Origin of the sequence: Corynebacterium sp. ACRPO (assembly GCF_022347205.1) — a bacterium.
Classification (GTDB): Bacteria; Actinomycetota; Actinomycetes; order Mycobacteriales; family Mycobacteriaceae; genus Corynebacterium.
In genome coordinates, this window is the sequence record NZ_JAKRNE010000016.1 from 1 (window position 1) to 44591 (window position 44591).

At 60.0% G+C, this 44591-nt stretch carries 39 protein-coding genes, 1 other RNA gene and 1 pseudogene; 23 read left to right on the top strand and 18 right to left on the bottom strand.

Annotated features, from left to right (window positions below; translation table 11 throughout):
• The 7 genes from sucB to MHY22_RS09880 form a co-directional block, all read left to right on the top strand.
• Window positions 1–1325, top strand: a 1325-nt coding sequence (sucB, locus tag MHY22_RS09850) for a 2-oxoglutarate dehydrogenase, E2 component, dihydrolipoamide succinyltransferase (RefSeq protein ID WP_239279114.1), incomplete at its 5' end; no start/stop codon positions are given.
• A 293-nt stretch (window positions 1326–1618) separates the two neighbouring features.
• On the top strand, window positions 1619–4462 hold the full coding sequence (gcvP, locus tag MHY22_RS09855) for an aminomethyl-transferring glycine dehydrogenase (protein WP_239279115.1): 2844 nt from the start codon (window positions 1619–1621) through the stop codon (window positions 4460–4462).
• 2 nt (window positions 4463–4464) lie between these two features.
• Window positions 4465–5577 (top strand): glycine cleavage system aminomethyltransferase GcvT, encoded by a 1113-nt coding sequence (gene gcvT, locus MHY22_RS09860; RefSeq protein ID WP_239279116.1) that lies wholly within the window; start codon window positions 4465–4467, stop codon window positions 5575–5577.
• A 36-nt stretch (window positions 5578–5613) separates the two neighbouring features.
• A complete protein-coding gene (gcvH, locus tag MHY22_RS09865; protein WP_005324433.1) occupies window positions 5614–6006 on the top strand; it encodes a glycine cleavage system protein GcvH in 393 nt (130 codons plus the stop codon).
• 80 nt (window positions 6007–6086) lie between these two features.
• The gene (lipB, locus tag MHY22_RS09870; protein ID WP_239279117.1) at window positions 6087–6890 is read left to right on the top strand and encodes a lipoyl(octanoyl) transferase LipB; all 804 of its coding nucleotides are present in this window, start codon (window positions 6087–6089) and stop codon (window positions 6888–6890) included.
• A gap of 127 nt (window positions 6891–7017) precedes the next feature.
• Complete coding sequence (lipA, locus tag MHY22_RS09875) at window positions 7018–8082, top strand: lipoyl synthase (protein ID WP_005327094.1); 1065 nt, start codon at window positions 7018–7020, stop codon at window positions 8080–8082.
• Window positions 8083–8163: 81 nt separating this feature from the next.
• The gene (locus tag MHY22_RS09880) at window positions 8164–8949 is read left to right on the top strand and encodes a DUF4191 domain-containing protein (RefSeq protein ID WP_239273549.1); all 786 of its coding nucleotides are present in this window, start codon (window positions 8164–8166) and stop codon (window positions 8947–8949) included.
• Window positions 8950–9024: 75 nt separating this feature from the next.
• Here the strand turns inward: MHY22_RS09880 and MHY22_RS09885 are convergent, their stop codons facing one another.
• Window positions 9025–9498: an RDD family protein gene (locus tag MHY22_RS09885; protein ID WP_023021155.1), complete on the bottom strand. Its 474-nt coding sequence runs from the start codon at window positions 9496–9498 to the stop codon at window positions 9025–9027.
• Window positions 9499–9616: 118 nt separating this feature from the next.
• Here MHY22_RS09885 and glnA point away from each other — a divergent pair, with 118 nt between their 5' ends.
• From glnA to MHY22_RS09910, 5 genes are all read left to right on the top strand, one after another.
• Entirely contained in the window at window positions 9617–11050 is a 1434-nt protein-coding gene (gene glnA, locus MHY22_RS09890) for a type I glutamate--ammonia ligase (RefSeq protein WP_239279118.1), read from the top strand.
• Window positions 11051–11390: 340 nt separating this feature from the next.
• On the top strand, window positions 11391–12296 hold the full coding sequence (locus tag MHY22_RS09895; protein WP_239279119.1) for an Abi family protein: 906 nt from the start codon (window positions 11391–11393) through the stop codon (window positions 12294–12296).
• 172 nt (window positions 12297–12468) lie between these two features.
• Window positions 12469–13440 carry a TDT family transporter gene (locus MHY22_RS09900; RefSeq protein WP_297845791.1) on the top strand — a complete coding sequence of 324 codons (972 nt, stop codon included), beginning with the start codon at window positions 12469–12471 and terminating at the stop codon, window positions 13438–13440.
• A gap of 18 nt (window positions 13441–13458) precedes the next feature.
• Window positions 13459–13668 (top strand): hypothetical protein, encoded by a 210-nt coding sequence (locus MHY22_RS09905; RefSeq protein ID WP_225746683.1) that lies wholly within the window; start codon window positions 13459–13461, stop codon window positions 13666–13668.
• Window positions 13668–14042: a hypothetical protein gene (locus MHY22_RS09910; RefSeq protein WP_225746682.1), complete on the top strand. Its 375-nt coding sequence runs from the start codon at window positions 13668–13670 to the stop codon at window positions 14040–14042. Before MHY22_RS09905 ends, MHY22_RS09910 begins: the two co-directional genes overlap by 1 nt.
• Before the next feature lie 2 nt (window positions 14043–14044).
• Here the strand turns inward: MHY22_RS09910 and MHY22_RS09915 are convergent, their stop codons facing one another.
• Genes MHY22_RS09915 through thrC form a run of 4 tightly spaced genes read right to left on the bottom strand, consistent with a single transcriptional unit; the run spans window position 14045 to window position 17023 of the window.
• A complete protein-coding gene (locus MHY22_RS09915) occupies window positions 14045–14590 on the bottom strand; it encodes an NUDIX domain-containing protein (protein WP_239279120.1) in 546 nt (181 codons plus the stop codon).
• A gap of 29 nt (window positions 14591–14619) precedes the next feature.
• A complete protein-coding gene (locus tag MHY22_RS09920) occupies window positions 14620–15420 on the bottom strand; it encodes a trypsin-like serine protease (RefSeq protein WP_239279121.1) in 801 nt (266 codons plus the stop codon).
• Window positions 15421–15430: 10 nt separating this feature from the next.
• A complete protein-coding gene (locus MHY22_RS09925) occupies window positions 15431–15577 on the bottom strand; it encodes a hypothetical protein (protein WP_239279122.1) in 147 nt (48 codons plus the stop codon).
• A 3-nt stretch (window positions 15578–15580) separates the two neighbouring features.
• Window positions 15581–17023, bottom strand: coding sequence for a threonine synthase (gene thrC / locus MHY22_RS09930; protein ID WP_239279123.1), 1443 nt, complete (start codon window positions 17021–17023; stop codon window positions 15581–15583).
• A gap of 39 nt (window positions 17024–17062) precedes the next feature.
• Here thrC and MHY22_RS09935 point away from each other — a divergent pair, with 39 nt between their 5' ends.
• The gene (locus MHY22_RS09935; protein WP_239279124.1) at window positions 17063–18370 is read left to right on the top strand and encodes a nitrate/nitrite transporter; all 1308 of its coding nucleotides are present in this window, start codon (window positions 17063–17065) and stop codon (window positions 18368–18370) included.
• Window positions 18371–18384: 14 nt separating this feature from the next.
• Here MHY22_RS09935 and MHY22_RS09940 read toward each other — a convergent pair whose 3' ends face one another.
• The 6 genes from MHY22_RS09940 to MHY22_RS09965 all read right to left on the bottom strand — a co-directional run bounded on the left by MHY22_RS09940 (window position 18385) and on the right by MHY22_RS09965 (window position 24785).
• The gene (locus tag MHY22_RS09940) at window positions 18385–19092 is read right to left on the bottom strand and encodes an AAA family ATPase (RefSeq protein WP_239279125.1); all 708 of its coding nucleotides are present in this window, start codon (window positions 19090–19092) and stop codon (window positions 18385–18387) included.
• Between the two features lie 10 nt (window positions 19093–19102).
• Entirely contained in the window at window positions 19103–19321 is a 219-nt protein-coding gene (locus MHY22_RS09945; protein WP_040425194.1) for a hypothetical protein, read from the bottom strand.
• 145 nt (window positions 19322–19466) lie between these two features.
• Window positions 19467–19916, bottom strand: a complete 450-nt coding sequence (locus MHY22_RS09950; RefSeq protein ID WP_239279126.1) for a hypothetical protein — start codon at window positions 19914–19916, stop codon at window positions 19467–19469.
• 10 nt (window positions 19917–19926) lie between these two features.
• Entirely contained in the window at window positions 19927–20271 is a 345-nt protein-coding gene (locus MHY22_RS09955) for a hypothetical protein (protein WP_225746674.1), read from the bottom strand.
• A gap of 97 nt (window positions 20272–20368) precedes the next feature.
• Complete coding sequence (locus tag MHY22_RS09960) at window positions 20369–23440, bottom strand: bifunctional [glutamine synthetase] adenylyltransferase/[glutamine synthetase]-adenylyl-L-tyrosine phosphorylase (RefSeq protein ID WP_239279127.1); 3072 nt, start codon at window positions 23438–23440, stop codon at window positions 20369–20371.
• A gap of 7 nt (window positions 23441–23447) precedes the next feature.
• The gene (locus tag MHY22_RS09965) at window positions 23448–24785 is read right to left on the bottom strand and encodes a glutamine synthetase family protein (RefSeq protein ID WP_225746672.1); all 1338 of its coding nucleotides are present in this window, start codon (window positions 24783–24785) and stop codon (window positions 23448–23450) included.
• A 192-nt stretch (window positions 24786–24977) separates the two neighbouring features.
• Here MHY22_RS09965 and MHY22_RS09970 point away from each other — a divergent pair, with 192 nt between their 5' ends.
• Both MHY22_RS09970 and MHY22_RS09975 read left to right on the top strand, forming a co-directional pair.
• On the top strand, window positions 24978–26036 hold the full coding sequence (locus MHY22_RS09970) for a DUF2786 domain-containing protein (RefSeq protein WP_239279129.1): 1059 nt from the start codon (window positions 24978–24980) through the stop codon (window positions 26034–26036).
• Between the two features lie 133 nt (window positions 26037–26169).
• On the top strand, window positions 26170–27906 hold the full coding sequence (locus MHY22_RS09975) for a CYTH and CHAD domain-containing protein (protein ID WP_239279131.1): 1737 nt from the start codon (window positions 26170–26172) through the stop codon (window positions 27904–27906).
• A 59-nt stretch (window positions 27907–27965) separates the two neighbouring features.
• On the opposite strand, the gene MHY22_RS09980 is transcribed toward MHY22_RS09975, so the two are convergent.
• Window positions 27966–28154 (bottom strand): hypothetical protein, encoded by a 189-nt coding sequence (locus MHY22_RS09980; RefSeq protein ID WP_239279133.1) that lies wholly within the window; start codon window positions 28152–28154, stop codon window positions 27966–27968.
• A 260-nt stretch (window positions 28155–28414) separates the two neighbouring features.
• Between MHY22_RS09980 and MHY22_RS09985 the strand changes: the two genes are divergently transcribed.
• Window positions 28415–29689: a galactokinase family protein gene (locus MHY22_RS09985; protein ID WP_239279135.1), complete on the top strand. Its 1275-nt coding sequence runs from the start codon at window positions 28415–28417 to the stop codon at window positions 29687–29689.
• Window positions 29690–29701: 12 nt separating this feature from the next.
• Here MHY22_RS09985 and MHY22_RS09990 read toward each other — a convergent pair whose 3' ends face one another.
• The 5 genes from MHY22_RS09990 to MHY22_RS10010 all read right to left on the bottom strand — a co-directional run bounded on the left by MHY22_RS09990 (window position 29702) and on the right by MHY22_RS10010 (window position 34571).
• Window positions 29702–31096, bottom strand: a complete 1395-nt coding sequence (locus MHY22_RS09990; protein ID WP_239279137.1) for an RNB domain-containing ribonuclease — start codon at window positions 31094–31096, stop codon at window positions 29702–29704.
• A 25-nt stretch (window positions 31097–31121) separates the two neighbouring features.
• Window positions 31122–31569: RNase P RNA component class A (gene rnpB / locus MHY22_RS09995), an RNA gene on the bottom strand.
• Window positions 31570–31584: 15 nt separating this feature from the next.
• A complete protein-coding gene (locus tag MHY22_RS10000) occupies window positions 31585–32715 on the bottom strand; it encodes a bifunctional RNase H/acid phosphatase (RefSeq protein ID WP_239279139.1) in 1131 nt (376 codons plus the stop codon).
• Window positions 32715–33431 (bottom strand): C4-type zinc ribbon domain-containing protein, encoded by a 717-nt coding sequence (locus MHY22_RS10005; protein ID WP_239279141.1) that lies wholly within the window; start codon window positions 33429–33431, stop codon window positions 32715–32717. The genes MHY22_RS10000 and MHY22_RS10005 overlap by 1 nt, the downstream gene beginning before the upstream one ends.
• Complete coding sequence (locus MHY22_RS10010; protein WP_239279143.1) at window positions 33432–34571, bottom strand: Nif3-like dinuclear metal center hexameric protein; 1140 nt, start codon at window positions 34569–34571, stop codon at window positions 33432–33434.
• A gap of 95 nt (window positions 34572–34666) precedes the next feature.
• Between MHY22_RS10010 and MHY22_RS10015 the strand changes: the two genes are divergently transcribed.
• From MHY22_RS10015 to MHY22_RS10045, 7 genes and pseudogenes are all read left to right on the top strand, one after another.
• A complete protein-coding gene (locus MHY22_RS10015) occupies window positions 34667–35158 on the top strand; it encodes a low molecular weight protein-tyrosine-phosphatase (RefSeq protein ID WP_239279145.1) in 492 nt (163 codons plus the stop codon).
• Between the two features lie 10 nt (window positions 35159–35168).
• A complete protein-coding gene (locus MHY22_RS10020) occupies window positions 35169–36176 on the top strand; it encodes an SURF1 family protein (RefSeq protein ID WP_239279147.1) in 1008 nt (335 codons plus the stop codon).
• A gap of 735 nt (window positions 36177–36911) precedes the next feature.
• A complete protein-coding gene (locus tag MHY22_RS10025) occupies window positions 36912–38123 on the top strand; it encodes an IS110 family transposase (protein WP_011273191.1) in 1212 nt (403 codons plus the stop codon).
• A 197-nt stretch (window positions 38124–38320) separates the two neighbouring features.
• Window positions 38321–39130: a metal ABC transporter ATP-binding protein gene (locus MHY22_RS10030; RefSeq protein WP_239279149.1), complete on the top strand. Its 810-nt coding sequence runs from the start codon at window positions 38321–38323 to the stop codon at window positions 39128–39130.
• Window positions 39127–40893 carry a metal ABC transporter solute-binding protein, Zn/Mn family gene (locus tag MHY22_RS10035; RefSeq protein WP_225746661.1) on the top strand — a complete coding sequence of 589 codons (1767 nt, stop codon included), beginning with the start codon at window positions 39127–39129 and terminating at the stop codon, window positions 40891–40893. The genes MHY22_RS10030 and MHY22_RS10035 overlap by 4 nt, the downstream gene beginning before the upstream one ends.
• 291 nt (window positions 40894–41184) lie before the next feature.
• A complete protein-coding gene (locus MHY22_RS10040; RefSeq protein WP_239279151.1) occupies window positions 41185–42396 on the top strand; it encodes an IS110 family transposase in 1212 nt (403 codons plus the stop codon).
• 401 nt (window positions 42397–42797) lie between these two features.
• Window positions 42798–43482 (top strand): annotated as a pseudogene (locus tag MHY22_RS10045) (aminotransferase class I/II-fold pyridoxal phosphate-dependent enzyme); the annotation flags it as partial.
• A 77-nt stretch (window positions 43483–43559) separates the two neighbouring features.
• Here the strand turns inward: MHY22_RS10045 and MHY22_RS10050 are convergent.
• Window positions 43560–44171, bottom strand: coding sequence for a TetR/AcrR family transcriptional regulator (locus tag MHY22_RS10050; protein ID WP_239279153.1), 612 nt, complete (start codon window positions 44169–44171; stop codon window positions 43560–43562).
• Between the last annotated feature and the right edge of the window lie 420 nt (window positions 44172–44591).

A 44591-nucleotide genomic window follows, 5' to 3' on the forward strand; every position in this document is an offset into this window, starting at 1 on the left:
CAGAACTCGGCGAATCCGTCACCGAAGGCACCATCACCCAGTGGCTGAAGTCCGTCGGCGACACCGTCGAGGTAGACGAACCACTGCTCGAGGTCTCCACCGACAAGGTCGACACCGAAATCCCTTCCCCCGTAGCAGGCACCCTGGTAGAAATCCTCGCCGACGAGGACGACACCATCGAGGTCGGCGAAGTCATCGCCCGCATCGGCGACGAAAACGCCACCGCATCCTCCTCCGAGGCCAAGCCAGAGCCACAGGAAGAAAAGAAGGAAGAGCCCAAGGCAGAAGAAAAGGAAGAGAAGAAGCCAGAACCGAAGGCTGAGGAGAAGAAGGAGTCCAAGCAGGATTCCTCCCTGAACACCTCTGCCAAGGTCAACAATGGCGACAACGTTCCTTATGTCACCCCACTGGTACGCAAGCTGGCTGAAAAGCACGGCGTAGACCTCAACACCGTTGAGGGCACCGGCGTCGGCGGCCGTATCCGCAAGCAGGACGTGCTCGCCGCTGCTGGTGAGGGCGATGCACCTGCCAAGTCTGGCGCACAGTCCGATAACTCCCCGCGCGCTCGTTGGTCCACCAAGTCCGTGGATCCGGCCAAGCAGGAGCTCATCGGCACCACCCAGAAGGTCAACCGCATCCGCGAAATCACCGCCGCCAAGATGGTCGAGGCGCTGCAGATTTCTGCGCAGCTTACCCACGTTCAGGAAGTCGACATGACTGCCATCTGGGATATGCGCAAGAAGAACAAGCAGGCGTTCATCGACAAGCACGGTGCCAACCTGTCCTTCCTGCCATTCATCGTGAAGGCTACAGCCGAGGCTCTGGTCTCCCACCCGAACGTCAATGCGTCTTATAACCCAGAGACCAAGGAGATGACCTACCACTCGGACGTCAACATCGCTATCGCCGTTGACACCCCGAAGGGCCTGCTCACCCCGGTCATCCACAAGGTACAGGATATGACCCTGCCGCAGATCGCTCAGCAGATTGCAGAGCTGGCCGATAAGGCCCGCAATAACAAGCTGAAGCCGAACGATCTCACCGGTGCTACCTTCACCGTGACCAACATCGGTTCCGAGGGCGCCATGCTCGATACCCCGATCTTGGTTCCGCCACAGGCCGGCATCCTGGGCACCGCGGCTATCGAAAAGCGCCCGGTCGTTGTCAACGAGAACGGCCAGGACGCCATCGCCATCCGCCAGATGTGCTACCTGCCATTCACCTACGATCACCAGGTAGTTGACGGTGCGGACGCGGGCCGCTTCATCACCACCATCAAGGACCGCCTGCAGACCGCTGACTTCCAGGCAGACCTCGAAGTCTAAAGGTTCTATCGCCACTTAAAGCCTCTTAGCCCCACTGCGGGGCTAAGAGGCTTTAGCTATATCTGGGGTGCCAAGTGGGGGTGATGGATCCAAAAAGGCCGGACTAATCCATCCCTTTTTATTCGATGTGTTGGGGGAGACTTGCCCCTAAGCCCATGGTGAGCGCACTGGGTGCAGTTCTATACAGTGACGCGCTGCATAAAAGTTTCCAAAGCGGGATCGGCTCACCCATTGTTAAACATATAATTGGGGCGGTTACAGCCACTGTCCCCCTATTAAGGAGTCTCACTGACATGGAATTCATCTCCCGCCACCTAGGGCCGGATTCTGCGGAGCAGGCCACCATGCTTGCGAAGGTAGGCTACGACAGCGTGGACGCGCTGGTCGATGCCGCCATTCCGTCGAAGATCCGCGCCGCAGAACTGCCTCAGCTTCCTGAGGCACTCTCGGAAGATGAGGCGCAGGCTACATTGCGGGAGTACGCCAACCAGAACACCGTGCTGAAGTCCTTCTACGGACAAGGCTTTTCTGACACCCTCACCCCCGCGGTCATCCGCCGCGGTTTATTGGAAGACGCGGGATGGTACACCGCCTATACCCCATATCAGCCAGAGATCTCCCAGGGTCGTCTTGAAGCGCTGTTGAACTTCCAGACCATGATTGAGTCCCTGACCGGTCTGCCCATCGCGAATGCATCCTTGCTGGATGAGGCCTCCGCCACCGCGGAAGCCGTGGGGCTTATGTCCCGCGCGGTCAAGAAGGGGCGCCGCGTGGTGCTGGATTCTCGCCTGCACCCGCAGGTGCTTACCGTCGCCGCGGAGCGCGCCCGCGCGATTGACCTCGAGGTAGAAATCGTAGACCTGCGCGAAGGCCTCGTGGGCGAGGATCTCATCGGCGCAGTAATCGCCTACACCGGTACCGAGGGCGATATCTTCGATCCCTCCACCATCATCGAGGAGCTGCACACTCGCGGCGCACTGGCTACCGTGGCCACTGACCCGCTTTCGCTGCTCCTGCTGGAGGCACCTGGCTCGCTGGGCGCCGATATTGTGCTCGGTTCTTCCCAGCGCTTTGGCGTTCCACTCTTCTTCGGCGGCCCGCACGCTGCCTACATGGCGGTCACGGAAAAGCTGAAGCGCCAGATGCCTGGCCGCATCGTAGGCGTGTCCAAGGACGCGGATGGGCGCCCCGCTTACCGCCTGGCACTGCAGACCCGCGAGCAGCATATTCGCCGCGAACGTGCCACTTCCAATATCTGTACCGCGCAGGCACTACTGGCCAACGTCGCCTCCATGTACGCCGTCTACCACGGCCCGCAAGGTCTCAAGGCCATTGCCCAGCGCGTCCACGCGCTCGCTTCCTCCTTTGCACAGTCCCTCAAGGATGCCGGGAAGCAACTCGTGTCCGAGGACTTCTTCGATACCGTTACTGTCGCCGGCGTAGACGCCGCCACCATCAAGGCTGACCTCCAGAAGGAGGGCTACCTCGTGCGTACCATCGGCGAGGACAAGGTATCGGTGTCCTTTGGTGAGTCGGCGACCAAGGAGGACGTCGCCAAGCTCGCCCACGCCTTCGGCGCCAATGCCGCTGAGGCCGACTTTGCTCTGCCGGAGAACCTGCAGCGCGGCGAGGAGCCACTGCAGCACGAGATCTTCAATCGCATCCACTCCGAGACCCAGATGCTGCGCTACCTGCGCAAGCTAGCCGATAAGGACTTGGCGCTCGACCGCACCATGATTCCGCTGGGCTCCTGCACGATGAAGCTCAACCCCACCGCCGCCATGGAACCCATCTCCTGGCCGGAGTTTGCGGGCATCCACCCCTACGCACCAGAGGAAACGACCGCCGGCTGGCGCGCCTTGGTAGACGAAATTGAAGGCTGGCTGGCCGAGGTCACCGGCTACGCCAAGGTCTCCATCCAGCCCAATGCCGGCTCCCAGGGCGAGCTGGCGGGTCTATTGGCCATCCGCCGCTACCACGTAGCCAATGGCGATAACGAGCGCGATGTAGTGCTCATCCCAGCTTCCGCGCACGGTACCAATGCGGCCTCGGCAACGCTGGCTAACCTGCGCGTTGTTGTGGTCAAGACCGCCGAGGATGGCTCTATTGACCTGGCAGATTTGGATGACAAGATTGCCAAGCACGGCAACCACATCGCCGGCATTATGGTGACCTACCCGTCCACCCACGGTGTCTTTGACCCCGAGGTTCGCGACGTATGCGATAAGGTCCACGCGGTGGGCGGCCAGGTCTACATCGACGGTGCGAATATGAACGCGCTGACCGGCTGGGCCCGCCCAGGCCAATTCGGCGGCGATGTTTCCCACCTCAACCTGCACAAGACATTTACCATTCCGCATGGCGGTGGCGGCCCGGGCGTGGGTCCGGTCGCAGTAGCCGAGCACCTCATCCCCTTCCTGCCCACCAACGCCGCGGATCCGCAGCTGGATGCCACCACCGCTACCCCGGTAGGCCAGGGCGTGCCAATTACCAATACCAAGTACGGCTCGGCTGGTGTGCTGCCGATTTCCTGGGCGTACCTCGCTATGACCGGTGCGCAGGGACTGGCCCAGGCCTCCGCACACGCGATCTTGGGTGCGAACTACCTGGCCAAGTCCTTGGAAGATTCCTTCCCGGTGCTCTACACCGGCAATGCTGGCTTGGTTGCGCACGAATGCATCCTTGATCTGCGCGCGCTTACCGACGCCTCCGGCGTCACCGCCGCTGACGTAGCCAAGCGCCTCGTGGACTTTGGTTTCCATGCCCCGACCCTCGCCTTCCCGGTGGCCGGCACCCTCATGGTCGAGCCCACCGAGTCTGAAGACTTGGGCGAGCTGGACCGCTTCATTGAGGCCATGCGCACCATCCGCGCCGAGATCCAAGAGATCATCGACGGCGAGGTGTCCTACGAGGGCTCCGTTATCCACCACGCACCATTTACCGCGGAGTCCGTAGGCGCCGATGCGTGGGAGTTCTCCTTCAGCCGCGAAAAGGCAGCGTGGCCTGTGAAATCCCTGCGCCACAGCTACAAGTACTTCCCGCCGGTGCGCCGCATCGACGAGGCCTACGGCGACCGCAACCTGGTCTGCAGCTGCCCACCACCAGAAGCTTTCGACATCGACGATTCTGAGGAGTAACCATGACCGAACTACTCACCTCCCCGCTCCATGCCGAGCACGACAAGCTCGGCGCCACCTTCACGGCCTTCGGCCCGTGGAATATGCCCTTGAAGTACCAGAATGAGCTGGATGAGCACCGCGCGGTGCGTAGCACCGCTGGCCTCTTTGACCTGTCCCACATGGGCGAAATCTGGGTCAACGGCGCCGACGCCGGCAAGTTCTTGTCCTATGCCTTCATCTCCAACTTCGAGCCCCTCAAGGTGGGCAAGGCCAAGTACTCCATGATTACCGCTGAAGACGGCGGCATCATCGATGACCTGATTACCTACCGCTTTGAAGAGGACAAATTCCTCGTCGTCCCGAATGCCGGCAACGCCGATACCGTGTGGGACGAGCTCAATAAGCGCGCCGAGGGCTTCGATGTTTCCCTGAAGAACGAGTCCCGTGACGTCGCCATGATCGCCGTCCAGGGCCCTAAGGCCGCAGAAATCCTCGTCCCGCTGGTAGAAGACAATAAGCAGGACGAGGTATATAACCTCGGCTACTACGCTGCCACCATGGGCAAGGTAGCGCGCACCTTCGCCATTATCGCGCGCACCGGCTACACCGGTGAGGATGGCTTCGAGCTCATCGTGTATAACTCCGATGCCCCACAGCTGTGGGAAGAACTGCTCAAGGCCGGCGCGGAATACGACCTCAAGCCGTGCGGTCTTGCCGCCCGCGATTCCCTGCGCCTCGAGGCCGGCATGCCGCTCTACGGCAACGAGCTCTCTCGCGATATCACCCCGGTAGAGGCGGGCATGGCGCGTGCCTTTGCCAAGAAGGAGGCCGATTTCGTCGGCGCCGAGGTCATCCGCCAGCGCGCCGCCGACGGCCCACAGGTGGCTATCACCGGTCTCACCTCCACGCAGCGCCGCGCCGCGCGCGCCGGAGCCGAAGTATTCGTGGGAGACAAGAAGGTCGGAACGGTCACCTCCGGCCAGCCTTCCCCCACCCTGGGACACCCAGTGGCCATCGCGCTGCTGGAAACCAGCGCTGAACTCGAGCCCGGCGCCGAAGTCGAGGTAGAGATCCGCGGCAAGCGCTATCCTTTTGAAGTAACCGCGTTGCCGTTCTACAAGCGCGATAAGTAAACACTTTCTCAACCAGCCCGAAAGGACTACATCACCATGGCTACCCTTCCACAAGATTTCTCCTACTCCGAAGACCACGAGTGGGTCAACGCCACCGCTGACGCCGTCGCAGGCGCTACCGTGCGCATCGGCATTACCTCCGTCGCTGCCGATCGCCTGGGCGAGGTTGTCTTTGCCGAGCTACCGGAGGTGGGCGATACCGTCACCGCCGGCGAGTCCTGCGGCGAAGTCGAATCCACCAAGTCCGTCTCTGACCTCTATTCCCCTGTCACCGGCACCGTCAAGGCCGTCAACGAGGCCGTGCACGATGACTACGCGGTCATCAACAACGACCCGTTCGGTGAGGGCTGGCTCTTCGAGGTCGAGGTAGATGAGGCCGGCGAGCTCATGGACGCCGCCGCCTACGCATCCGCCAACGGCCTAGACTAATTCGGCCCCACGCGGGAGGGTGTGCCACGCGCATCCTCCCGCTTTGCTTTGCCCACCGCACCAGAGGAAACTTTGAGGCTATGACTGCACCACGCGATCCTTTCTTCCCCGCCGAGCGCTCTATCCGCGCCTCCGATAAGCCACTAGAGGTCCGTTTCCTGGGCCGGATGGACTACCAGGAGGCGTGGGATTACCAGGCCGAGGTAGCGGCCGCCCGCGCCAAGGGCGAGCAGGGCGACGTGGTGCTCGTGGTCGAGCATCCCAATATCTATACCGCCGGCAAGCGCACCCAGCCAGAGGATATGCCGGATAATGGCCTGCCCGTTATCACCGTGGACCGCGGCGGGCGCATTACCTGGCATGGCGAGGGCCAGCTGGTTATCTATCCCATTGTCAAGCTGGCAGAGCCTGTCGACGTCGTCGACTATGTCCGCCGCTTGGAGGAAGCCACCATCCAGACGGTTCGCCAGATGGGGGTGACCACCGCTGGGCGCATCGACGGCCGCTCGGGTGTATGGGTCCCCTCCACCACCCAGGCCAAGGATCCGGCTGCCCCGAAGCGCGACCGCAAAATTGCCGCGCTGGGCATCCGTATTACCCGCGGGGTGACCATGCACGGCTTGGCGCTCAATTGCTGCAATACGTTGGACTATTACGACCACATTGTGGCCTGCGGCATCGATGACGCCGATGTGACCACCCTGTCTCTGGAACTGGGCCACCAGGTCAGCCTCGAGGACGCCACCCAGCCGCTGTTGGAAGCGCTGGACGACGCCCTCTCGGGCCGCCTCATCGTTGCCGACCGCACCTTCGGCTCAGCCCCGGATCCCACGAAGCTGGCCAATGAAAGGGCACGGGAGAGGCGTCGGCAAGCGCGGCACTAGCCCTCGTTCGGGGCTGGCGCGGAATAGGATGTGACCCTGGCGACTTATACCTAGAAGAGCTATTAGCCATCACCACCATCAACCGATAAAGTGAGTTTTTGTGACTGTAAAGCCTGAAGGACGCAAGATGCTCCGCATTGAAAAGAAGAATGCGGAGTCACCCATCGAACAAAAGCCACGCTGGATTCGCAACCAGGTCCGCACCGGCCCGGGCTACGAGGACATGAAGTCCCGCGTGGCCGGCGCCTCCCTGCACACCGTGTGCCAAGAGGCAGGCTGCCCGAATATCCACGAGTGCTGGGAATCCCGCGAGGCTACGTTCCTTATCGGTGGCGATAAGTGCACCCGCCGCTGCGACTTCTGCGATATTGCCACCGGCAAGCCGGAAGAACTCGACCGCGACGAGCCGCGCCGCGTGGCCGAAAATATCCGGGAAATGGACCTTAACTACACCACCATTACCGGCGTTACCCGCGACGATCTCCCGGATGAGGGCGCATGGCTCTATGCCGAGGTGGTGCGCAAGATTCACGAGCTTAACCCGCATACCGGCGTGGAAAACCTCACCCCGGATTTCTCCGGCAAGCCGGACCTGCTCGAGGAGGTCTTCGAGGCTAAGCCAGAGGTCTTCGCCCATAACCTGGAGACCGTGCCGCGCATCTTTAAGCGCATCCGCCCGGCCTTCCGCTACGAGCGCTCTCTGGACGTAATCCGCCAGGCCCACGACTATGGCCTGATTACCAAGTCCAACCTGATTTTGGGCATGGGCGAGACCGAGGATGAGGTCGAGGAAGCATTGCGTGACCTGCGCTCTGCCGGCTGCGATATCATCACCATCACCCAGTACCTGCGCCCCGGCCCGCGCTTCCACCCGATTGAGCGCTGGGTGCGCCCAGAGGAATTCGTCGCCCACTCCAAGCTGGCCAAGGAGCTCGGCTTCGGCGGCGTCATGTCCGGCCCGCTGGTGCGCTCGTCCTACCGCGCCGGCCGCCTCTACGTGCAGGCCATGGAAAAGCGCGGCTTCGAGCTTCCAGAAAACCTCAAGCACCTGGCCGAGACCTCCCAGGGTGCCACCGCCCAAGAGGCCTCCACCCTGCTGGAGAAGTACGGCCCCTCGGAAGAGACTCCAGTGACCACCCGCATGGCCAAGACCCCGGCTAATGCGAATTCGGCGGCGGCCACCATCCGCTAAACCGAACGTTTTCATAACGGCCTGCGCTTTTCGCGTGGGCCGTTTTAACATTTATGCCCGTTGACCTTTAAAGTAGGAGCCATGGCGAAAGATGACAAGGCAGCACTAAAGGCTGCAAAGAAGCAAGAACGCGCGGCCAAGCGCCAGCAGCGTAAGCAAACCTGGTCCCAGATGTGGCAAGCATTCAATATGCAGCGCAAGCAGGATAAGGCGCTTATCCCCATCATGCTGGGTGCCTTCCTGGGCATGGGCTTGCTCTTCTTCCTCATTGGCCTGCTTTTTAGCGGCCAGTGGTTCATGCTCATCCTCGGCTTGGGCATCGGCGCGCTGCTCGCCATGTTCCTCTTTACCCGCCGCCTTGAGCGCGATATGTACAAGCGCGTAGAAGACCAGCCGGGCGCTGCCGGCTGGGCGCTGGAACAGCAGCTGCGCAATACCGTGGGCATCGTGTGGTCCGTAAAGACCGGTGTGGCCGCCACCCGCCAACAGGATCTTATCCACCGCGTCATCGGCAACGCCGGCGTCATCTTCGTTTGCGAGGGCAATAAGAACCGCGTACGCCCCACCTTGAACCAGCTTAAGAAGCGTGTAGACAAGATCGCCGGCGGCGTTCCCATCTACGAGATCTTCGTGGGCAACGGCGAGGACGAGGTTCCCGTATCCAAGCTGCGCAATAAGGTCATGAAGCTGCCGCGCAACTTCAATAAGAACGAAACCTACGACAACATCCGCCGCATCGAGGCCATGGATTCCATGCCGGGTACCACCCCGGGCATGCCCAAGGGCCCAATGCCCCACCAGGCCCAGAACATGGCCGGCATGAACCGCCGCATGCGCCGCGCCCAGCAGCGCAAGAAGAATAAATAAGCGCCTAAAGCTAATCCCTGCTACACCGTCGACGGCGTAGCAGGGATTTTCTTATGCCCAGAAAAGTCGGGCACCTTAGGAGCGAATGACGATGGTGCCGGTGGCGCGGTCGTGCATGCCGCGTCCATCCGCATCAACCATGGCCGCTGGGAACAGCACACCGGTGAGCACCGTGCGCAGCGCCGCGCGCCATAGGCCCACGCGGGCACCGGGGACGTCGAGTCGCGCCACGCCCATCCCCAGCAGCAGCATGCCGGGGGTGCGGGCAAAGAGCCAGCCACACACAATGCCCATGATGACCCACAGGGCGTAGCCCAAGAAAGCCACACCGCCGAGTTCCGTAGTAAACATGTGGATGAGGTTGGCGATGAGCATGCACACGATCCAGTCAATCGCCACAGCGCCGGCGCGGCGGCCAACGGAAGCTAGTGACCCCGGTCCGGACTCCGGAAGACCCAGCTTTTCTCCCGGCCAGCGGCCGGGGCCTTCCATGTCATCGTATTCGCCCGGAATATTCGGCCCGTCGAGCCACGTACGCTTATCTGCCATGCTCACCAATCTAGCGGGCACAAAGTGAGATGTGAAACGAGGGGAATCGCGATGCCAACGGTAGGAACCTAGTAGGCTATAGAGAGACAATTCACCGGTCAACAACGAGGAGACAAACGTGTCTTTCGAGACAGTGCAGGACATCGTCCAATTTATTAAGGACGAGGACGTAAAGTTCGTCGATATCCGCTTTACGGACGTCCCAGGCACCGAGCACCACTTTTCCATCCCAGCAGATGAGTTCACCGTAGAAGATGCCGAAACTGGCCTTGCCTTCGACGGCTCCTCTATCCGCGGATTCACCACCATCGATGAGTCCGATATGACCCTGCTGCCGGATCCAGCCACCGCGCATATCGATCCGTTCCGCACGGCCAAGACCCTGAACATCAAGTTCTTCGTCCACGACCCATTTACCTTTGAGCCTTTCTCCCGCGACCCGCGCAACATCGCACGCAAGGCGGAAGAGTACCTGCAGTCCACCGGCATTGCCGATACCTGCAACTTCGGCGCCGAGGCCGAGTTCTATCTCTTTGACTCCGTCCGCTTTGGCACCGACGTCCAGCACGGCTTCTACGAGGTGGATTCCGATGAAGGTTGGTGGAACCGCGATAGCGAGACCAACTTCGACGGCACTCCGAACACCGGCTACAAGACCCGCATGAAGGGCGGCTACTTCCCCACCGCGCCGTATGACAAGCACGGTGAGGTGCGCGACGCCATGGTAGAGAACCTGCAAAAGGTTGGCTTCCAAATCGAGCGCTTCCACCACGAGGTCGGCGCCGGCCAGAATGAGATCAACTACCGCTTTAACTCCATGTTGCACGCGGGCGATGACATCCAGACCTTCAAGTACGTGATTAAGCAGACTGCGGCACAGTGGGGCAAGACCGCAACCTTCATGCCCAAGCCGCTGGCTGGCGATAATGGTTCCGGTATGCACGCCCACATGTCCCTGTGGAAGGACGGCAAGCCTCTCTTCCACGACGAGGCTGGCTACGCGGGCCTGTCCGATATCGCCCGCTACTACATCGGTGGCATCCTCCACCACGCTGGTGCCGTTCTTGCGTTCACCAACCCGACGCTGAACTCCTACCACCGCCTGGTGCCGGGCTTCGAGGCCCCGATTAACCTGGTCTACTCCCAGCGCAACCGCTCGGCCGCCATCCGTATCCCGATTACCGGTTCCAACCCGAAGGCCAAGCGCATCGAGTTCCGCGCTCCGGACCCATCCGGCAACCCTTACTTGGGCTTTGCCGCCATGATGATGGCCGGCATCGACGGCGTAAAGAACCGCATTGAGCCGCACGCTCCAGTTGATAAGGACCTCTACGAGCTGCCGCCGGCAGAGGCTGAGTCCATCCCACAGGCACCGACCTCCCTCGAGGCTTCCCTGAAGGCCCTGCAGGAGGACATGGACTTCCTCACCGAAGGCGATGTCTTCACCGAGGATCTCATCGAGACCTACATCAACTACAAGTACGAAAACGAGATTAACCCGGTCCGCCTGCGTCCTACCCCGCAGGAATTTGAGATGTACTACGACTGCTAGAGCTGCGCTTGCCGACGCCCCCTCTCGCCACCGGCTTTCCGCCTTCCTAGGCTCCCAAATTGCTGAGTGCCGATTGGGGGCTTTGCAGATCCTCTGTGCACTTTGGATTCAGAGGTTTTACACCGACTATTGACAAGCGCCCTTGATTCTTAGCGGTGCCCCACTCCTTGTTAATTGACTACCGCAGCGTTTTCCAAACGCGTGGCCCGTGAACAAAATTTTGCGCAAATGATTACTAAAATTGCGCATTTTGAGCTATACTTTAGTTAATCGATACCCCCTCCAAGCTTCCCATAAGAACAGCTCAATATGAGAGGGGGGGCTTTGCTATGCTGAAGCAATGAACCGCAGGAAGAAGTTCCTCAGCATTCAAGAGCAAGTCAGTTTAATTCAACGCCGTGGGTTAATCCTGCCTTCCGAAAAATCTGCTAAAGATTTCCTTGAGCGTCAAAATTATTACCGCTTTTCGGGCTACATGCGGTACTTCCAAGAAAACTTAGCCGGTGACGAAGCCAAATTCTTTCCTGGCACCCAGTGGGATGAAATAGTTAACATCTACCGGTTGGACATCGAACTTCGTTCTCTCCTTCTCCGCGGGCTCCAAGAAGCAGAGCTTGCGGCCAGGACGGCCTTTGCTCTCAGCGAAGGTGAAATCCATTCTCCTTATGAGAAGGATCTTCAGCCCACTGCTTACCGGCGCCCACCAAATCCGGCCATGCCGCCCACACACGAACTAATTATCAGTGAGCTCAAGCGGTCTAAGGAGCCATACCTCCACAAATACAAAAAGGACTCAGGGTCCGATACTGAAAGGTGGGTTTACGATGTGCCAATTTGGGTGGCCGTCGAGGCGCTGTCCTTTGGTACGTTGTCGAAAGCAATAAGCTTCCGAAAAGACAACAACCAAGTTTACGCAAAGACTTGTTCCATTCTTGGCGTAAAGAAACAATATTTAGCGCGCCAATTGCGCTCTTTTACCTTCGTGAGAAATAAATGTGCCCACTCAGCTCGGTTATGGAACAGTTTCGTTTTGGACCAACCTTCAGTTTCTAGTGCTACGAAACGGCGTGCTGAGAAAGTTTTAGGTCAAAATTACGGCGAGAACTCGCTACTAGCAGTAATTGTAGCCCTTGATAACTTTCTCTTTCTTACTAATTCGTGGGATGGATTTTTGGATGAGTATATAGAGCTGGTCAAACGAACTCCGGCTTTCCACCAAGGTATAGCGAATCCTCATCATTCATAGCCTCCTCACTGTATGAACACGCAATGGTATTCCAGCCCTTTTCTTGCGACCCCAGACACACATTTATGTGGGATTGACCCCCGCCCCTAAAAGCAATCTTAGCGAGAGTTCTCACCAGCAAAAACGACAGCAAAATTCTGATAACCCGACCGAAAGAAATTAACATGTGAGTGTGACTGATAGATTCCGCCAACTCCCGGCCCCTGGCCCCGCGTGGGGAGGCAGCCTCATGGGCACCTCCATCGTTTCGCGCCTGCTCGTGGAAGAAGGATTGATGATCTTGGCCGGCATTTTTGCCGCCATCGCGTGCGTCATCTTTGTCGTTCTCACCGCGGGCTTCTTGCGCTACCGCCATCCTAGTTTTGAGCGCACCACTATGGCGGAGTGGTCGATGTTTTTCATCGGAATCTTGGCGCTCGGTGCCGCGCTTTCCGGTCTGACGGATATCCCTACCTTCCGTCTCGTGGGCTTTTGGATCGGTGGTCCGGTTACCGTTATTACGTGGGCTATCCAGCTCACGCGCTTTGATGGCGAACCGAGGTTCACTTGGGGCTTGCCACTGGTCGGCCCTATGATTTCGGCTTCCGTTTCCGGTTGGCTGGCTAATGATTACGGCCCGCTCTACCACGTGATGGGTACGGTATTTTTCTTCATGTCCCTGGTGACGGCGGTGCCCACCTTCGCCCGCGTGTATTGGGCCGCATGGCACGGCAAGGTGGATTTCACCGGCGCGAAATCAGCCACCGCATGGGTCCCGCTAGGCGTAGTGGGCCAGTCCACCACGGCAATGCAGATTCTCTTCCCTGGCCCCGTCTCCATCTATTACGGCGTTACGGCGCTTATTATCGCCATTCCGCTGTCCATCTACGCGATGTTTACCTTCTATCCCAATGTGGCACGGTGGGTTCCGTACTCCCCGGCGTGGTGGTCCTGCACGTTCCCGCCGGGCACTGTGAGCATGGGCGGCCACCAGCTGGCATTGGTCAATGGCTCCGAGCTTATCGACGCCATTGCGCTCACCATCCCCGTCCTCCTCACCGCCCACTGGATGCTGTGCTCCACCCGCTTCCTCAGCTGGGTGTGGGAAGGAAAGAAGGAAACCGGCCCTGAAGAGCCGCTCATTAAGACTGGGCCCAAAAGGTAGCAAGGAGGCTAAGCCACTATGCGAGACGCCAGCTTTGAACGAGGCAAGCGCCGCACACGCCGCCGCACGCCTGAGGCCCGACCGCGGCGCGAGCACTGGAGCAGGGAATACGCAATCTATGCGGAAGATTCCTGGGGCATCGATGACTTAGGGTCCGAGGGCGGCGAGAATTCCGTGCGCACCTATTCCGGTGGCCGCGCAGATGGCAATCGTCGCCGGCGCCGCTGATGCATAATAGCTCCCCTATCACCTTCATCGCCTGGGAGCGCGCCAACCTGGCTGCGGTGAGAGACGTACTCGCTGGCCTGCAGCGAGACGGCATATTCCTGCGCCGCGGCCACCTGCTCTTGGAGACGTCGTGGCTTGGCACAGGCGCGCGGGACTTCTACGCCACTGCCTGGCGCTGGGACGCACAAGACTGCCCGCTCTTTTATGACCTAGCCCGGCGCGGCAAGCTCTTAATTACTATCAGCGATACCGTGATTTCCTGCGGCGACAAAGACGATATTGCCGATGCGCGCGATGGCATTGCACAAGTACTCATCGCCGCCCAGGATCCGCAGCAATTGTCCGGGCTGCTTGCCGACGCCGCAGAAGACTAGCCCTACAATCCCGGTTGCTCGCTGCGCTTCATCCAGCCCATGCGCGGGGCAAAACCGCGGGGATGTTTCATCTGCGCTACGGCGTCGGCAATCATGAGGCGGTGGCGGCGCGACACGCTATCGGGAAGCTTTGCCACGGAGAACCACCCTGCCTCGGTATTTTCTTCGTCGCTGATGACCGGCTCTGCGCCATCCGCTACTGATACGCGCAGCGCCGTTCCCATAAAGGTGCACTCATCACCGTTGGGGTAGGTCACTGGTCCGGACTGCCCCACGCCCAATAGCGCTTCCACCTTGGCGTCAAGGCCGACTTCCTCTTTGACTTCTCGCAGCGCGGTGGTGGTAATTTCCTCGCCTGGCTCGCAGATTCCTTCCACCGGGGTCCACGTACCGTTATCGGAGCGCTTTACTAGCAGCACGGAGGGGACTTCCCAGAGTGCGGCGTCTGCCGGCACATCGCGGATGATGATGGCGCTGCAGGCTGGCACAAAGATCTGATCGTGGCCAATCTTTTCGCGCAGCTGAACAATAAAATCTGGAGTCGGCATGCCACCTAGCGTAGACCAGTGCGGCGCACTTAGGCCATGGGCCCCAAGACCTCTTTAGCTAGAAGCTGAATATCGGTGGCCAACGTGAAAGACAGCTCCATGTCCGTCGGCGTGGTTTGGCAGGTGTGACCTTCTTCGAGGCGCTGCGTCGTTCCGGAAACCACGCCCACGATGGTTTGTTTTCCTTCTACTTCGCCATACACCGGACCACCGGAGTCACCATTGGTGCTGCATACGCGCGCCCTAGCGGCGAGCGAATCCCGCTGGAGTCCCTCCGAGTTCAGCTGCGCCATCTCTGCATCGTGAGAAAGCGTGCCGCAGGTCTCATCGGTCACGCGGCCAAGCTTGCACACCTGATGCGGCAGGTGAGTCAGGGAGGTGGCGACGCTATTGTCCACCGCCCCGGGGACATAGTACTCAGCGCTGCTAGTGATCTCGATAAAGGCCACATCGAGGTCGTGGCTGTCTTCGGAATAGAAATCAGAGTAGATGACCTCGCCGATAGGTTCGGCGGGGTAGCTAAAGTCGCCGTCGGCGGTTCCGGCCCAGACTTTATCGCCGGGTTTGCCGCAATGGGAAGCGGTAACGGCGATCGTGCGGGCGTCGGCAAGCGTAAATGACCATGCCGCGGTACAAGACTGGTAGTTGAAATAGGCGCCCGGCCGCGGTTCATCGCCGGAGAGATCCAAGGCGGTACCCGGAGCGAGCGGCGCCGTGGCCGGAGAATAGGACTCATTGGGAATGAGGTTTTTGTACGACAGCGCGGAGAAACTCGGTTCTTCCCCACCCCGCACCGGGCTGCAGGCTGCAAGGAACGCGGCCGTGCACACTACAAAGACGCTAGTTGCTCTCCGTGTCCGCATTCCCGGCGTTGTCCTTGTTCTCTTCTTCCGCATCCATCTCCGCCTGGGCTTTGAGATCGCGGATGAACTTTTCCGGATCAAACTCGGTGTAGTGTTCCGGGCCGGCAAAATTTTCTAGGGCCATGGTCTAAACCTCCGTTTTCTGAATCGACGTGGTGATGTAATCCTTGACCGCCGCGGCATCATTAGGCAAGTCCTTGACGTGCCGCTCAGTATCGAGGATGCTGGCAAAGCGCTCGGGCGGCTCAGGGGCAGAGCCGATGGCTTCCGTGATCGTCTCGGCAAACTTCACCGGCAGCGCGGTCTCCAGACACACGATTGGAGTCTTTACCCCCTCGCGCTGTGCGCCACGAGCCACCTTGATGCCGTCGGCCGTGTGCGGATCCGCCAGGTAATCAAAGCGCTCGTGTACATCCTTGATGGTGGCTAGGCGATCGGCATGGCTGGAGGAACCGGACAGGAAACCATAGTCCTCGCGGGCAGCAGCAATCTTGTCGTGGTCGAGGCTAAAGCCGCCCTCTTTCACCTTGGTGCCGAATAGCTCCGCGGTTTCGGCTGCATCGCGGCCGAGCAAGTCGAACGCAAAGCGCTCAAAATTCGAGGCGCGCGAGATATCCATGGACGGCGAAGAGGTTGCCATGGTCTCTGCGGCTGGACGCGGCCGGTAGTTTCCGGTGCGGAAGAACTCATCCAGCACATCATTTTCATTGGTAGCCACGATAAGACGATCAATGGGAAGGCCCATCTGGCGAGCGATGTGGCCGGCACAGATATCGCCAAAGTTACCGGTGGGAACGCTAAAGGAAACCTTCTGATCGACGGTCTCGGTGACCTTGAGCCAGCAGGAAATGTAGTAGACCACCTGGGCCATCAACCGTGCCCAGTTAATGGAATTGACCGCGCCAATGCGGTAGGCGGCCTTAAAGTCAGCATCTCCCGATACCGCCTTGACCACATCCTGGCAATCATCGAAAACGCCATCTAGAGCGATGTTGAAGATATTCGGGTCATCCAGCCCAAACATCTGCGCCTGCTGGAAGGCCGTCATTCGGCCGGCCGGGGTGAGCATAAAGACGCGAATGCCGTGGCGCCCACGCATCGCATACTCTGCAGAGGATCCCGTATCGCCGGAAGTGGCGCCCAGAATATTGAGGGTCTCACCGCGGCGGGCGAGCTCGTATTCAAAGAGCTCACCCAAAAGCTGCATGGCCATGTCCTTAAATGCTGCAGTAGGTCCTTCAGATAGATGGCCGATAAACAGACCCTCGCCTAGTTCGGTGACGGGAACGATTTCCGGGTCCGCAAACTTGGGGCTGGTATAAGCGCGCGCGGCGATATCCTCGATGTCTTGCGCTGGAATATCGTCAATGAAAAGCTTAAGTACCTCGGCCGCAAGCGCCGCGTAGCCTTTGTCCGCTAGGAGCCTGCGCCATGAATTTAAAGTGGCGGAATCTAGCTGTGGGTAGCTCTCAGGCAGGTATAAACCGCCATCGGGGGCAAGCCCACCGAGGAGAATATCTGTAAAAGATGCGGGCTGACGGGCGGTATCGCGGGTCGAAATGTACTTCACACAAAAGAATCTTAGTAGTTAAGGCGTAAGGTATCAGCCATGTCGCATCCGAATCCCCGAGAAGTCATTACCACTCAGGCTTTAGGTATTTGGGTAGCCGCCATGGCGGTCTACCTCGTAGCGATTACCGGCCGTACCTCTTTTGGTGTGGCCGGTTTGGATGCCATTGAGCGCTTCGATGTCGATGCCGGCCGTATCGCGGTCTTTACCTCTGTGCAGTTGGGCGTGTATGCCCTAGCCCAAATCCCCACCGGCATCTTGATTGATAAATTTGGCCCGCGCCTACTCCTCGTGGTCGGCGCCGTCATTATGGGCATTGGCCAAGTGGTACTGGGCTTTACCACCAGCTATGGCGTAGCCATTGCCGCGCGCGTGCTCATCGGCGCGGGCGATGCCACGGCATTTCTCTCCGTGATGCGCATCCTGCCCTATTGGTTCCCACTGCACCGCACCCCCATGTTCACCCAGGTGACGTCGTCGTTGGGGCAAATGGGTCAGTTCATTTCCGCGGTGCCCTTCCTGTGGTTGCTGGGTGCGGCCGGATGGACCGCCGCCTTCGTTACCCTTGGCGCGGTAGGCATCTTGGTAGCCATCGCCGCTATCGTGGCGGTGGCAGACTCACCAGAGAAGTTGGGGATTATTCCCACGGAGAAGGAACCACCCAACTCGCAGGCCACCAGCATCCCCGCCCGCTTGAAAACGGTATTCCGCTCCCCGGTGGCCTGGCAGGCTTACTTCATCCACTACATCGGCATGCTCCCGCTCATCGTCTTTGTCATGCTCTGGGGCATGCCCATGATGACCCAGGGCATGGAGATGTCCAAGGCCAAGTCCAGCCTGGTACTTACCTTGCTGGCGGTATTCTTGGTCCTCGTCGGCCCCCTGCACGGCAAAATTTCCTCCCGCGCGCAGCATGTCCGCCCGTGGCTTAGCCTCGGGTTCGTAGCAATTCACGTACTGACCTGGCTGATTTTCTTTACCTTTGGCACCGACAGCGGTGTGGTCGCAATTTTGGTGGTGTCCTTCGTTACCGCACTGTGTACACCGACGGCTAACTATGGCTTCGATATCGTGCGTGAGCGCATGGACCGCTCCGTGGTAGCCACAGCTACGGGCCTGGGCAATATGGGCGGGTTTACCTCCGGCATGTTGGGCGCGCAGCTCTTCGGCATGGTGTTGGATCATTCCTCCGACGCCCCTGATTACTCCATGCCGGATTTCACTGCCGCCGCGGCTGCGGTGCTAGCCGTTTGGGTAGTAGGCATGATTGGTGTGGTCATCACCCACTTCCTTCGCCGTCGCGCGGGCGAAGACGGGCCTTCTGTCACCATCGTGGAGGTTTCCTAGAAACCCTCGGTTGATCACTCCGGGTTGAGGATAAAGCGAATGGTCCCCTTAGGGTCCGCCAGAAGTTCCCGGGTCGCCGCCACGGCTTCCGCCTCGTCGAAGGCGATGCGCTCAAAGCCAGTATCGTTGAGCTCCACAATGTCCGCACCAGGGCAGGCCAGAAGAATTGGCGAGTGCGTGGCAATAATGACCTGTGCGCCGCGGTCAACTGCTTGGGCGATTTCCGCTACGAGGGCCAGTTGCCGGATAACGGACAGCCCAGATTCTGGCTCATCAAGGATGTACACACCTTGGCCATTAATGTGCTCATAGAGCAGGTCAAAGACGGATTGCCCGTGCGAGCGGCGGGACAAATCCACGTTCTGAGAAAGAGTCGAACGGCCGCCACGTTCGGCCGCTGAATCCCCACGTCCAATCAAGTACTCGTGCTTTTCGGCGCGCAGGAAATAGGCACGCTGGATCACTTCCTCCGTATCGCAGCGAATGGGGCTGCGAGGAACGATTTCATCTGGGTCATCCATGCGGCCGCCCGCAGGTGAACAGCCCAAATCACTAGCTACGCCAGCGAGCAAGCTCGATTTGCCAATGCCGTTTTCACCTACGAAGACGGTGACAGGGCTTCGCAACTTGAAGCTGCCCAAATCAACTAAGTAGTCGAAGACAGGCAGCTCGGCACGGTAGTCATCAGGCTTAAACTTCAGGCTTAGGGCATCAACCAGCATGGACCCTAGGTTAATTCAGTTCATCGAGTACGCGCAGCGCATCTTCCTGCGCTGCCGCCGCGCCAAAGTTTTTCAGGTGGCCACCCAAGTCGCCGGCCGGAACTGACTGGGCGATGGTATCGGCCGGCACGGTATTGACGGCATAAGCCACCCCTACACCGCCGGTGATGGGGATGGCAATGGCGGCGAGTACTCCCGCCGCGGTCGACAGCGTGGTCTTGAAAGTCATAGTCTCCTCCAGAGGCTTCGGCACCGAGCACCCTGCCCGTTACCAATTTGTGATGTTTTACCTTAGGAAGAGTTACTGCCAACGCCATGCCGCCTAGCTGCGGGTTGCCTGAATTTTCGCGCCCAGTTCGCGAGGAAATAAAGGGCTAGTTTGCTGGATAGCTCTCGGCCACGATGCCATCGCTAGCCGGCATCACAAGGCCTCGCTCAAACGCTACGAGGACCGCCTTTTCATCGGATTCGCTGATGTCACCAGACTCCACCGCACTGTTGAGCTCGCGCTCGAGGTAGACGCGCACATCGGATTTGCCGTTTTCAGTCTGGGTAATATCCCGCGGGACGGAATTGAGCGGGATGCCCAGCGCCTTCGCCAAGGAGGTCACGCGGTTGGCGTCGGTGGAATCATCGCCTTTGATAGCACCATTGACCTGTGCGGGCATGTCTTCTTGGACTACGCCACCAGCCACGGCCTCGCCCACCGTCTTCGTCCCCTTGGGGGGATTATCGCGATTGGTGGCCCACACCCCGACAGCGATAGCCACGATGACGGCCACGGCTACAAAGGCCCACAGGTAGATGAGCTTATGTCGATACACTCCGCTGATTTTAGCCATGGTAACCAGCGCTATCGCCGAAGGAACCGTAGTCATTGCCGCGAGGGTTCTCGCCGCGATCATTGAGTGCGTCGATGATGGAGCGGATGGTGGCCTCCCCTATGCGGTCGGCGCGCCCCCACGAGCGAGGGGCCTGGCGAGAATTGTGCGGTGCTGATTCTGGGCGCGGCGGCGCTGGCTTTTCCTCCCGGGGCGTGGAGACCTCGATGGTCAAGGTGGTGCCATCAAGGCGGAGGGCGTCACCATCGCGCACGCCCGCGGCACGCGCTGCGGAAAGCAGCGCGGATAGTTCGCTCACCGTGGCGTTGTCCACATCGAGTTGCAGCTTAAAAGACATAACTAGCCAGTCCTTTCTTGTTCCCATCCCACTTTAGAGCCCGAAAGTGCAAAAAGTAAGGCCACAATGCGCGCATCGGGGACTTTCAAGGCTAACTCTAAGAATGCTCGAAGGATTCCTCCTCGCCCCAGAAGACCTCATCCACAACCTTCCGGGCATGGCGGGTAAGTTTCAAATAGTTTTCTAGAAACCCTTGGTTATCCTCCGGCGGCCAGCCAGCGGCACCGGCTACCTGGGCCAGCTGGGGACCGGGCCCGGGCAACTGGTCGACGCGCTTGCCGCGCACGAGCACCAGTGCATTGCGGGCGTCGGTAGCCATAAGCCAGGCTTCGCGCAGGTCCGAGACCTGATCGGCAGACAGGATTGCGGTTTCCTCCAAGGCATCGAGCACGCGGAGTGTGGACGGATCGTGCAGTTGGGCATACTCGTGAGCATGCATCATGGTCAGGAGCTGTACGGTCCATTCAATATCTGAGAGCGCACCGCGCCCCAGCTTGGTATGAGTATTGCGGTCCGCGCCGCGCGGCAGGCGCTCATTGTCCACGCGCGCCTTCATGCGCCGGATATCGCGAATGGTCGAGGCGCTCGCGCCGCCTTCTGGGTAGCGGAAGCTATCGACCATGGACATAAATCGCTCGCCTACTTCCTTGTCACCAGCCACGAAGGCCGCGCGCAACAAAGCCTGCAGCTCCCAAGACTCGCCCCACTCGCGGTAGTAACGCTCATAGGAGGAGATGGTGCGCGCCACCGCACCAGAGCGGCCCTCTGGGCGCAGGCCCAAGTCGACGTCCAATGGTGGGTCGCCCGAAGGCTTAGACAGGCGGCGCCGAAGCTTATCGACGATCCCGATGGCCCACTTCACGGCCTCCCCTTCCGCACCAGAGTCACCGGCCGGTTCGCTAGGTTCTGCTACGACGAGCACATCCGCATCTGAGCCAAATCCCAGCTCCATACCTCCCAAACGGCCCATGCCAATGACGGCGATGCGCGCTGGCGGCTCTGCGTCCTCGTTAGCCAGGCGCCACGCGCGCACCTCAGCGCGAAGTGCGGCCTCAAGGACGGCATCCCAAATTGTGGATAGCTCGTGACACACCTGCTTGACCGGCATGAAGCCCAGCAAATCCGCACTGGCGATGCGGGCCAGCTCAACCCGGCGCAACGAGCGCGCCACCGCCACCGCTTTATCCGGGTCGGCGTGTCGCTTGCTGGAATTGACCAGCGCCTTGGAAACCTGTTCGGGCTTGGTTTCTAGCAGTTTGGGGCCAGTGGCGCCGTCGGAAAGCTGCTTAACCGAATCCGGTGCGCTAATAATCAGATCAGAAGTAAACGGCGAGGTACCCAGAATGTGCATGAGCCGCTGGCCCACAATTCCTTCATCGCGCAGCATGCGCAAGAACCACGACCTATCGTTCGCGGCCTCCGAGAGCTTGCGATAGTTCAACAGACCCATATCGGGGTCTGCGGTATCAGCCAGCCATTCCATCAAGGTAGGCAGCAAAATCGCCTGGATGCGTGCCTTGCGCGAGGTTCCCGCCGCCAAGGAGGTCAAGTGCTCGAATGCGCGGTCGGGGTGGTTATAGCCCAACGCGGCCAGCTGCAGCTTGGCGGCCTCCGGCGACAGCTTGAGCTCATCGGCGGACATGGTGACCACGGAATTAAGCAGCGGCCGGTAGAACAGGCGCGAGTGCAGCTCGGAGATCCGCAGACGGATTCGGCGCAGGTGCGAGAGCATGCGCTCGGCCGCCGACTTGGTGCCCTGCGGATAAAAGCCGGCGATGCGCGCCAGCCACTTCATCCCCTCTTCATCGTCCTTTTCCGGCAGCGTGTGTGTGCGGCGGAAGCGCTCCAATTGCAGGCGGTGCTCAAGCAGGCGCAAAAACTCATAGGCCTCAATGAGCTGGGTGCCGTCCTCGCGGCCGACGTACCCCGCTGAAATCAGTGCCTCCAGCGCCTCCACCGTGGAAAGCGCACGCAGCGTCTCATCGGAGCGCCCGTGCACCAATTGCAAGAGCTGGACAGCAAATTCGATATCGCGCAGGCCGCCCACGCCTAGCTTCAGCTCGCGGTGCTTGAGTTCTTCGGGAACATTGGCCAGCACGCGGCGGCGCATGGCCTGTACGTCCTCAACAAAGGACTCGCGCTGCGACGCCGTCCACACCATCGGTCGGATCTGGTCCAAATAGTCCTGGCCTAGTGGGAGGTAGCCCGTCATGGCGCGCGCTTTAAGGAGCGCCTGGAATTCCCACGTCTCCGCCCATCGCTTGTAGTAGGCCACGTGGGATTCCAAAGTGCGCACCAACGCGCCCGACTTTCCCTCCGGGCGCAGGTTGGCATCCACCTCGAAAAAGGTGGTGGATCCAATGCGATTAAACTCCGCCGCCAGCCGCGTGGCCCTAGGGGTTGCCTCGCTGCCGACGAAGATGACGTCCACATCGGAGATATAGTTCAGCTCGCCTGCGCCACACTTGCCCATCGCCATGACTGCCAGCTGTGCATCCAAGGGTTCATCGCCGTAGATGGTGCGCACAGCGCAGGCAAGGGAGGCGGTTAAGGCGGCGTCGGCAAGCGCGGTGGTCAGCGCCGTAATCTGGCGGAATCCTATCTCCGGCTGCAGCCTGGTCTGGCCCTTGCGTGAATGGAAGGTGCCCGCCACATCACAGGCGGCAATGCGCATCATCAAAGTGCGGTAGGTCGTGCGCAGCGCCTTCTTATGCTCACCCTCGCCGGCACGGTAAGTACCCGCCGCGCTCAAGTCCTCGCGCGCCGGATCGGGCCGGTCCACGTCGTGAGCAAAGTCCGCAGGCTGGGCATCGACCGCACCAAGCAAGCTTTGCAGCATCTCTTCGGGCTGAGGAAGGGGTTTTTCTAATTCTCGCCACAGTTCAGGGTGTGCCGCGAGATGATCGCCAAAGGCGGTCGACGCCCCCAGTAAGGCGAAGAGGCGCACGCGCAAGGTTTCATTGGACCGCACGGCATCATCTAGCTCTGGGGCTTGCTCATAGATGCGGATCAGATTATTGAGAGCCAGGTCTGGGTCACCCACGGCAGCGAGGGTCCACAACAGATCCGCTGATTCCGGATTCTTCCACCCCAGCTGCTCAATATCCTGCGCAGCATGCGGGCGGGTAAGACCTAGTGTGGCCGGTGAAGGCACAGCAGCAGGACGCATTATTCTCCTAGAAGTTCAAGTTATTGCGCAGCTCAAAGGTGGTGATTTGGCTCTGATAGTGATGCCACTCATCCCACTTGGAGCGCAGGAAGAACTCAAAGACGTGCTCGCCCAGGACTTCGGCCATGAACTCGGATTTTTCAAATTCTCGCAAGGCCTGATCCAGGCTGGTGGGTAGATCCTTATAGCCCATTGCCCGGCGCTCGCGGCGGGTGAGCTGGTGGACATCGTCCTCGGCCGGTTCATCGAGCTCGTAGCCCTCGCGGATGCCTCGCAGGCCTGCTGCTAGTAGCACCGCATAGCCCAGGTAGGGGTTCATCGAGGCATCAATGGAGCGGATTTCTACCCGGCGCGATTCTTCCTTGGTCAGCCGGTAGGTGGGAACGCGGACCAGCGCGGAGCGATTCGATACTCCCCAGGTGGCTGCGCCCGGCGCCTCGTTGCCGAACATCAGGCGCTTATAAGAATTGGTCCACTGATTCACAATCGCGGACATCTCCGTGGAGTGCTCCAAGATGCCGGCGATGAACTGGCGGCCGGTCTGGGACAAAGAGAATTCATCATCCGGATCGTGGAAAGCATTGGATTGGCCTTCAAAAAGGCTCAAGTGGGTATGCATGCCAGAGCCCGGCAAATGTTCGAAGGGCTTAGGCATGAAGGTGGCGCGCACGTTGGAATTGGTGGCCACCTGCTTGATCACGTGCCGGAAAGTCATGATGTTATCGGCCATGGTGAGCACGTCCGCATGGCGCAGATCAATTTCTTGCTGGCCCGGCGCGGTTTCGTGGTGGCTAAACTCCGTGGCAATTCCCAGCGATTCCAGCGCTAACATTGCCTTCCTGCGGAAAAGCGGGGCGGTATCGTGCGTTGCTTGGTCGAAGTAACCGCCGTTATCCGTCGGTACCAAGTCAGTGAGTTCGCGGCCGCGCTCGAAAAGATAGAACTCGATTTCAGGCGAGGCCATGCAGGTAAATCCATCGTTGGCGGCCTCGGTGACCTGGCGGCGCAGGATATGGCGCGGGTCCACCATAGAGGGCTGGCCGTCTGGCTGTGCGATATCGCAAAACATGCGGGCCGATTGCAGGTCCGGCTCATCCATATCAAAGGGCAGAATCTGGAAGGTGGAGGGATCTGGCAGGGCGATCGTGTCAGACTCAGAGATGCGAGAAAAGCCCTCTACGGAAGAACCATCAAAGCCAACACCTTCTTCAAAGGCCGATTCCAGCTCGGACGGGCTCATGACCACGGATTTAAGGGCGCCCAGAATATCCGTAAACCACAGGCGGATAAAGCGGATATCGCGTTCCTCAACGGTGCGCAAGACAAATTCGTGTTGGCTATTCATGCTTTAGACCTTACCGGCTCTCCCCCGAGGGATGTGCAGTTCATGCGACAGTTTTTCCGGGGCGAAATGTGCAGGTCGCAAGAGTATCTAGGGGGTGGCCAGTGGGGGATTTTCCGGCAGGAGCCAGCTCCAGCGCATGCTTTGCTAAGTGGGCAAGCGAACACACGTACACCTCTTAAAGGACGAATCTTTATGACCACCCACTGCGATGACCTTTCTGCTCACGTAATCGAACGCCTCGTCACCGCCGCACAACAAGGCTGGGCGCCGGCGGACTTAGAACACGTCTTAGGCCCGCACGCCTACCCGATTATTTACCGTGCAAGCCCCCATGTGCCGGCACGAATTACCTCCCCTGCGCTGCGCAAAGCATGGCTACAGATGGCCCCTCCGCAGGAAAACTTCATTCCCCGCGATAAGTTGCGCGCCATTATTAAAGAGCTCATTCACCTACCGAAGCTGCGCGATACCGAGCTTTTAGCCTCCGGCGAATCCTTGCGGGAGGACGGGCTCAGCGATAAGCAACGCAAAATCCGCGAGAAGGTTCTAGGCCTTTTACGGAAAGCGGAATCTACCAGCTTTGAGGATGAGGCCGAGGTTCTCATTTCTAAGGCGCAGTCCCTGCAGCAGAAGTATCGCATCGAAGACCTGCTTACTTCCGAGCTGCCTCATCTCATTTCCCACCGCGTGCACATCCACCCGCCGTATATCAAGCACCAGGCTTCCCTGTTAAGCACCATCTCCGACGCCAATGGATGCACCACTCTCCTGATTCATGACAAGGGTTTAGCCTGTGTGATTGGCGCCCCTGCCGACGCCGCCCATTGCGCCGATCTCTTCGCCTCTCTCAACCGTCAATGCGATTGGTTCATGCGCAACGGTGACGGCGCAGAAATTGCCCGTGCTACCGGCTCCACCGCCGCCTATCGCCGTAGCTTCCGGCTCTCTTATGCCGCCCGTATCGGTGAATTGCTCACCCAAGCAAATGAGGACGGCATCGCAGAAAACCTGCGGGAATCCCAGTACTGCTCACACCACGCAGAGACTGTAGCTACCCAAACCCTTCCGGCGTTGCAGGCGCGCACCGATCATGCCATCGATACTCGCAATCGCCTCTTCCCCAACCTGACGGAAATGTCGCTTTCCATGAACAGCATGCACGGCATCAACGATGGCATTGCCGCTGCCGATAAATCTCACTTTGGCGGCGATGCTTCCGGGATCGGTTCGGTTCCAGAAATTACGCAGTAATTTTGCCCTGCTCAAGGCCATTCTTCCCTCCCGTTCCCTGCTAGCGAACGGGGGCGAGGAGCGACACCGAAACGAATGCTTAACGGGTAGGATCACCGGTGAGATATTGGTCTAGAAAGTAAAAGGTACGTGAATGTCTACACAGTCTTTTCTCGAAGTTGAAGCGAAATTCTCCGTAGCCGAGTCCACTCAGCTCCCTGAACTGACCCGCCTCGAGGGAGTTGACCACGTTGCAGACACGCGCCACCACGCGCTTTCTGCCATCTACTACGACACCGAAGACCTCCGCCTCACCCATGCAAAGGTCACCCTCCGCCGTCGCACCGGTGGTAATGATGATGGCTGGCATATCAAGATTCCTAGCGAGGCTGGCCGCACTGAAATCCACGCCGAGCTGGAAGAACCTGTAGATGGCCGCTACGAAGTACCTGAGGAGCTTCTCCACCAGGTCCGCTCCATTATCCGCCACAACGAACTCACCCCGATTGCTCAAGTAGACAACAAGCGCACCGAGATGGTCCTAGCGGATGCCGACAATAAACCGGTAGCAGAATTCTGCGATGACCACGTCACCGCCTTTTCCTTCCTTCCAGGTGGCCAGCAACAGTCGTGGCGCGAGTGGGAAGTAGAGCTCGCCGGTGAGCTTCCTGGCACTGAGGAAGGTACGCAATTCATTCGCCGTGCCACTTCCCTGCTCATCGGTGCCGGTGCGCGCGTTTCTTCCTCCCCATCCAAGCTGAAGACCGCCCTGGGTGATTCCTACGCCAATGCTCCGCTGCCTCCAGCCCTGGTATCGCCGGATGTAGACCCAGACTCCCCTGCCGCGGCCGTCATCACCGCACTCCAAGCCAACCGCGACAAGCTAGTTGATTATGACCCGCGCGTGCGCCGCGATGAGTGGGACTCGGTTCACCAGATGCGCGTCGCCACCCGCGAGCTGCGCAGCCACCTGCAGACCTTCCATGGCATCGTTGTCGGCCCAGAAATCGACAAGATCGAAGCCGAGCTCAAGGAGCTTGCCAGCATCTTGGGCGTTGCTCGCGATGCGGAAGTTGTGGAAGAGCGCTGGCAGAAGCTGCTGGAGTCCGAGGATTCTGACACCTTGGATGACTCCACCCGCGAGCACATTGCGCACGATATGGGCAACGCCTACCGCCGCGCGCACCGCCGCGTTATCGCAGCCCTAGATTCCGAGCGTTACCTCGAGCTGCTGGAGTCTCTCGATCGCCTGCTCGCAGACCCGCCAACGGCCGATAAGCAACAGGAGTCCGCCCCGGCAGCAAGCGATGCGGAGCAGACAGAGGAGCAGTCCTCTGCAGAAGATGACGCCGCTACCCCTACCGAATCCAGCGAGGACAGCGCACCTGCTGCAGAAAAGGCCGAAAAGAAGCCAGAGAAAAAGAAGTCCAAGGACAAGTCCGCCGACATGGATACCGTGATGGCGCAGCACCTTGAAAAGGCCTATAACAAGCTGGTCAAGCGCCATAAGAAGGCCGTGGAGAACTGGGATAACCAGGAATTGTCCCTGCACGAGCGCGAGGATTATTTCCACGATATGCGCAAGGCAGCAAAGAAGCTGCGCTATGCAGCTGAAGCAGCTGGTTCTGCTACCAACCTCAAGACCAAGCGTCTCTACAAAGCCTGCAAGCAGATGCAGTCGGTGCTCGGTGATTTCCAGGATTCCGTGACCTCGCGCGATAAGCTGCTCGAGCTGGCAGGGTCCGCTCGCCGCCGTGGGGAGAATACCTTTGGCTACGGCCTGCTTTACCAGCGCGAGCGAACCATTGGCCTAAAGGCTCTTGATGATTACGCTGAGTCTTTCAAAGACATCAAGGCCGCGTTTAAGCCGCTGCGCAAGAAACTAAAGTAGCCGCGCTCCCCTGGCAGGTGCTGGGAAACACGGCTTTAAAAGAGATGGCTGGGAGTTAGCTACTTCCAGCCATCTTCTTCGTCTGCGGCGTCTGCCGCATCATTGCGGGCTTGGGCAATTTCGATGGCGTTTTCTGCCTCTTCGCGGGTGTCATACGGGCCCATCCGATTTTCCCAGCCAGAGGTCTTGCCTTGGCTGACTTCCTTAGTGGTGGGATCAAAGAACCACTTCTGGTCTGCATCGCTCATGAAACTATCCTCTCAGTTGTTGCATCAGCGGCATCGGCTAAGTGCTGCCGCTGATATGGTTTGTGCCCACACTACCCACGCTGTCCCATTGATGCCCGCTAGAATGTGGGGCAGCACAATTCTTTTATACGAATCCATGTCGTATTCCCCGCCACCGCGCACATAGGTGGCGGGCGTTCGTTGCTTTAAACGCACCGCCGCGTGTGTTGGGCAACGAAGACTTACTGGTCCCAGAACCTGGAAAAGGAGCTTTAGCACCCATGCCACTGTGGTCAACGCCTGCAGAGCCCGTAGCCGAGCGCGCCGCCCGAGCACATACCGAACTCACAGGCAGTGCTCCAACGCATACCGCCAGCGCGCCGGCAACGTGGTCCCTCATTGGTGAACATATTGATCACTTCGGCGGCATTGTCGCCATGTGTGTGGGAAAGTTGCGCGCTGCAGCGGCCGTCAGCCCGCGCACTGACGGCGTGGTGGCCGTACATTTCCACCCAGCTCAGGGCGAGACTGCCCATGACTCGATTAGCCTGCAGGCGCTGGCAGAGCTGGCAACGGCGCAACAGCCCACCACGGATGCGGAAGGCCAGCCTGTTATTCCACCGGCACCACAAGGTGGGTTGGCGGCCCGCGTAGGTGGCATTGTCCACACGATGATTAATCGTCAGTTGCTCTCCCGAGAGACGGCCGGTGCGGATATCACCATCGCCTCCGATATTCCAGAGGGCGCGGGTGTAGGCGCGGATGCCGCTGCGGACGTCGCGGTGGCGCTAGCGCTCATGGGCGCAGATGCGGATCTCGATGCACCGTTGAGGGCCCGGGTGGCTGATGTATGCACACAGGCCGTTTCTGCCTTCGCAGCGCGACCGCCACTGCGCGCACGCCACAGCGCAGCGCTGCGCAGCACGGGTGAGGGCGTGTGCATCATGGACTACGCCGATGGTTCGGTCACCCACGCCCCGCATGTGGTGGGGCGCGAGATGTCCGTCTTTGCGGTGGCGGTGCCGGAGGATTTTTCCGCGCAGGAGGAAAAGGCCATCGCCGACATCCGCCAGCGCCAGCGCTTTATCGATGATGCGTGCCACTCCTTCGGCACCGATTCGCTGCGCTTGCTTCCCGACGCCCAACAGCGCGTCCTCGACTGGCTCAAGGCCGTGCACAAGGTATACGGCGAGGAAGGACGCCCGAGCATCAGCGCCGCCACGGAGTGGATGGCCTTTTATGAGGAAGAAACTGAGCGCGTAGAAAAGTTTGCGCGCTGCCTGCGCTCGCACCGCGGCGCGGAGCTCTTCCCTATCCTGTTGCAGTCGCAGTCTTCCTTGGCCAATATCTACGGCTTGGATTCGGCAGAAAAACTCGCCGAGTTGGTCACGGTTCGCGGTGCCGTAGCGGGTCGATCGGCGCATGCTGGTACCTCGAACGCGGTCATTGCTTATGTGCCAGCGAAAAGCGCGCACAATTTCGCAGCTGACTTGGCTGAAGACGGACTGCTCGTCGTCGAGCTGCAGCCAGGCGAGGCCGCCCGCGGCGAAGGCTAAGAGCCTTGCCGGCTAGTCGGCCGGCCAGGCAAAAAGAACCTCGCGCGAATCGGTATCCGCCGTCACCAGCGAGACAGTGGTTTCACTGCCGGTTTCCGGTGCGCCCACGCATTGGGCGAAGACGGGTGGCTCCGGTACGAAAATCCGCGCCCTGTCCCGCTTCGGATCGCCGCGGACCACAGTGGCTGGGAAATTGGTACCGAGCCAAGGTCGCAGCACGGTGGCCTCTGTCAGGTTCAGGCAGGCCTTATCCACTTGGGAGGCGAGCTGCGAGGTCGAACGCATTGCCCCGATGACCTCCGTAGCGCTGCCTGTTACCCACTCGGGAACCTCATAACCGCCGCACAGCGCTAGGCAGACTTCCGTGGCGAACCTATCGGAAAGGCGCCGCAGCGGCGCGGTGACGTGGGCATAGTAGCCACCTATACCGGCGTGTACCTGCGCCTCCTGCTCGCCTAACCAGGCATAGTCGGCTCCGCGCAAAAGGCTCTGGGCCTCGCGCATGACGGCCATGCCGCGCGGAGAATCGGCGTCGACGGTGAGCAGGAATTGGGGAATGGGGGCGTCGCCAAGCGCAAAGCCTAGGGCCTGCGCCTCGGCGCGAAATTGGCGCTCATGCTCCGGTTCAGCCCCGGGCAGGGTGCGCAAGAAGCCCACGCCAGCTTCCTGCATGAGACGCCCGGCGCACATGCCAGCCAACAGGGAAATTTCGGAGTTATAGTCCATGACCTCATAGCGCGGCTCGATGATGAGCTCAAAGGTACCGTCCTCATTTTCCACCACGCGCTGGGAGGGCAGGCGCAAGGAAATGGCCTCGCGGCGCAGGGAGGATTCCTGGCGCAGCCGTCCGACCACTGGCAGCAGTGCAATAGATGGGTGGAGGTTGCCGGCCGCAAGATCCGCATGCGCGCCTTCATAATCCAGGCGGGCCTGGGAGTAAATGAGCGCGCGCTCTACGTGGAAGGACTCCACCTCGCCATTGCCATCCAAGTCAAAGGTCCACAACACGGCCGGCTTATCGGTGCCAGGCAGCAGCGAAGCTCGGTCCTCGGAAAGCTCCGGTGGGTGCAGGCGCGCGGGTTCATCGGGAAGATAGATGGTCTGGCCGCGGCGGAACGACTCGCGCTCCAGCTCGCTGCCGGGCTCGATGAAAGCAGCAACGTCCGCGATGGCATAAAAGACGCGGTATCCGCCCTCGCGTTCTTCGATGTAGACCGCCTGATCCAAGTCCATGGAACCGGCGGGATCCAGGGTCACGAAGGGAATGTCGCGGGCGTCGCGGCGCGAGTCGGCGTATCGGTCCTGCGCGCGGGCGGCCTGGGCGGTGACCTCTGCCGGAAAATCGGTGGCCACCGAAAATTCTGTGGCAATGGCGCGGAAATCGAGCGGGGCGGCGTAGAGCTTCATGCCCACCACCATAAACGTAGTAGGGCGAATGAGCCGGCCTATAAGCCGGATTCTGTCTAACCGCGGCACTCCCTGGGGAGCACCGCGCGGTGAACATCCATCTAGACCAACCGTTGCCAGTTGGCTCCAGCAGCTACCTTCAGGCTCGAGCGAGCAGCCTTAAAACGCCTGATCGGGCCCCGCAACGTGGCGGGGCCGTGATGCCTTGCTCCCGGTGGGGTTTACCCAGCCACCGCCATCACTGACGGTGCTGGTGCGCTCTTAACGCACCGTTTCACCCTTACCTTGTGGCTCCAACGTGGCCGAAACCAAGTGGAGGTACAAGGCGGTCTACTTTCTGTTGCACTTGCCCGCGGGTTTCCCCGGGTTGCCGTTAGCAACCACCGTGCTCTGTGGAGTCCGGACTTTCCTCGGCGCCCACGCGGCAGCACGTGGCTGCCCGTATGAAGCGACGCGATCACCCGGCCGGCTCATTCGCGTTCTTTATTCTAGCGCAGGCCTGCCAGGTGGCCCACATCGTTAAATCCGTGCACCATAGAGCCGCCTTCCCAGAATTCCACCCGCGAAATGGCAGCCAGGTCGAGGAAGAGATGCCCAAAGGTGGCAGGGCCGGCATCGAGTGCTTGGCGGATGAAGGACTTAATTGGGTTGACGTGGCTGACCACCAGCACGGTCTTTCCTGCGAAGCGCTCTTGGAGCTCCTTGCGGGTGGTGCGCACGCGGCGGTTGACCGCCTGCAGCGATTCGCCGCCCGGACAGGCGACGCTCGCATCATGCAGCCATTCCTCGTGTAATTCCGGATCGCGCTGGTGGGCCTCGGCTGCGGTCTTGCCTTCCCACGCACCGAAGTCCACCTCGATGAGGCCTTCGACGGTCTCTACCTCGATATCCCGGCCATTGGCCACGGCCGCCGCGGTCTCTTGGCAGCGGCGCAGGGGCGAGCAGACGATGGCGTCAAAGTCGGCGTCGGCAAGCGCTTGCGCCGCGGCGAGCGCCTGCTTTTGGCCAAGCTCGGTAAGGCCCGGATTGGCGCGCCCCGAGTACTGCTTGGCAGCCGACATCTCCGTCTGCCCGTGGCGAAGCAAGATAAAGCGGGTGGTAGGTCCGCGGTCCCCCAGCCAATCGGTGGGGTGCGGCGCGGTGGTGTCCTGTTCCGCGGCTGGTGCTGGCTCGGAGTCTTCTTCGCCGGCAACGATGCCTTCGGGGTGCCCGGCGGCCGCGGCATCCATGGCGTCATTAGACAGGGCGTCTGCCACCTTGTTTTTGGCGCGCGGCACCCAGTCCAGGCTGAAAGAGGAAAAGCCGTTGATGTACTCGCGGGCGCGCAGGGCCAGCTTCTGCATATCGGGGTGCTTGATCTTCCAGCGGCCGTTGATTTGTTCCACCACCAGCTTGGAATCCATGTGGAATTCCACCTCGGTAGCGCCCATCTCGGTGGCAGCTTCGAGCCCGCGCAACAGGCCGTTGTATTCGGCGACGTTATTGGTTGACTTGGTACCTACCACGTAGACAATCTCGCGCAGGATGCGCTGCCCGCTGCCGTCATAGATAACGGTGCCGGAACCGGCTACTCCGGGGTTGCCGCGGGAGCCGCCATCGGCGTAGATGATGACCTTCATTAGACCAAGCGCACCAGGTAGGAGCCGCAATCGCCGCACTGCGGCAGCTCATCGGCCGGGGCATTGCGCACAGCGTTTTGCTCGGCCGGCGGCAAGACGATAAAGCAGCCGCCGCAGGCGCGGTTGGCCTTGAACTGGGCGGCGCCTACGCCATTTTCCTCGCGCTGGGTATCGTACTCGCTGAGCACTCCGGCGGGCAGTTGGTCGCGCAGCTCGCCGATGCGCACGGCCGGGTCTTCTTGATTGGCGGCCGCTTCCTTAGCCGCCTCAGCCGCACGGCGCAGCTTTTCCAGCTTGCGCTCGGAATCAGAAACGCGCGCGCCGTGGACGTCCAGATTGGAACGCAGCGCGTGCACCTCGTTATGCGCCTCCTGCAGCTCGCTCATGAGGTCTGCGATGCGGGACTTGGCCGCGTAGAGATCGTGCTCCAGATCCTTGCGGGTTTCTGGGTCCACTACGGCGCCGAGCTGGCGCTTATCATCGCGCTCGCGCTGGCGCAGCTTGCGCTCATCGGCCTGGATGCGCAGGATTTCAGTCTCCATGTCATCAACGGCCATCTGTGCAGAACCGGAGGCATCGAGCAGGCGCTTGTGCTCCTCTTTGGCCTTGTCATACTCGGCTTGTTCCGGGATTTCCTTCTCGGCGCCATGGCCCTGCGAGCGTTCCAGGTTGGCCAGTTCCAGCAGTACCGGCTGTAGTTCTTGCGATAGTTTCACTTATGACTCCTTTGGGTGCGCAGAGATAGTCCACGGGTCGGTGCGCAGGCTAATAATTTCCGTATCCAGTTCTAAAGCATTCTCTACGATATCGCGCGCTTGGGCCGTCCACGGAAATTCGCTGGCCCAGTGGGCGGTATCGATGACGGCGGGGCCGCCGGCGCGCAGGTGCTCATCCACCGGGTGGTGGCGCAGATCCGAGGTAACGTACACGTCCACGCCTAGCTTCGCGGCCGCAGAGAGGAAAGAATCTCCCGAACCGGAAGACACGGCCACCGTACGCACTTTCCGGTCCGGATCGCCGGCGGCGCGGATACCCCAAGCGGTCTCCGGCAAGGCATTAGCCACCTGCTGGGTGAACTCGCGCAGGGTCATCTCCTGCGGCAGCTCTCCCACACGGCCCAGGCCGAGCGCCTTGTCCAGGTCCTGGTGGCCGGCGGTTTCCGTGATGTCATAGGCCGGCACCTCATAAGGGTGGGCGGTGTGCAGGGCCTTCAGCAAGGAGGAGCGAAGTGCGGCTGGGGCGACGAACTCGACGCGGATTTCCTCGCCGCGGTGCAGCGCGCCAATCGTGCCCTCGGTAGGGTCAGCGCCCTCTTCCGGCTGGAATTGGCCCGTGCCGGCGATGTCAAAGGAGCAGTGCGAGTAGGCGCCAATGTGGCCCGCGCCGACGTCGAAAAGCGCCTGCTTTACTTCCTCGGCCGCGGCTGCCGGCACGTGCACGCCCCACTTATCCACACCCTGGGGCTCCGGCACGATGGGCCGGCCGGGGTTGATGCCTACCAGCTCCGCGAGCTTGTCGTTTACGCCCGGCCGCGCCTTATCCGCGTTGGTATGGGCTGCAAAGAGGGCAACGTCATTGCTGACCAGCGTGTGCACTACCTTGCCCTTGGGCGTATCGGCCGCCACGGACTCCACCCCGCGCAGCAGCAACGGGTGGTGGACCACGAGCATGTCCGCGCCGAGCTCCACCGCGCGCTCGGCCACCGCCTGGGTGCAGTCCAAGGCAAAGGCCACCCGCTTTACCTCCGCGGCAGGATCACCGCAGATAAGCCCCACGGCATCCCACTTTTCCGCCAGGTGCGGCGGATAGGCCTCATCGAGTACGCGGCGGACATCGCCCACGCTCACAGCGGACATAGAGGTGCTCCTTTATGCTCGTTTCATGGAATAGTTACTACTGCTATATCCTATCTTCCGCACCACAGTACTATTCGCGCGAAGGGGTTTTCCGCATGACCGAATCCGATAACCGCTCCGGCCTTTACCTCGTCTTTGTCTGCACCGGAAATATCTGCCGCTCCCCCATGGCAGAAATCATCGTGCGCGATGAAATGGAAAAGGACATGCTAGACCTCGTCGCCACCGTAGATTCCTGCGGCCTAGGCGGCTGGCATGTGGGCCAGGGCGCAGATGAGCGCGCGATTGCCGAGCTGCGCCGCGGCGGCCACGATGGCGGTTCCCACCGCGCGGCCAAGCTAGGCGCCGAGCACATGGACGCTGATCTTTTCATTGCTATGGACAAGGGCCACCGCGAGGCCCTCATTGAACACGGCATCGACCCGGCCAAGATTCGCTTGATGCGCAGCTTCGACCCCAGCTCCCCGGAGGACGCGGACGTGGCAGACCCGTATTACGGTTCCGCAACGGATTTTGAAACCACGCGCAAGAATATCGAGGCCGCCGTGCCTGGCCTGCTGGATTGGATTCGCGCTAACCGCGACTAAACTAGGCCCCATGCTAAAGACGTTCCTTAAGCCGGGTTGGGTTCTACTGCTGCTGTTCGTCGTGGCTTTTTCCTACCTCGCTTTTACCGTCCTTGCCCCGTGGCAGCTGGGCAAAGACGATGACATTGTGGAACGCAACGAGCTCATCACCCACGCCTATGAGGCTGACCCCCAGCCGGTGGAAGACCTCGTGGATGGCAACGGCGCCATCAAGGGCGATGAGTGGTCCCGCGCCACCCTGCACGGCCATTACCTGCCGCAGGATGAGGTGCTGCTGCGCCTGCGCCCGGTCGATTCCGGTCCGTCCTACCAATCCCTGGTGCCCTTCCGCACCGATTCCGGCCTGACTATCCTGGTTAACCGCGGCTGGGTCAAGGCCGGCGAGGCCAACGCCGTGCCGGATATCCCTGATGCTCCCTCAGGCGAGACCACGCTTACCGGCATGATCCGCGCCGACGAGGCCGAGCACCAGTCCGCCCCCATTAAGCAGGAGGGCTACCAGCAGGTCTACTCCATCCATACGGAGCAGATTGCCTCGCTTATCGACGCCCCCTTGGCCCACGACTACATCCAACTCTCCGCCGACCAGCCCGGCGTGCTCAACGCCATGCCGATCCCGCAGCTCGACCGCGGCAACCACCTCTCCTACGGCTACCAATGGATTGCCTTCGGCATCATGGCCCCGCTGGGCTTGGGCTACTTCGTGTGGTCCGAAATCCGTGAGCGCCGCCGCCTGCGCGAGGAGGAAGCAGCCCTCTCCGCCCTCGATGCCGATGCCTCAACTCCATCCGAGCCCGCGGACGCCTCCAGTGCAAGCTCCGCACCGGTAGAAGCCCCGTCCCCCGCGACCTCCCGGCGCGACGCCCACGCGGCCGCTGACGACGCCACCGATACCGCCCCAGCCGTTCCCGCCGCGTCCTCCTCGCATGCCGCCAGCCGCCGCAATCGCTCGCGCTACGGCGACTCCAAGCCGGATCACTACGCCAAGCTGAACAAGCGCCGCCGCGAGCGCTACTAGGTCCTCTGCCTGCCTAGGCTATTTCTTGAACATCCGCCCAGGCCCCGAATCAGCCACGTTAATGCGTTATGCCCTCCCCTCTTGGGGCATAACGTGGCCACAAGTTGGCTATCGAGGCTTTAACTCCTTAACGCTGCCAGCCACCTAAGCCCACCAACACAAAATGTCGTTTAACTCGACACGCCGCAAAACAACACAAGCTGTCGTTTAGGCCTCGGATGTCGTGGGGGTTAAGGGTCAGAAAGTGTGTCTGGAAACGGGGATTTTTAGGCTCTGACCTTTGAGTTAACGTCAAATATACGCTTTGGGAGCATATATCTGGCCTTGGGACGCTAAAACCCCGGTGTGGCTGCCAATCTGTGGTAGAAGACGGTCGTTCGACCACACTGCTACTGCGGTGAAGATACAAATGCAACAAATCGGACAGCCGAAGCTTCGACCGATGGCGGTTTTAACCAGGTGGCTCTCCGCCATCAAGATTCACTCCCGATGCCCGTTACCTTGTGAGTGTCCCCGATAATGGGGATAGTCGCTGGTCCCGGTATGGCTTACCTGCCCTGTAGTTTCCATAATCCGGGGGGTGTTGCCGCCGGGTGCCAGGACTTTCGATGACAGCTGATAGGGACACGGCCAGTTTTAAACTAGGTCTCTTTGTAACGTGGGTGCTTGCAACGAAGGTCATGACACCAGCGACTGGAACAACGCCATACCCATCTCGTTTTCTAGGAGCTCATCATGTCTCCGGAGCATTCCATCGACATATTCCTTGGGTTAGACGTCGGCAAATCTGAACACCACGCCTGCGCCTTAGACCGTGATGGCAACAAGGTCTTCGACAAACCGTTGCCTCAACTCGAATCCGAACTAGCAGGCGTTTTTCACCAGCTTCAGAAGCTTGGCACCGTGCTCGTGATCGTCGACCAACCCAACACCATCGGCGCACTACCGATTGCTGTAGCCCGGGACTGCGGTTGCGAAGTCGGATACCTGCCAGGTCTTGCGATGCGCAAAGCTGCAGATCTCTATCCGGGACGTGCAAAAACAGACAAACGCGACGCATTCATCATCGCCGACACCGCCCGCACAATGCCCCACACGCTACGTGCCGTCGACCGCAATGATGAGGTACTCTCCGCCCTAAAGATGCTGTCCGGCTTCGATGATGACATCGCCCGCGATTGCACTCGCACTGTCAATCGGCTTCGCAGTGTCCTCACCCAGATCTACCCCAGCCTGGAACGAGTTTTTGCTGGTAGCACCCTGACTCGCACGCCGATCCTGGAATTATTGATCCATTACAAGGGACCGCAGGGGCTAAAAAGAGCCGGATACCAACGAGTGTTGAACTGGATGATCAAGCGCACACGTAAAGACCCCACCCCGCTGGTAGACGACATTTTTACAGCGCTGAAAGCTCAAACAGTCACCGTGCCTGGAAGCGATGCCGCCGAGTTAGTAATTCCTCAACTGGCTGCAAACATCCAGGCCCTCAAAGAGCAACGAAACACCATTGCTGAGCAGGTTGAAGAGATGCTCGCTGATTTCCCTCTTTGTGAGGTCTTGATGAGTATGCCCGGAGTCGGCATCAAGACCGCAGCGCAGATCCTTCTTGCGATCGGTGATGGCTCCGACTTCGCTAGTGCTGGCCACTTAGCTGCTTATGCTGGAATAGCACCCGTGACTAGACGATCCGGTTCGTCGATCAGAGGTGAATTCCCGGCACGGTCAGGCAATAAACGACTGAAAAACGCCTTGTTCTACTCCGCATTCGCAGTTATCCGCAGCCACGAACCGTCACGGCGGTATTACGAACGCAAACGCGCTGAAGGAAAACGCCACAACGCAGCAGTCATCTGCCTGGCACGACGCCGATGCAATGTCATCTACGCGATGCTGAAAAACAAGGAGTTCTTCCGCGAAATCCCGCCACGCCCCGTCGCCGCATAAAGCCCCAAAGACGAAGCCGACCAGCACACGCTGGCCGGCTCCTAGGCACGCCTAAGAAACTACTCCCAAGACTGTGCTCGTCAACATCGGTCTGGCACTTGACAAAAACATAGGGACACCCCCCAACACCACCCCACCCCAAAGTTCAATACATTGAATTTGGTGATTCATTGAACTGAACGCTATTCTTGGCTGCCATGAGTATTAGCGTCCAGAACTTGAGCGTGAGCTACGGCGCGAACTCCGCGATTCGGAACATCAGCTTCACCCTCGACTCCCCCGGCATGCACGGCATCATCGGCCCCAACGGCTCAGGCAAATCCACCCTCATGAAGGCGATGCTCCAGATCCTGGACAAACACAACGTCCACGGCACAGGCCCCACCGGCGCCCCTGCCGGCTACCCCGTCACCCTCGACGGCAAGGCCCCCGCCGAGCAGCGCCGCGCAATCGCTTATATCGAGCAGCGCTCTGACCTCGACCGCAACTTCCCCACCAGCGTCTTCGACACCGTCCTGATGGGCACTTACCCGCGCCTGGGTCTTTTCCACCGCCCCGGCAAGGCCGAACGCGAAGCAGCCACCCAGGCTCTCAAGGACGTCGACATGTGGGACTTTCGCCACCGCCACATCAGCGAACTCTCGGGCGGACAGTTCCAGCGCGTCCTCTTTGCCCGCGCCATCGTCCAGGACGCGGAGTACATCTTCCTGGACGAGCCCTTCGTCGGCATCGACGTCCCCAGCGAGAAGACGATCGTGACCCTGCTGCGGCAGATGGCGGACGCGGGCAAGCACGTCGTCGTCGTGCACCACGACATGAACACGGTGCGCGGCTACTACAACGACCTCATCGTCCTCAACGGCGAGCTCGTCGCGGCGGGTCCCACCGAGGAGGTCTTCGTCCCCGACGTGCTGCAGAAGGCCTTCGGCGCGCTCGTCATCCGCGAGCCGTCAGCACCAGCCCACCCCACGCCACGGCAGGCAGCCCTCCAGGAGGAGACAGCATGATCGCGGAGTTCCTCGACTCACTACTCAGCCACGGCTACCTGCAAAACGCGCTGATCACCTCGGTGATCGTGGGCGTGGCCTGCGGCATCGTCGGCAGCTTCATCGTGCTGCGCGGCATGGCCCTGATCGGCGACGCCATCTCGCACGCCGTACTACCGGGGGTCGCGGCCTCCTACCTGCTCGGCACGAACCTCTTCCTCGGGGCGGTGGTCGCGGGTCTACTCGCCACACTGGCGATCGGGCTGATCGGCGAACGCTCCACTGTGAAGAACGATTCGGCGATCGGCATCGTCTTTTCCACCTTCTTCGCGATCGGCGTGCTGCTCATGGCGAAAGCGCAGACGGCGACGGATCTGACGGAGATCCTCTTCGGCAACGTCCTGACCGTTCAGGACGCCGACCGCAACCTCTCGATCGGTATTGCCGCTGCCGTGCTGATTCTCACGCTGGTCTTTTACAAGGAGCTCAAGCTCAGCACCTTCGACCCCGTCATGGCGCAGTCGGCTGGCGTGCCCGTGCGGGCAATCCACTACGGGCTGATGGTGGTGCTCACGCTGGTGACGGTCATTTCCCTGCAGACGGTGGGCGTGATCCTGGTGGTCTCCCTGCTGATTACTCCGGCGTCGGCGGCGTACCTGCTGACGAACCGGCTGGGAGTGATGATCGGGCTTTCAGTGGCGATCTCGGCGCTCAGCTCCGTAGTGGGGCTGTTCCTGAGCTATAGCTACAACGTGTCCTCCGGCGTGACGATCGTGCTGACCGCCAGCGCGCTGTTCCTGCTGGCTTTCCTCTTCGCGCCAGGCAAGGGACTGATTGCTCGCTCGCTGGGCAATAAGCCACTGGCCGCGCTGTTGGCCCTCCTGGTGGGCGGTGCCCTCGTGTTCGGGGCCGTGACCTTCTCGACGGAGGAGAAGGCAGACGGTGAGCAGCTGAACGTCGTCACCACCTTCACGCTGCTGGCGGACCTGGTGGAGGAGATCGGCGGCGAGGCGGTGGACGTCCATAACCTCGTGCCGACCGGCACGGACCCGCACGACTACGACCCCCTGCCCGCGGACCTGGATGCGACGAGCGACGCCGACCTGCTGTTCTACAACGGGCTGAACCTCGAGGGCGGTGAGCACGGCTGGCTCGCGAAACTGAAAAACACCGCGGGCCTGGACGATTCCCAGATGGTCGAGGCCACCAAGGGCGTGGAACCGAAGTACCTCAAGGACGAAAAGGGCAATCAGGAGATCAACCCGCACGCCTTCCTGGACCCGACCGTCGGCATCGCGATGGCCGAGAACGTGACCGCGGCGCTGGCCGAGGCCCTGCCCGAGCGTGCCGAGCACATCGAGGAGAAGGGGGCGGAGTACAAGGCCATGCTGGAGAGCATCGACGCCGACTACCGCGAGCAGATCGGTGCGCTGCCGAAGGAGGATCGTGTGCTCGTGGCCAGTGAACATGCCTTCCAATACATGGTCGACACCTACGGCATGGAGCAGCTGTATATCTGGCAGATCGACACGGATGAAAACGGCTCCCCCGCGCAGATCGGACACCTCGTGCGCCAGCTGAAGGACAAGCGCCCGAAGCACCTGTTCGTGGAGTCGAACGTGGATACGCGCCCCATGAAGACCGTCTCGAAGGAGGCCGGGATTCCGATCTTCGACGAGCCACTGCACTCCGATGAGCTCGGCAAGCCGGGCACGGTCGCGGGAACCTACGAGGATTTCCTGCGCAGCAACTTGAAGACCATGATCGCGGGGCTGAAGCGCTAAAACGCGAATGCTCGAGGCCCACATGCGTTGGGCTTCCCCGGTCGCATTCCCGTTACCTTGTGAGTGTCCCCGATAATGGGGATAGTCGCTGGTCCCGGTATGGCTTACCTGCCCTGTAGTTTCCATAATCCGGGGGGTGTTGCCGCCGGGTGCCAGGACTTTCGATGACAGCTGATAGGGACACGGCCAGTTTTAAACTAGGTCTCTTTGTAACGTGGGTGCTTGCAACGAAGGTCATGACACCAGCGACTGGAACAACGCCATACCCATCTCGTTTTCTAGGAGCTCATCATGTCTCCGGAGCATTCCATCGACATATTCCTTGGGTTAGACGTCGGCAAATCTGAACACCACGCCTGCGCCTTAGACCGTGATGGCAACAAGGTCTTCGACAAACCGTTGCCTCAACTCGAATCCGAACTAGCAGGCGTTTTTCACCAGCTTCAGAAGCTTGGCACCGTGCTCGTGATCGTCGACCAACCCAACACCATCGGCGCACTACCGATTGCTGTAGCCCGGGACTGCGGTTGCGAAGTCGGATACCTGCCAGGTCTTGCGATGCGCAAAGCTGCAGATCTCTATCCGGGACGTGCAAAAACAGACAAACGCGACGCATTCATCATCGCCGACACCGCCCGCACAATGCCCCACACGCTACGTGCCGTCGACCGCAATGATGAGGTACTCTCCGCCCTAAAGATGCTGTCCGGCTTCGATGATGACATCGCCCGCGATTGCACTCGCACTGTCAATCGGCTTCGCAGTGTCCTCACCCAGATCTACCCCAGCCTGGAACGAGTTTTTGCTGGTAGCACCCTGACTCGCACGCCGATCCTGGAATTATTGATCCATTACAAGGGACCGCAGGGGCTAAAAAGAGCCGGATACCAACGAGTGTTGAACTGGATGATCAAGCGCACACGTAATGTCCCCACCCCGCTGGTAGACGACATTTTTACAGCGCTGAAAGCTCAATCAGTCACCGTGCCTGGAAGCGATGCCGCCGAGTTAGTAATTCCTCAACTGGCTGCAAACATCCAGGCCCTCAAAGAGCAACGAAACACCATTGCTGAGCAGGTTGAAGAGATGCTCGCTGATTTCCCTCTTTGTGAGGTCTTGATGAGTATGCCCGGAGTCGGCATCAAGACCGCAGCGCAGATCCTTCTTGCGATCGGTGATGGCTCCGACTTCGCTAGTGCTGGCCACTTAGCTGCTTATGCTGGAATAGCACCCGTGACTAGACGATCCGGTTCGTCGATCAGAGGTGAATTCCCGGCACGGTCAGGCAATAAACGACTGAAAAACGCCTTGTTCTACTCCGCATTCGCAGTTATCCGCAGCCACGAACCGTCACGGCGGTATTACGAACGCAAACGCGCTGAAGGAAAACGCCACAACGCAGCAGTCATCTGCCTGGCACGACGCCGATGCAATGTCATCTACGCGATGCTGAAAAACAAGGAGTTCTTCCGCGAAATCCCGCCACGCCCCGTCGCCGCATAAAGCCCCAAAGACGAAGCCGACCAGCACACGCTGGCCGGCTCCTAGGCACGCCTAAGAAACTACTCCCAAGACTGTGCTCGTCAACATCGGTCTGGCACTTGACAAAAACATAGGGACACCCCCCAATGCAGCAGTATTTGCCCAGCCCATCGCCTGCTGCGCTGCGCCGACAACCTGAACGGAACTAGCTCAAAGAATTGGCTCTAGTGTCGCGCACGTTGGGACGGTTGCGTAGTAGAAGCTACCTAGCCGGTGTTTCCTAGCGCACCGTCGGCCGTACTGATTATCCCAACGACTAGGACTTCACTTACACCGTATACGCCCAGTCAGCCGGACTGGAAGCTGGCAAATCTAACCCCCACCGACACGCCGAACCAGACACACATTTTGACCCTTAACCCACCGATAAGACTGCCATGGTCATCATCAATACTCCGCACAACCCGACTGGATCGGTCTTCTCCCGCGCCGCGCTCACCGCGCTTGCCGAGCTCTGCGTGGAGAAGGATCTCCTCGTCTTGGCCGACGAGGTCTACGAGAACCTCACCTTCGGCGATGCTGAACACGTCCATATCGCCTCCCTACCGGGTATGAGCAAGCGCACCATCACGGTCTCCTCCGCCGCTAAGTCCTTCAACTGCACCGGGTGGAAGACTGGCTGGGCCATTGCGGCTCCTAAGCTTCTCGACGGCGTCATCAAAGCCAAGCAATTCACCACCTTCGTCTCCACCACGCCATTCCAGCCCGCCGTGGCCCATGCTCTACGTTATGAACAGGAATGGCTGGACGGCATGGTGGATGAACTTGCAGAGTGCCGCAGCATCCTCGTGGAAGGCCTCAAGCAGCTTGGTTTCCACGTACATGACACCGGCGGTACCTACTACGTGGTTGCCGATATCTCCTCCACCGGCATGACCGGCGTGGACTTCTGCATGCAGCTGCCCGTAACCAAAGGTGTTGCCGCCATCCCCGCTGGCCGCCTTCACGGACAACCCTGAGCCATGGCAGCACAAAGTGCGCTTTGCCTTCTGCAAGCGCCCTGAAGTCATCCGTGAAGCAGTATGGCGTCTAACTGCTGACTCCTAAGAATTCGGGCTCCTAAGCATGCCTCCCCTGTCCTGCGCGTTCTTGTCTTTAACGGCTTTCAGCCCCTACATTCCGGTCTAGCCATTAGGAGAACCGGGTTCTACAATCAGCGCGAGTCCCGAAGCAAGGTCTGCCAGCAACTGCTTCGACGAGTCCACAGGAGCATTGAGGTAGTCGATCGTCAGCCCGTTGACCAGTGCAGTGACAAGACGAGCACCTTGCTCAGGCGACAGTCCTCGGGCCAACTTTCCGAAACGTTGCGCGGCTTCGAGACCTTCAGACACGCGCGCCCGAAACTTCGTCACCTCGGCGTCGTATAAGTCAGCCAGCCATTCGCGCGTCGAGGCAGCAGCTCCCACTATGACCCACACAGCGGAATCTTCGCGCTGGACAGGTCCAATTGGCAAAAGTTCAGCCAAGCGACCGTGGAAGACCGCGTGAAAATCCGTCGCATCGGTTTGGGTAAGGGCCCGCGATTCCTGGCGCTGCAACGACCTGACAAAAGCTTTCGCGATGATGTCGTCCCGTTTACCCATCTGGTACTGGACAGTCCCAGGTGCGACGCCGGCCTCAGTGGCGACATTGCGCACGCTCAGGGCATCGAGGCCCTGGCTGACCATCACTCGAATGGCAGCATCAGCGATCACTGCGGCGGTGCCGGTGATGGTTGTGTTGCGATCAACGGACATGGAGCTCCAATCTTCCGTAGCTCAGATGTGATGAGCCATTAATGAGTGTAGTTGCGCTCACGCATTGCGCCTCATACAATCGTACCAAGCGCGCAATTAATACGAACGTATGACGCGGGATTGAGGCCTTTCACGAAGCTGAGGTCAATCTCCTTGCTAACACCCGACTACCGGAGAACTCCATGTCAGACTTTCTTCCCCTTGCCGGCCTTGCACTCGTAGATAGTCTGAGTGCAGGAACCCTTGTCATTCCTATCGCCCTGATTGTTATCTGGCGACGAGTACGTTTAGGCCTATTGTGAAGTGCCCCGAGTTTTGTTCCTAGGCATTTGCCTTGATTTCTATTATTTCTTGCGGCGGGTTCTGCTTCCAAAAATCGGTTTCCACTTCGACTGGGGTTCGGTATCCCAAGCTTTGGTG

Bases quoted from the DNA above. Each gene is read 5' to 3' on its own strand.
- MHY22_RS10010 (WP_239279143.1), bottom strand. From the start codon at position 34,571: ATGTCCGCTGTGAGCGTGGGCGATGTCCGCCGCGTACTCGATGAGGCC.
- MHY22_RS09940 (WP_239279125.1), bottom strand. From the start codon at position 19,092: ATGCTGGTTGATGCCCTAAGCCTGAAGTTTAAGCCTGATGACTACCGT.
- MHY22_RS09880 (WP_239273549.1), top strand. From the start codon at position 8,164: ATGGCGAAAGATGACAAGGCAGCACTAAAGGCTGCAAAGAAGCAAGAA.
- MHY22_RS09990 (WP_239279137.1), bottom strand. From the start codon at position 31,096: ATGAAGCTCTACGCCGCCCCGCTCGATTTCCGCGCCATTGCCACAGAA.
- MHY22_RS09970 (WP_239279129.1), top strand. From the start codon at position 24,978: ATGACCACCCACTGCGATGACCTTTCTGCTCACGTAATCGAACGCCTC.
- MHY22_RS10040 (WP_239279151.1), top strand. From the start codon at position 41,185: ATGTCTCCGGAGCATTCCATCGACATATTCCTTGGGTTAGACGTCGGC.
- MHY22_RS10015 (WP_239279145.1), top strand. From the start codon at position 34,667: ATGACCGAATCCGATAACCGCTCCGGCCTTTACCTCGTCTTTGTCTGC.
- MHY22_RS09910 (WP_225746682.1), top strand. From the start codon at position 13,668: ATGCATAATAGCTCCCCTATCACCTTCATCGCCTGGGAGCGCGCCAAC.
- MHY22_RS10035 (WP_225746661.1), top strand. From the start codon at position 39,127: ATGATCGCGGAGTTCCTCGACTCACTACTCAGCCACGGCTACCTGCAA.
- MHY22_RS10030 (WP_239279149.1), top strand. From the start codon at position 38,321: ATGAGTATTAGCGTCCAGAACTTGAGCGTGAGCTACGGCGCGAACTCC.
- MHY22_RS09915 (WP_239279120.1), bottom strand. From the start codon at position 14,590: ATGCCGACTCCAGATTTTATTGTTCAGCTGCGCGAAAAGATTGGCCAC.
- MHY22_RS09955 (WP_225746674.1), bottom strand. From the start codon at position 20,271: ATGTCTTTTAAGCTGCAACTCGATGTGGACAACGCCACGGTGAGCGAA.
- gcvT (WP_239279116.1), top strand. From the start codon at position 4,465: ATGACCGAACTACTCACCTCCCCGCTCCATGCCGAGCACGACAAGCTC.
- lipB (WP_239279117.1), top strand. From the start codon at position 6,087: ATGACTGCACCACGCGATCCTTTCTTCCCCGCCGAGCGCTCTATCCGC.
- MHY22_RS09935 (WP_239279124.1), top strand. From the start codon at position 17,063: ATGTCGCATCCGAATCCCCGAGAAGTCATTACCACTCAGGCTTTAGGT.
- MHY22_RS10050 (WP_239279153.1), bottom strand. From the start codon at position 44,171: ATGTCCGTTGATCGCAACACAACCATCACCGGCACCGCCGCAGTGATC.
- MHY22_RS09905 (WP_225746683.1), top strand. From the start codon at position 13,459: ATGCGAGACGCCAGCTTTGAACGAGGCAAGCGCCGCACACGCCGCCGC.
- MHY22_RS09965 (WP_225746672.1), bottom strand. From the start codon at position 24,785: ATGAATAGCCAACACGAATTTGTCTTGCGCACCGTTGAGGAACGCGAT.
- lipA (WP_005327094.1), top strand. From the start codon at position 7,018: ATGCTCCGCATTGAAAAGAAGAATGCGGAGTCACCCATCGAACAAAAG.
- MHY22_RS09945 (WP_040425194.1), bottom strand. From the start codon at position 19,321: ATGACTTTCAAGACCACGCTGTCGACCGCGGCGGGAGTACTCGCCGCC.
- MHY22_RS09895 (WP_239279119.1), top strand. From the start codon at position 11,391: ATGAACCGCAGGAAGAAGTTCCTCAGCATTCAAGAGCAAGTCAGTTTA.
- MHY22_RS10025 (WP_011273191.1), top strand. From the start codon at position 36,912: ATGTCTCCGGAGCATTCCATCGACATATTCCTTGGGTTAGACGTCGGC.
- gcvH (WP_005324433.1), top strand. From the start codon at position 5,614: ATGGCTACCCTTCCACAAGATTTCTCCTACTCCGAAGACCACGAGTGG.
- MHY22_RS09925 (WP_239279122.1), bottom strand. From the start codon at position 15,577: ATGGCCCTAGAAAATTTTGCCGGCCCGGAACACTACACCGAGTTTGAT.
- MHY22_RS09960 (WP_239279127.1), bottom strand. From the start codon at position 23,440: ATGCGTCCTGCTGCTGTGCCTTCACCGGCCACACTAGGTCTTACCCGC.
- MHY22_RS10020 (WP_239279147.1), top strand. From the start codon at position 35,169: ATGCTAAAGACGTTCCTTAAGCCGGGTTGGGTTCTACTGCTGCTGTTC.
- MHY22_RS09885 (WP_023021155.1), bottom strand. From the start codon at position 9,498: ATGGCAGATAAGCGTACGTGGCTCGACGGGCCGAATATTCCGGGCGAA.
- MHY22_RS09975 (WP_239279131.1), top strand. From the start codon at position 26,170: ATGTCTACACAGTCTTTTCTCGAAGTTGAAGCGAAATTCTCCGTAGCC.
- MHY22_RS09985 (WP_239279135.1), top strand. From the start codon at position 28,415: ATGCCACTGTGGTCAACGCCTGCAGAGCCCGTAGCCGAGCGCGCCGCC.
- MHY22_RS10000 (WP_239279139.1), bottom strand. From the start codon at position 32,715: ATGAAGGTCATCATCTACGCCGATGGCGGCTCCCGCGGCAACCCCGGA.
- gcvP (WP_239279115.1), top strand. From the start codon at position 1,619: ATGGAATTCATCTCCCGCCACCTAGGGCCGGATTCTGCGGAGCAGGCC.
- MHY22_RS09980 (WP_239279133.1), bottom strand. From the start codon at position 28,154: ATGAGCGATGCAGACCAGAAGTGGTTCTTTGATCCCACCACTAAGGAA.